Here is a 45,668-nt window from a genome sequence, read left to right on the forward strand (position 1 = left end):
GCCTGTCATTTTCGCAAAGAGGTCGATGTCTCCGACGCCGATCGCGCAGGCGCCGATCTCCATCTCGGCGGCCATTAGATACAGCGTCTGCATCAGCACGCCGACATGTTTCAGAACAAGCGCATAGGCGAAGCCGCTATATTTCCACGACACGCGGCTAAAACGCGCCGCCATTGTCACGAGAACTTGCGGGACCGCCGGCGCGCCCATGGCGAATTGCGCGTCCTCCAGCATCGCCGTAAGCCACTGCGCATTCGTCTCGATCAAAACAAGAGCGTGCTGTTTGGCGTCGTAATGATAAAAACCGCGCGCCAGGCCGTCACATCTGTCGACGGCGAGATAGAGCTCCAATTCGTAGCTCGCGCCGCCCGACGGATAAGGACGAGGGGCGGTCTCCGATTCCGGCTCGTCCTGGCCATCGTCGGGCGCGCGCTCTCGCGAGATGATTCTTGCGGCGCCGTCGAGGAGCCACGCCACCTCCGCCAGCGTGATCGGACGCCGCTCATCGAAGGCGCGAGTCGAGCGTCGGCGCCGCAGCAGCGCCGCAAAGTCCGAAGGCGGCGCCGTCTCAAGCGTCTTCAGGTCGATCGCCGGCCCCGGCCAGCTCGGCCGTATCGCCGGCGGCAGCGCTGCGAGATGCGCGTGGGCATAGATTCCGCCAGAAGGATTGGCGTGACGCCCGTTTGTGCTGCGGGTGTGGAACAGCAGATCGTGGAAGTCCCATAAGACGAGTTCGTCATCGCCTTCGGCCGCGCGCAGCGCTTTGTCGGCGCCCGGTCCGGGCGTGAACAGAATCTGGCTATCGAGGAGCAGCGCCAGCAGCTCGACACCGGGAAAGTCGGACGAGTCGCGAAGCTCTTTCACTGTACGCGCCTGCGACAGATGCGCGATCATGGCTGTAACGCTAGGGTCGCACAATCGAAAGAGCGCGCATGCGCGCGGCGATTCGAGCACCACGTCGGCGCCGCGCCGCCGAATATAGGCGAAGCGCGACAACGCCAGAGCGCAATCCTCGTCGAGCTCGATCATCCGTGGCGCATAGTCGCGCATCTGCGGCTCGACGACGATGAGGTCGGGGCCGCTCGGCGTGCGGGCCAGGCGATATTCAACGAGTCCGTAAAGCGCCAGCCGCCGGACGAGTTCGCTTATCTCGCCGTCGCGCTCCCCATCGAAGGCCACGCCCGTCTCGAAGTCGGCGGCGCGCTCTGCGACATCGGCGCCGAACGTTCCGAACGCCACCGCCCGACCGTCGAACAAGGCGGAGACGCCGCCGGCGGCGCTGCGCTCGAGCGTGACGCCAGGATTGAGACGCGCGAAGAGCCGTGCTCGCGGGGCCGGTTGGGACGCATCGCTGGGCAAATCAGGTGCGCGGGAACAAGGGGTTGACGTCGGCTTCGCGCACTGGCCGCTTGCGCAGACCCAGCGCGATGGGCACGTCGTAGAGACGGCCGGGGCCGAAGCGGCGATAGAAATGCCGCAGTCCCGGAACGATCACCCGAACCACCGGCACGTCAATGTCCGGACGCGTCTGATCGAGGACGAGGAAATCGTGCCCAGCCCGCGCGGCGAGCTTGACGCAGGCCAGCACCTGGTCGCGGCCGTCGAGTTGGGAGAAAGTCTTGAACCGCGACCGCCCGAACGACGCCTTGCCCTGCGGCCGCATATAGGCGTGCTTGCGCAACGGCAGAGGGTCGCTTCCATAATCGTCGTCGGGCCCGAACTCGGGGCGGCCGCCGAGGCTATCGATGGCGAGAAACTGATTGAGCTCGGTCATGGCGCGCAGCGTCGCGATCCTTGGATCGAAATGCGCCCCCGCCGCGACTTCGATATATTCCCGTCCGTTCTCGGTCCAATGGGCGACGGCGACGACGACGGGAATGCCAAGATCGCTCGTGACGTCCAGCGCCCAGACGTCTCGGCCCATCTTCGCGAAAACCGCGCGGAGGTCGCGCACATAGCTGTCGTTGAGCTTGTCGAGATCGATTTCCGGACGACGCAGCCGGTTGTACCACCAGATTGCATATGCATCCCGTTCGACGAGTTCGAGGAAACCCTGAATGATGGCTTCCTCGATCGTATTGCCCGCCGCGCACCCGTTCGAATCAGCGCTGATCTGATTCGCGCAGCCCGACTCGTGGAAGAAATACAGAAGGCCGGTGGGAACGTATTTGAAGCATTCGTCGCGCAGCGACCAGACTGGCGACCATTCCGCCTCCGCGGCGGGATCGAAGCGCTGTGCGCCCTCGCCGCAGCCGCCGCTTTTCGCGCCCTGCTCATATTGCGCGTCGCTATAGAGCAGGATGTCGTTGGGCAGGATCGCCTCGCCGGCCGGGAATTCCGCGAATCGTCGGACCGTCCTGATCTCGTCGCCCTGGAAAATCCCGCAATAGCGCTCGATCGCCTCCATCAGCGCGCTGGCTTCGCCTTGTTCCGCGACGCTGCCCTTGCCATAGCTGTCGCCGCTCAGCCCGGCCTGAAGGGCGTCGACGGTTTCGGGGCGCGGCGAAAAATTATGTCTGGCGATGAAGCTCGCGTCGAGCGGCTGCTGGCTCTTGATCCGATCGAGATGCGATACGACCCCAGTCAGCGGGCTCACATGCTTGCGATTGCGGTCAAGGGTGTCGCTCGGCGCGACCGATCTGTAGCCCCCGCTCGTCACGACGCTCGCGCTACCGGCGTGCAGCGGGATGGGCGTGGGCGTTCGCGCGGGATCGCGCAATTCGGGGTCGCCGCAGCTTGGGCACTGCGGCCGAGCCGGCACATAATGCCGCGCGACGGTCGAGCCCATCAGGTCCAAGCTTACGATATGCTGGTGCAAATCGGTGCGGAAGCCGCTGGCGATCGCCTTGGCGATCTCCGCGGCGGCGAGGCCAACGCCGCTCAGCCCGAGCGGATGCGCGCCGAGCGGCGAGACGGCGACGCAGCGCGCCTCCTTGCGGCCCAGGAACGCCTTGACCTGTCGATTCCAGTTCATGCGATCGGCGAGGCACCTCCAACAGGCGCTCTTGCCAGGGCTGAAGATGGGGCCGACCAGCGGGAAAACGCCGGAAGGCTGCACCAGCAGCCAGTCCTGCTTTTTCTCGAGCCGCCGGCGGTTGAATTCCGCGAGCTGGCTTTCGAGATAATCGCTGACCAGCGCGATGGTCAGATCGCCTCCGCGCTTCACGACCCTGACGCCGAAAACGTTCAGCGCTTCCTCCAGCGCGCGCGCGCCGCCGATCCCGAGGGTTTCGATCTGAACGGAGACTTTTTGCAGATTTTTCGCTGCGACGTCGGGCGGCAGGCCGAGACTCGCCCAGTAGGCGGCCGCAACGCCATCGGATGCGCTCGTCGTCGGGACAACGAAGCGACGATCGAGCAGTCGCTTGAACGCCTCGTCTATTGAGTCGACGGGAAACTGTGCGGAGAGCGCCTGGCGTATGGCGTCGGCGTCCTCTCCCGCGCCGATCCGCTCGGCCAGCGCGCAATAGAGCGCGCCACGAAGGAAAAACTTTCTGTCCTCCGAATAAAGGCAGACAGCGTCAGGCGGCAGGACGTAGACAGAAAAATTCGGCGCGAATCGAAGGGAATCGCCTAACCGCTCTTGTGAAACCGGCTTCGGCGCGAGCGGTTTAGATACGTCAATTGTCATTTGGCTGTCGCGCGCTCCCCATCTCGACGCGCCCAGCGGGACGAGATTGCTCGATTACAAGATCTGGGAAATGAACACAGCCGCGCATGGGACACAGTAATGCGTTCCGCACGACGTGGCTGCGATTCACCTCGCCCCAAGGCATCGACCCGAAGCGCCTGCGGCTGAGCGTAGCGACCGCTCAGCCGTCAAATGTGCAGCGGTGCGTTACCAGCAACCACGGCAGCCACAGCCGCGACAGCCACAGCCCCTGCAGCCCCGACAGCCACAGCCCCTGCAGCCGCGGCAGCCGACCCACCACGCGACCTGCTCGGTCTTCACGGCCGGAACTTCTTCGCGATCGAAAAGGCGGAACGAATTGAGCCCCACATCGAACACTTCCTGTTCGCGGAGGTCGATCGTGCGCGTCCGGCTCGTCGTCGGCGCCGTCGAAGCGTCAGCAGGAGAACTGTCGACGCAGGCGGCGCCCGCGAGCGACAAAGATACACCCATCACGCCGAGAGCTTTCTTGCCTCGACGTTTGTTCTGTGGGTTGTCCGATGAGCGCGCCATAGAATCCTCCCAAAAAATCTCAAAAACCGCACGGGTGCAGACAATAGCGCTCCTCGCGCGCTGGTCAATACTCATCCGGTAAAAGGCGAGCTGATCGCCTCGACGATCATCGATGAATGAAGCCAGTTACGCATGCGCCCGCCAAAGCCTTCCCGCGCATCTACAGATCACATGGTTAACGTCACGGATTGGCTTGCCGGAATATTTGGCTCACGCGATCGGCGTAGCGACTCTTCGGGAACGCGTCGCGCGATCGCTAGGAAACTGCCATGAGCCATAAGCGCGTCCTGGCCAACGAATGTCCGACCTTGCTGTTCAGCCGCTTTGAAACGCGCACCCAGCGCGTCGGCGCTTTAGCTAACGGCCGACGTCAAACCGCGACGGCTATTGGCGGCCAATGCGCCTTAGCGTAATGAAATAGTGGTCGCGCTTGCCCGACTTTTTGTTGGGTGGGACCGCATGGCGGAGGCGCGAACAGCCGGAGCCGTGATATGCAGCGCGTAACGATAACGATCGACGAAGAGCTGATGAGCGCGCTCGATCAGTATATGGAGGCAGGCGGCCATCGAAATCGCTCCGAGGCCGTTCGCGATCTCGTCCGCGCAGGGCTGCTGAAAACGCCCGAAGCCGATGACAGCGCCCGCCCCTGCATGGCCGCGCTTGTTTACGTCTACGACCATGAGACGCGACAGCTGTCGAAAAAACTGATGCATGACCATCACTCCCACGCCGACATGTCGATCGCGACGCTGCACGTGCATATCGATGAAGCGACCTGTCTCGAAGTGTCGCTGCTGAAGGGCCAGAAGACGGATGTCGAGCACTTCGCCGGCCATGTGATCGGCGAGCGCGGCGTTCGATACGGGCAGCTCGTCGTCTTGCCGGCGGATATTGAGCAGGGCGAAGCCCGACCTGTCGATCGTCACACGACCGGCCGCCACGCGCACCATTCGAGCTAGAGCGCGCCCTCTGTGGCAAATCGGCAACGCTTTCGGCAAATTGCATTGAGCCAATTGACCCAACGCACCGCGTAAGACAATTTTCAAAAAAAATCACAATATCGCGCTTGCACGGGAACCCACGAAATGAGCCGACGCCGCCTCGCGACATCCGTCTCCTCCGTCGTCGTCGGCCTCGTTCTTCTGGGCGCGGAAGCTCTTGCGCATACGATTTCCCTGCCAAAAATCGATGTTGGCGGGCAGCGGCGCACCGTGACCGTTCCGCATGTGCATACGCCGTCGGGAACGCGCATCGTCAGTTCGACGCGCCCGTCGCCGGTCGTCCCCGCCGTCAGTCGCCCCCCAGCTGAGCCGTCGGGACCCCAACCGCCGCCAATCACGTCGTCCAGCGAGAAATTCTTCACCGGCAAGGAGGTGAACGCGCTGCCCTTCAAGCAAGCCGGCGAGGCGTTGGAGATCGTGCCAGGTCTTATCGTCACGCAGCACAGCGGCGACGGCAAAGCCAACCAATATTTCCTGCGCGGCTTCAACCTCGATCACGGCTCCGACCTCGCGCTTTATCTCGACGGCATGCCGCTCAATATGCGCACCCACGGCCATGGACAGGGCTACGCGGACGCGAATTTCCTTATTCCTGAACTTCTCGCCTATGTGCTGGCGCGCAAAGGGCCTTACGACGCGCAGGACGGAGACTTCTCCTCAGCCGGCTCGATTTACATGCAGTATAAGGACAAAATCGACAAAGGCTTTTACCAGGTCACCGGCGGAAGCTTCGCCTACGCGCGGGCGCTGGCCGTCGTGCCCTATCAGGATTTCGCCGGAGGCTCCGCCTACGGCGCCGTCGAGGCGCAATATTACAACGGACCCTGGGAGCGCGGCGACAATCTGCACCGGATCAACAGCGTCCTGCGGTGGGTGCGCGGCACGCAGCTCGACGGCGCCGCCGTCACTTTTATGGGCTACGCCAACAAATGGTATTCGACCGACCAGATTCCGGAGCGAGCGGTCTATAGCGGGTTGAAGTCGCTCTGGGGGACGCTCGACCCCACGGATGGCGGCGACACCACCCGCTTCTCGCTTTCTGGCCGCTGGAGCCAGACGGAGGGCGATCACGCCTCTCGCGTCGAATTCTACGTCATGCATTCGACGCTCGATCTCTACAATAATTTCACCTACTACCTCGCCAATCAAAACCTCGGCGACCAGTTCCGCCAATTCGATCGGCGCACCATGGTTGGCGTCAACGCCGAGCATGCGATCAAGTGGGACAGTTTTGGTCTTCCGGTCCAGACACGGATCGGCCTCCAGAGTCGTTACGACGACATTCGCCTCGGCCTCCAGGACAGTTTCCGTCGCACGCCTTATGACACGGTGCGCAACGACGCGGTTGGCGAAGGCAGCGTCGCAGTCTGGACGGACACGACCGTGCAGTGGTCGCCGTGGCTGCGAACGGTGACGGGCGGGCGGTTCGACTATTACAACGCCAGCGTCAATTCGCTGCAGAGCCTCCTGGGGGCCCCGGTGATCGCGACCAGCGAGGGGCTGCCGGCCTTCCTCTGGACGGGGCCGTTCAACAGCAGCTCGAAGAACGCCTCGCTGTTCAGCCCCAAGGCTTCGATCATCGTTGGGCCTTTCCAAAAGACGGAACTCTATTTCAACTATGGCGAAGGTTTCCATTCGACCGACGCGCGCGGCGCCGTGCAGAGCTTCTCGGCGTCGGAGCTTTCCGACACCGACGGCTTCCTTACGGTCTCCTCCATTCCGCTTCTGGTGAAGTCACGCGGCGCGGAGATTGGCTGGCGCACAAAATATATCGAAGGACTTGATTCGAGCATGAGCTTCTTCTGGCTCAATCTCGATTCCGAGAACCAGTTCGAGGGCGACAGCGGCACCACGACTTTCGGCCGGCCGAGCCGCCGTTACGGCATCGAATTCGCCAATCATTATCGGCCGGTCTCGTGGATCAGCTTCGACGGCGACGTGGCGCTGGTGCATGCGCGCTATCGCGGCGTGGATCAGCTGCAGGCGTTCGCCTGGCTCGATCTCGTGACGCCTGAAGCTCTGCCCTATGGAACGTTTTTAGGAAACGCGCCCGGCAATTATCTGCAAAATTCCGTCGGCATTACAGCAATGGGCGGCCTTGAAATCGGCGAAGCGACAGGTTGGTTCGGCGCGCTGAAATATCGCTACATCGGCTCTCGCCCGCTGACCGAAGACGGCTATCTCCAGTCTCCTGTGACGGGCACGTTGAGCGCGCGGCTCGGCTATCGCTGGGCGGACGGCTGGCGGCTGCAGGTCGACGCATTCAACGTGTTTAATGCACGGTCGGATCAAATCACCTATGGCTATGGCTCGCTGCTGCCGACCGATCCGCTGTATTCGGTATGCGTCAATGGCGTCGCGCCGGGCGCGGTTTGCGGCGTCGGGGTGATGGACCGGCATTTCAAGCCGCTGGAGCCCACAGCCGTGCGTCTGACGTTCGGCGGTCCGATCAGTTTTGATTCGCTGCCCGACTTCACAGCGCCGCTGCGGCTCGTGTCGGACTAGCCGCGCTCAACCCGCTGCTTCACATAGCTGCGCAGGACGGCTGATGCGCCGCTGATAGCCCGGGCCTTGCGATTTTGAAATAATCTATCAGGTCCTGATCGAGGCAAATCGAGATCGCCTGTTTTCTGGGAGGCGTGACGACTGCCGCCTTGCTCCAGTCGACGGTCTCGAACTCCGCCCAACCGGGATCGGCTGCGACCGCGGCGTCGATTTCCGCGTCGGTCATTTTCCGTCTCAACGCTATGCTCCGCTATCTGGCCGTGAGTCGGGCGGGCGAACCATGATACAGGTGAATTCGCGCCCTGCGGCAAAGGAGTGCTAGGGAGAGCCGATGCGCTTTTCCCCTTCCTTCCTCGATGAGATACGGGCGCGCCTGCCCGTCTCCGAGGTCGTGCGCCAAAAGGTGAAGCTTCGGAAGGAAGGCAGGGAGTGGCGCGGCCTGTCGCCCTTCAACGCCGAAAAGACCCCCTCCTTTTACGTCAACGACCAGAAGATGCGCTGGTTCGACTTCTCCGCCGGAAAGAACGGCAACATCTTCGATTTTCTCATGGAGACGGAGGGGCTCTCCTTTCCAGAAGCGGTGGAAAGACTGGCGGCCCTCGCGGGGCTGCCCCTGCCCGTCGAGACCAAAGAGCAGCAGGAACAGGACCAACGGCGCGCGACGCTGGGCGAGGCGCTGGAGGCGGCGGCGGTCTTTTTCGAAAAGCAGCTCGCCGGCCCGGCCGGACGCGAGGCGCGCGCCTATCTCGACCGCAGACAGATTTCCTTGGCCGCGCGCGAAAAATTCCGACTGGGTTTTGCGCCGCCCGAGCGCCATGCGCTGCGCGATCACCTCGCCGCCAAGGGCGCGAGCGTTGAAACGATGATCGAGGCGGGTCTCCTCGTGCACGGCGAGGATATCGCCGTTCCCTACGATCGGTTCCGCAATCGGGTGATGTTTCCGATCTGCGACCGCGCCGGTCGGGTCATCGCCTTTGGCGGACGCGCGCTGGAGGCGGACGCCCAGGCGAAATATCTGAATTCCCCCGAGACGCCGCTCTTTCACAAAGGCGCGACGCTCTACAATCTGCACAGCGCCCGCAAGACGGCGCATGAGACCGGCGCGGTGATCGCCGTCGAGGGCTATGTCGACGTCATTGCGCTGGCCGCCGCGGGCTTTCCCAACGCCGTCGCCCCCCTGGGCACGGCGCTGACGCCGGAGCAATGCGCCCTGCTCTGGCGCATGGCCGAGGAGCCGATCCTCTGCTTCGACGGCGACAAGGCCGGATTGAAAGCCGCCTTTCGGGCGGTCGATACGGCGCTGCCGCTGATTGGCCCCGGGCGCTCGCTGCGATTCGTCCTCCTGCCGGACGGCCAGGACCCGGACGAACTGCTGCGCTCAAGCGGGGCCGAGGCGCTCGCGGAAGCTTTGAACCACCCGCTGCCGCTCGTCGATCTCCTGTGGATGCGTGAGACCGAATCGGCGACGCTGGATACGCCCGAGCGCCGCGCCGCCCTCGAGCGGCGGCTGCGCGAGATCGTCGGTCAGATCGGCGATGACGACCTGCGGCGTCATTACCTCCAGGAGCTGGCGCAGCGGCTGGACCGCCTCTTCAGTCGCGACCGACGCGCCCCGTTTCGACGCCCCGACGGCGCGCGGCGCGGCGCGAGCGGTCGCCGGCGCGCTTCCGACGAGGGCCCTTTGACCATTGGTCCGGGCTTGGCGAATTCGCCGCTGTTTCGCGGCGTCAAGTCCGCGATTGCGCCGCGCGAGGCGCTTATCCTGTTGATCCTGATCAACCATCCGGATCTCATCCACTCCCGCGCGGAGGATCTGGCGACGCTTGATCTTGAGTCCGCCGACGCGCGCGACTTGCGCGACGCGCTCCTGCGGTTCGCGGAGAGCAACGCCAGCGATAAACTTGAGCTTCACCCATTTTTGGCGGCGCTTGGACTTGCACGAACGGTCGCCCGGCTCGAGGCGATGGCCGCTCATTCGACGCTGTGGAGCGTGCGCCCTGAGGCCGCGGCCGCGGACGCCGGCGAGAGCCTGCGACAGGCTTTCGCCTTGCATCGCAGATCATTGGCGTTAAATAGAGAGTTGCGCGCGGTGCAAGCGCTGCTGGCCGACAACCCAAGCGAGCGGGATCACGCGCGGCTGAAGGATATTCAGACCCAGTTGTCTGCGCTAGAAGGCGCAGAAGCAGCGGTGGAAGGTTACGGATCACTTTCCGGCCGGCCGTCGCGCAACTTATGAATTCGCATGGGTCGGCGCTGTGGCGAAGACCCTTGGCGAAGAGGGGACGGAAAGCGCGCCGCTAGGGGGTGGGGCGACGATTTTTCTGCGGTCGGTCGGGCTTTTTAGGTCCGCTTGCCGCGCCTTGGCTTAGAGAGGGCCGGCCTCTCTGGCTTATTTTGGAAAACTTGCGCCTTGCCTGGTTCGGGGAAAGCCGATCCGGGGCGAGGCGTTTGGAGCTTGTGGATGGCGAAGAAAGACGAAAATAAGGTCGAGAACGAAACCGTAGCGGCGACGGAGGCTTCCGACGGACCGCTTCTCGATCTCAACGACGCCGCCGTCAAGCGGATGATCAAGCTCGCGAAAAAACGCGGCTTTGTCACCTATGCCGAGCTGAACGCGGTGCTGCCGTCCGAGGAAGTGTCGTCGGATCAGATCGAGGACGTCTACGCGATGCTCTCGGAAATGGGCATCACCGTCTCTGAAGGCGACGATCCGGACGACGTCGAGGCCGAAGAACAAAGCCCCGAGGAAGAAGAACCCGAAGGCGGCGAGCTCGTCGAGACCCCGCGCGCGACCGCCGTGGCGACGCGCACGTCGGAGCCCGCCGATCGCACCGATGACCCCGTGCGCATGTATCTGCGCGAGATGGGCTCGGTCGAACTTCTGTCGCGAGAAGGCGAAATCGCCATCGCCAAGCGCATCGAGGCCGGGCGCGAGGCGATGATCGCCGGGCTCTGCGAGAGCCCGCTGACCTTCCAGGCGATCATCATCTGGCGCGAGGAATTGGAAGCGGGCAAGGTCTTGCTGCGCGACATCATCGATCTCGAGGCGACCTACGCCGGCCCCGAGGGCAAGGCGACGAAGACCGCTGAGCCGGCGCCCGCCGCCGCCGACCTGGCGCCGGCGACCGCGCCGCGGACCCCGCCCGCCGGGCTGCAGGAGGACGTCCCGCCCGCCGAAGAATCTTTCGAGGAAGAAGACGACATGGAAAATTCCGTGTCGCTCTCGGCGATGGAATTGGAACTGAAGCCGAAGGTTCTCGAAACCTTCGCGCGCATCGCCGACGCCTATAAGAAGCTGCGCCGGCTCCAGGACCAGAACGTCGAGAACAAGCTCAAGAACGAAACCCTGACGCCCGCGCAGGAGCGCAAATATAAGACGCTCAAGAAGGAAATCGTCGCCGACGTCAAATCGCTGTCGCTGAACCAGAACCGCATCGAGGCGCTGGTTGAGCAACTCTACGACATCAACAAGCGACTCATCGGCTATGAGACGAAGCTCCTGCGGCTCGCCGACAGCCACGGCGTGATGCGCGAAGACTTCATCGACAAGTTCCACGGCTCGGAGCTCGACCCGAAGTGGGTCATGCGCGTCGCCAAGCTCGGCTCCAAGGGCTGGAGGGAGTTCGTCGCCGCCGACAAGGATCGCATCAAGGATCTGCGCGGCGACATTCATGCGCTTGCGACCGAGACGGGACTGGAGATCTCCGAGTTCCGCAAGATCGTGCATATGGTGCAGAAGGGCGAGCGCGAAGCCCGGCAGGCGAAAAAGGAAATGGTCGAGGCGAATCTGCGTCTCGTGATCTCCATCGCCAAGAAATACACCAATCGCGGCCTGCAATTCCTCGACCTCATCCAGGAAGGCAACATCGGCCTGATGAAGGCGGTCGATAAATTCGAGTATCGCCGCGGCTATAAATTCTCGACCTATGCGACGTGGTGGATTCGTCAGGCGATCACCCGCTCGATCGCCGACCAGGCGCGCACGATCCGCATTCCGGTGCATATGATCGAGACGATCAACAAGATCGTGCGCACCTCGCGCCAGATGCTGCATGAGATCGGACGCGAGCCGACGCCCGAGGAGCTTTCCGAGAAGCTCGCCATGCCGCTCGAGAAAGTGCGCAAGGTTTTGAAAATCGCCAAGGAGCCGATCTCGCTCGAAACGCCGATCGGCGACGAGGAGGATTCGCATCTTGGCGATTTCATCGAGGACAAAAACGCCGTGCTGCCGATCGAGGCGGCGATCCAGTCGAATCTGCGCGAGACGACGACGCGCGTCCTCTCCTCGCTGACGCCGCGCGAAGAACGCGTGCTGCGCATGCGCTTTGGCATCGGCATGAACACCGACCACACGCTCGAAGAAGTCGGCCAGCAATTCTCGGTGACGCGCGAACGCATCCGCCAGATCGAGGCGAAGGCGCTGCGCAAGCTGAAGCATCCGTCAAGGAGCCGGAAACTGCGGAGCTTCTTGGATAACTGAGCGACGCGCGGCGGAGAAGCGAGGGATGACAAAGAAACCGGTCATTTTCACGATTTCCGCCGCATGGGATGACGCGGCTTCGGTCTGGAGCGGCCATTGCGATGAAATTCCGGCGGCAGCTGACGCTCCAACGCTCGACGAACTCTTCGCGAAGATATCGGCCATGACGCTCGACCTGCTGGCGGACAACCACCCCGGCGTCGACCCGGCATCGGTGTATTTGCAGATTTCCGCGCTGCGCGAGGTTGAACAGGCGGTCGCGTGATGGCGCCGCAGTTCGATCGTCCCTTACGCGATTTATTGCGCGCCGCAGGTTGCATCATGGTGCGCCAGGGAAGAGGAAGTCACGAAATCTGGCATAGTCCCGTCACTGGACGCAATTTCGCCGTTCCCATCGGAATCCCCAGCCGCCAGACCGCAAATGCCATTTTGCGTCAGGCGGGACTGAAAAAAGCGTTTTGAACGATCACGCTGAGCCGGTCTTCATTTCATACGGAGGCGATTGCGCAGACCAAGGCCGAACCTGCCTGCTTCAAGATGCTGCTTAGGGTTCTATCGAGGGCTTGCCCGCCACGGCCGTTCGGGTTTCACGGAATTCCAAGGCAGTGCTATCGTAGCCTCTATGAACCCGCATCTCCGCCCGAGCGATCTCCCGCTCTCTACCCAGGCCGCCGAAGGCATGCCTCGGCGCTGCTGGACCGTCGCGGAAATCGAGGAAATGGTCCGCGTCGGCATTATCGACGAAGACGAACGGTTCGAACTGATCGGCGGGGAGGTCGTGCCCATGTCGCCCAAAGGGGCCCGACATGAATGGATTAAAGGCGAACTCAATAGATTTATGCAGCGAGCGGCGCCCGAGCATGTGGCGATCATTCCAGAGACGACGCTTCGGCTCGACGCCCGCACTTTCGTCGAGCCCGATTTCTGTGTCTTTCGTCGCGATCTCGACCTTAAGGCGCTCGACGGCCCCGCCGTCTTGCTTGCGATCGAGGTCGCGGATTCGAGTCTCAATTACGACAAGGGCCGCAAGATCGGCATTTATGCGGCGTATGGCGTTCGTGAAGTGTGGGTCGTTGACGCTCTTCGCGCGACGATCTGGGTCCATCGAAGGTTGGGCGCCAACGGCTACGCCGAGATCGCAGAACTTTCCTCAAGCGAGCTTGCGACGCCGGTGCTCGCGCCAGAACTTGCCCTGCGCCTGTCGGACCTCGGCATAGGGCCGGCGGCAGAGCAGGCCTAACTTTCTTCTCGCTCGATCCGCGAATTTTTCTTCGTATCCGGCATCGTCGCATAGACGAGGAGAGAGACGAAGATCGCGGCGCTCGCATAATAAAAAAACCAGCTCTCATGGCCCTGCGCCTTGAACCAGAGCGCCACATATTCCGCCGAGCCGCCAAAAACGGAAACTGTAGCAGCATAAGGCAAAGCAACGCCGGTGACGCGAATGGCGGCGGGAAAAAGCTCCGCCTTCACAACGGCGTTGATCGACGTATAGAGCGCGACGATCAGCCAGGCGCAGCAGATGAGCGCAAAGGCGATCCACGCGTCGCGCGCAGTCTGTATCGCAGTCAGCAGCGGCGCGGTGAAGATCGTTCCCAGCACGCCGAAAGCGATGAGCATCGGCCGGCGGCCGACGCGGTCCGACACCGCGCCGTAGATCGGTTGCAGACAGAGCGCGAAGAGCAGCGAGCCGGCCGCAATCCACGTCGTCTCCGTATCGCTCAATCCGACGGAGAGCTTCAAGAATTTCTGCATGTAGGTCGTATAGACATAGAAGGCGATGGTGCCGCCAAGCGTCAGTCCAACGACCGTCGCCGTCTCGCGCTTATGCGCGAGCAGCGCGCTGAGCGATCCGCGCCGCCGCTCGGCGCGCGACGCCTTGAAGGCGGGCGTCTCGGCAAGGTCGCGGCGCATATAGAGCGCCACGATCGCCAGCAGCGCGCCGAAGGCGAAAGGGATGCGCCAGCCCCAGTCACGCAGCGCCTGAGCGTCGAGCGCGACATTCTGCAAGATGAGCAGCACGCAAAGCGCCAGCAATTGGCCGGCGATCATCGTCACATATTGAAAGCTCGAATAGAAACCGCGACGCTCGGGATGCGCCATCTCGGCGAGATAGGTCGCGCTCGATCCATATTCGCCGCCAAGACTGACGCCCTGAATGAGGCGCGCCAGGAGCAGCGTCGCGGGCGCGCCGACGCCGATCGTCGCATAGGTCGGCGCCAGAGCGATGAGGAGCGAGCCCAGACACATCAGCAGCACCGAGAGCATCAGCGCGGCGCGCCGGCCGCGCCCGTCCCCGATGCGCCCGAAGACATAGGCGCCGATCGGCCGCATCAAAAAACCTAGCGCAAAAACGCCGGAGGCCGACATCATCTGCGCGAGGGGGTCTTCGCCAGGAAAGAATGAATCGGCGAAATAAAGCGAAAAGGCCGAATAGACGTAAAAGTCGTACCATTCGACGAGATTGCCGACCGAGCCGATCAAAATCGCGCGCAGCCGCGCCGCTTCGGTCTTGATGGCGTCTATCGCGGCCGCATCTTCTTTCATATGTCCTTCAGACCAGCTGGCTGGCGACGTTCACCATGAGCGCGAGAATGGTGGTGTTGTAGAAAAACGCGACGATGCCATGCGTCGCCACCATCAGTCTCATCTGCGACGAGCAGGTTTCAATGTCGGCCGTCTGAAAGGCGACGCCGATGACGAAGGAAAAATACAGGAAGTCGATGTATTGCGGCAATCTGGTGTTAGGAAAATGCAGTCCGCCGCGCGCCGTCGGCGGTTCGTCCGGATCATGCTCCTCCTCGTAGTAAAATTCATGCGCATAATGAAAGGCGAAGGTCAGGTGCAGGAACAGCCAGGAATTCAGCACCGTGATGATGGTAAGCGCGATGGCCGCGCCCTTCTCCCAGCCTTCCATTGACTTCACCGAACCAAGTTCGACGACCACCGCTCCGAAAGAGGCGGTGGCGATCGCGGTCGTGAGCAACAGCATGACGAAGCGGCCCTCGTCGAGAATCTGGGCGCGCTCGCGAATGGTGTCGTGCGTGGCGCCGGCGATGAGCAGGTAAACGAGCGCAAAATAGCACAGCGCGACCGCGTTCCATGCGACGAGCGCGCGCGCCACCGGCTGCATCGCCTGCGGCAGAAGCAATCCGACGAGGAGACCGAGCGCGAGACTGAGAAAGAGCTGCGGGCGCGCGCGAACAATACGAAATGGCGCCAGGATCGCCGAGGCGCGCCGAGGGGTCTTCGACAGTCCTTGTCGGGGCATCGGCGCGATTCCTCAGTTGCGCCGCGCGGCGACGAAACGGGCGGCCTCCGCCAGAATGTCGGTTCGCTCCCCCAGTCCTGTTTCGCGCAGCGCCGCCGTCGCTTCGGCGACCAGCGAGTCCCGTCTCGCACGCGCGGCGTCGAGACCGAGAAGACCGACAAGAGTCGCCTTGCCGCGTTCGGCGTCTTTGCCCGCGCGCTTGCCGAGCGCGGCGCTGTCGCCTTCTGCGTCAAGAATGTCGTCGGCGATTTGAAACGCGGCGCCGAGCGCTTCGCCATAGCGCGTCAGCGCATGCGCCTGCGACACAGAAGCGCCGCCGAGAATGCCTCCGGCGTCGACCGCGAAGCGCAACAGAGCGCCCGTCTTCATCGCCTGCATCTGCAAGGTTTCTTCGAGCGTGAGCGGCGTCGCCGCGGTTTCAGCGGCAAGGTCGAGCGCCTGTCCGCCGACCATGCCGCCAAGCCCCGCCGCGCGCGCCAAGGCGAGCACCAGCGCCGCGCGCACGCCGGCGTCGGGGTGCGTCTTCGGATCGGCGACGACGTCGAAGGCGTAGGTCAAGAGCCCGTCGCCCGCGAGGATCGCCGTCGCCTCGTCGAAGGCCTTATGAGTCGTCGGCCGTCCGCGGCGAAGATCGTCATCATCCATGGCCGGCAAATCGTCATGCGCAAGCGAATAGCAATGAATCATTTCAAGCGCGCAGGCGGTGCGCAGCGCCGATTCGCCGACGACGCCAAAGAGTCGCGCGGATTCGATGACGAGAAACGGCCGCAGCCGCTTGCCGCCGCCAAGCGAGGAATAGCGCATCGCTTCGAGAAGGCGCGCGGGTCGGACGATCTCGCCGGCAAGCGGCGCAGGCGCGAGCAGCGCGTCGAGCGCAGATTCAGTGGCGTCGGCGGCGGCGTCGAGACGGCGTCGAAATTCCTCGGCGCATGCGGCTGCATCCATGAGAGCGATGTCCTTTAAAAGCAAATGACACTGGCTGCTAGCAAATTTACGGTCCAATCCCAAGGGCGCCGTGCGCGCTCCTTTATGGCGAAAACTCGTCGCGTTTCGGGCTTTTCCTAAGCGGCCAACGCCTGAAACTCGCACGATGTTGTATTTTTGCGACAGTCATCGCAGGCCGCTTTTAATAAACTCCGCCCGACGCCAATGCGGCTTGCGGCATCCCCAAGCGGTCTTCGGCCGCGGCGTCGTACAGACTCTCGCGGCGCGCATACATCGGATTGGTCCGGCGCCGCTTCGCCTGGATGCGGACGATCCAGCCTCACCCTAGGAGAAACGCATGAAGAAAGTTCTGCTGCTGACGACCGCCCTGGCGGCGGCCGCGCCGCTTATGGCGTGCAATACTCCCGGTGAACGCGCAGCAGGCGGCGCCGTGATCGGCGGACTTGGCGGCGCGGGCATTGGCGCGCTAGCGTCCGGCGGACGCGCCGGGGGCACGCTCGCCGGCGCGGCGATCGGCGCGGCCAGCGGCGCCGTCGTCGGCGCGGCGACCGCTCCGCCGCAACGCTGCGCGAAATGGGGCTGGGACTATTACGGCAACCGCGTCTGCGTCGCTTTCTATAATTACTAAGAGCGCGCCAAATTTTTTAAACCGCAGGCCGCGTCGCCTGCGGTTTTTCTTTTCTTCTCCGCCCGCGCGATCGCCGCGCTGCGGGCGCAACGCTTCTTGATCTTGGAGGTGAGGCCGCTAATTTGAGGCGAGCGGCGCCGCCTGGAGAGAGTTCATGCCGGAAGGTTTAACGAGACTGATGATTCTAGGGGCGATCGGTTTCTTCCTCGGCGCTGCGATCGTCAGCTATTACTCCGGCTGAAGACGTTCGGTCGCCGCAAGTCGCATTCAGGACCGGTTTTGTCGCCCCGGCGACGCGCTTGCTGAATCGACTCTGGCCTGTCTCGAAGTCGCTCCAAGCTCGACGGGCGCACTCGCCCCGGCTGCAACTGGCGACGGAAGAGCGCCGCCCGCCTTTCCACGCACTTTCTGCCCAAGCCGGCGACGACGCGCAGACGCCGGCGAGCTTGCGCGCTCATTGTTCATTAACCATGTTGAACTAAGTGATGCGTGCGGACGAGGCGCAAATCAGGAGACGTAGCGATGGCGATGAGCAACAGGACCAAGATTGGTGTCGTTCTGGCGGTTGGGGTTCTCGCCGGCCTCACGTCGGGGTTGCTGTCCCTGCTGCTTTTGGCGGTAGCGGGCTTCCTGATCGCCTGGGGCCAGAATCCCAAAGCCGTTGAGGACTTTTTCGAAAGCCTTCCCTTTCGAGACTACAGCTCAAAAGCCTTCTCTCGCTTGAACTCGATCCTCTCTTAAGTTCTCCCGCCGCGCGGCGCGCCTCGCGTCGCCCTCTGCTCGACACCGCCGAAAAGCCTGCCGGATCTCTCTGGCGGGCTTTAACCGCGTGGAACCACGCCGCTTTCGGCGGCGCTCGCGTCCAGCGTCGAACTGACAGACAACTTCTTGAGATGGTGCTGCAAGAGAGGATTGAACTCTCGACCTCTCCCTTACCAAGGGAGTGCTCTACCACTGAGCTACTGCAGCGCTTGACCGCCCGAAACGCATGAAATCACGTCCGACGCGCTCGGCGACTGTGTGCCACAGGGGCGCGCAAGTCGCAAGCGCACACGCGGGTCCAGCCCAAGGCTTCGAACTCGAGTTAATTTCAGCTCACACTCAGCCGTCATGCCCGGCCTTGTGCCACGGCTGTCCGGTTCATTTATTGCTTGAATATGTACATGGCGTTGATTCTATTTGTTCCCAGAGGGTTACGAATCATCTGGACACGGAACCGGAACAACGCCATGCGCCACAAGAATATCGTTTTCCACGATCTGCTCAAACTGGTTCCCTGGAGCGTCTTCGACAAGCTTGTGAAAGAGCATGGGAGCGACGAACTCGTGCGCGGGTTCGATACGCGCCGTCAGCTCATCGCACTGCTTTATGGGCAGTTTTCCGGCGCGGAGTCGTTGCGGGCGATCGAAACGGCGATGGCGAGCCATGCGACGCGGCTCTATCACGTCGGCGGCAAGATCGCCCGCCGCTCGACTTTCGCCGACGCCAATCGCAGCCGGCCTCCGCAAGTGTTTTCCGGGCTTTTCGAGCACATGCTGGGCACGGCGACCTTGGCCAACCGCAAGATGCGTCAAGAGATGAAGGAGGTCGTGCGGCTGATCGACTCGACCAGCCTGCATCTGGCCGGCGTCGGCGCGCAATGGTCGCGATTTTCCGCCGATGTGTGCGGTGCCAAGGCGCATGTCGTCTACGATCCCGATCTCGCCCGCCCGGTTTATCCCTCGGTCACGGCGGCCAATGTCAACGACATCACGGCGCCCAAGGAGATGCCGATCGAGGCCGGCGCGACCTATGTGTTCGATCTCGGCTATTACGATTACGGTTGGTGGGCGCGTCTCGACGCGGCGGATTGCCGGATCGTCACGCGGTTCAAAACCCATACGCCGCTGCTCGACGCGAAGGACATGCGCTTGCCGGCGGGTTCGTGCGCGCTGAGCGATCGGATCGGCTTTTTACCGAGCCGGCAGGCGAAGAACCGCATGAATCCGATGCGGGCCGCCGTGCGCGAAGTCGTCGTTATGACCGACACGAGCAACGATCTGGACGCGCCGGCGGACGACATCGCCGATCTCTACAAGCGACGCTGGCAAATCGAATTGTTCTTTCGCCTGATGAAGCAGACGCTGAGGATACGCTCCTACATCGGACGCTCGCAAAACGCGGTTCGCATACAGATCGCGGCGGCCTTGATCGCGCATCTGCTCTTGCGGCTCCTGCAAAATATCGCCAAGTCAAACCATGGGTTCCTCGAACTCGCTCGACTCGTGCGAACCAACCTGATGCACCGCAAATCCTTCCTGAGCATGAACGAAATACAGCACACACAACCGCGCGATCACAGACAACACGAGTTCGACTGGCGCTATGCTTGAACCGGACAGCCGTGGGCTTGTCCCGGCCATCCACGCCGTGAGGCTGCGAAACGCTTCGCGCGGAGACGGTACTTCCGCCTCATATCCTCACATTTGCCTCGTGTCGTCGCGTGGATGGCCGCGACAAGCGCGGCCATGACGCGGTGAGATGACCCCCTCGTTAACCTGGATTCGGAGCCCTAGCGTCCCGTCTCATGCGGCGGCTGAACGCAAATCTTCGCCGGCGACCCCGCCAAAACAGGTTGTGTTACTTAAAATTACAACCTAAGATTGAAATATCGATCGACCCTGTCGGCCCTCATCGGAGGCGCGTCGGGCGGGTCGACGTCGCAATGCGCCGCGACGGAGGATCAATTGATTGAGAATTATCTTTCCGACGAACATTGGCAGGCCGTCGCTTCCGTCCTTCCCGGAAAGGAAGGCGACCCAGGCTGTAGAGCCCGCGACAATCGGCTTTTTCTCGAAGCGGTGTTCTGGATCGTTCGGACCGGCGCGCCCTGGCGCAGCCTGCCGCCGCGGTTCGGCAAATGGTACACGGCCTATACGCGCTACCATCGCTGGGACAGGAAGGGCGTCTGGCCGCGCGTCGTGGCCGCGCTCACCGCATGCGATTTCCACTACGACGAAGACGGGCTGCGCTTCGCGCCTTGCGATGAGATTGGCTTACCCGAGCGCTCGCAAAGCGACGCCGACGCGCGCCAGCGCGCCGCGGTCAGTCAATTGGTCGGAGTCTGAGACCAGCTATTGCGATTGCGATTGCGACTGGCTGAAGGCCGCCGCCCGCGCCACGCGCACTTTGACGTCAAGCGTTTCGCCGCCGCCGCCGGAGTGCGAGCCGCGAATCGGCGCCGCGCCCAGATAGTCGAGCGCGACGGCGACGCGCACATGATTTTCCTGCGGCGCCACGCCATGCGTCGGATCGAAGGCCACCCAGCCGAGATCCTCGACATAGGCTTCGGCCCATGCGTGGCCGGCGACCTGATCCTCGCCGTCGCTGCCGAGGAAATAGCCGCTCACATAGCGCGCCGGCGCGCTGATCGCGCGCGCGCACGCGATGAAGAGATGCGAAAAATCCTGACAGACGCCCTTGCGATGCTCGAAACATTCCGCCGCCGTCGTGCCCGAATGCGTCGCGGCGGCGTCGAATGTGAGCGATTCGTGAATCGCGCCAAGCAACGCATGGAGCTTCGAGAGCGTTCCGCTTTCCTTCGACGTCGTTTCGCGCGCGAAATCGCAGATCGCCATGTTCGGGGTCGTCAGCGGCGTGTCCCGCATGAACAGGATAGGCGGAAAGCGCTCGACCGCGCCAGAAACGACCCCGGCGACGTCGAAGGTGGTCACCTCTCCCTCGACCACCGTCGAGATCGATTCGAGCGGCCCGTCCACGGAGAAGCGGTGGAGCGTATTGCCGAAGGCGTCCTCCGACTGCACCAGTCGGCAATCGCGATCGACGTCGATGCGCCAGTCAACGACATGCTGCCCGTCGTGATTGCGCGGCGTCAGGCGAAGATGCTGCACGGCCGTTCGCGGCGGCTCCGCATAGCGATAGGTCGTTTCATGCCTTATGCGGATGCGCATCGGATTTCGCTCAAAAGAGATATTGCTCGGAGATAAGCGCGGCCAGTCGGTTGTTTTCCGTGATGAAGGACTGCACGAATTCATGCAGACCGCCCTGAAAGACGCTCTCCATATTCATCTTTTCGAGCTTGCCGTAGACGCCGCGGGCGTGACGCTGCGACGAGCCTTGGCGCCCGTGCGCGCGGGCAAGATTGTCGAGATTGCGCACGATCGACTCATAGCAGGAAATCAGCGAACGCGGCATCTCCGGGCGGAGGATCAACAGATCGGCGACGAGCCAGGGCTTCATGCTCGTGCGATAGACCCAGTGATAGGCGGTATGCGCCGATACGGCGCGCAGAATCGCCGACCACTGGAAATAGTCGAGGGAACCGCCGACGATCTCCTTCTCGGGCAGCAGCACATGATATTTGACGTCGAGCAAACGCGCCGTGTTGTCGGCGCGTTCGATAAAAAGCCCGACGCGCGAGAACCAATAGGCGTCGTTGCGCAGCATGGTGCGATAGGCGCCGCCGTCATAGGTCAGCGACGTCTGCTTGATGACCTCAAGAAAACGCGCGAGCTCCTGCGCGCAAGGGATGACGCCGCGCGATTCGAGCGCACGCATTTCCAGATAGGCGTCGTTGATCGACTCCCACATTTCGATGGTCAGCGCCGTGCGCACGGCGCGGGCGTTGGCGCGCGCCTGCTCCAGGCAGTTGCGGATCGATCCCGGATTTTCCGGCGCGAAGGTGAGAAACTCGATGACGTTGGCTTCATCGACCGGACGTCCGGAGGCGTCGAACGCCAGCGCCGCGCCCGACGACAGAAGCACGCTTTCCCACTCAGTTTCTTCGCCGCCATAGGCCTTAGGCAGCGCGGCGAGGCGTCGCGACGCTTGAATGGCGCGCGCCAGAAAGTCGGCGCGCTCCATGTAGCGGGCGAGCCAGTACAGATTGTCGGCGGTGCGGGAAAGCATCAGCACGTCCGTTTATGATTGGCTTTGGCGATCATCGGTGGTCTTTGCGGGGTATGCGAGGGTCTCGTCACAGGTCTCGTCACAGGTCTCGTCACGCTTGGCCCATCGGCTCATCCGCGACCCACGCGTCGTCGATCACCCAGGTGTCCTTGGTGCCGCCGCCCTGGCTCGAATTCACGACGAGCGACTTCTCCGTCATGGCGACCCGGGTCAGACCGCCCGGCACGACGCGGGCGCCATTAGCGCCCTGCAGCACGAAGGGCCGCAGATCGACGTGGCGTGGCGCGACGCCCGAGGCCATGGCGATGGGGCATGTCGAGAGCGCCAGCGTCGGCTGTGCGATGAAATTCTGCGGCTGCGCCTTTAGCTTGGCGCGAAACTCCTCGATCTGCGCCTTCGTCGCATGCGGTCCCACGAGCATGCCGTAGCCGCCGGAGCCGTTCACTTCCTTGACGACGAGTTCATCGAGATGGTCGAGCACGTAAGCGAGCGCCTCCTGTTCACGGCAACGAAAGGTCGGAACATTCTGCAGGAGCGGCGCCTCGTCCAGATAAAACTTAATAATGTCAGGCATGTAGGTGTACATCGCCTTGTCGTCGGCGGCGCCGGCGCCGACTGCATTCGCCAGCGTCACATTGCCTGATTGATAGGCGCCCATCAGCCCGGCGACGCCCAGCGCCGAATCCGGCCGGAAGCACAGCGGGTCGAGGAAGTCGTCGTCGATGCGCCGATAAATGACGTCGACGCGGCGCGGGCCCTCAGTCGTGCGCATATAGACGACGTCGTCGCGAACGAAGAGATCGCGGCCCTCGACAAGCTCGACGCCGAGCTTGTCAGCGAGAAACGAGTGTTCGTAGAAGGCCGAATTATACTGGCCGGGCGTCATCAAGACGATCGTCGGATCGCCGTTGGCGCGCGGCGGCGCGACCGAGCGCAAAGTCGCAAGCAGCTCATCGGGATAGTTTTCGATCGGCGCGACGCGATGCAGCGCGAAGAGCTCGGGAAACAGCCGCATCATCACTTCGCGGTTCTCGAGCATGTAGGAGACGCCAGACGGCGTCCGGGCATTGTCCTCGAGAACGAAGAAGCCCTGATCGTCGGTGCGCACGATGTCGACGCCAGCGATATGCACGTAAATATCGAAGGGCACGCGCCGGCCCGCCATATCGGGGCAATAGGCGGGGTTGCGATAGACGAGATCGGCAGGAACGATTCCCGCCCTCAAGATCTCGCCGGCCCCGTAGATGTCGGCAAGAAACGCGTTGAGCGCGGTGACGCGCTGGATCAGACCTTTTTCAAGCGTCGTCCATTCGCTGCGCGAGAGTATGCGCGGCAGGATATCGAAGGGAATGAGGCGCTCGGTCGCCTCCTGCGCGCCATAGACCGCGAAGGTGATCCCGATGCGACGAAAAAGCAGCTCCGCCTGCTCGCGCCGCGACGCCAGGAGCTCGGGCGGGGTTTCCGCGAGCCATTGCGAAAGCTTGCGATAAGGCGCGCGGGTGCGGCCGTCCGCTCCAGCCAGTTCATCGAACTGCGTTATGCGTGAGTCCATTGCAAGAACTCCCTCTTGGCGGCCCGCCTTTGTTTGCGCGGCTGGCGGCCGTTTTTTACAGTTCAAAGCAAGGACTGCGCCAATAGCGGCTGCGAAAATCTGTCACAGAGTTTTACTATTTGGCCAAAGGATGATTCGCGCTGCGCTTGGTTCTGGCGCAGCCTTATCGCTATCCAACGGAGACGCCGCCGGCAAGGTTCTTAAGAGCGCATGCGCAGGCCTCGATCCAGACCGAAATCGAGCGTCGCCGTCCATCGACATGGACCGCCGACGAGCGCCGCCGCGCGCCTGTCTTTTGTCGTCTCTCTTAGTTTTGCATTTTGCGCGCTGAATGGGAACGCGGCCCGCTGCGAAGACCGGCCGCCCGTCTTCAGCTGGGTCGGCATGTATATGGGCGCGAGCCTCGGCGGCGCCGTTCCTCTGCACGCAGGCGAGCGGCTGCAGGCGACGAGCGGCTTCGGCGCGCCCGCCTTTGATCTTTATCCGAGTGGCGTGACGCGCCCAGGCGTCACCGTCGGCGTGCAGGCCGGATATAATTGGCAGCGCGGCCCCGTCGTCTGGGGTTTCGAAACCGATCTCAGCCTTCTCGATGGCAGGCGCGGTCCGCATGGGCTTTTCCCCGCCTCGCCGGCCTATGTTCCCGGCCTTCCGGCGTATTCGCTCTCCGCCAATACAAGCGCGAATTTCTTCGCGAGCATTCGCGGGCGCGTCGGCTACGCATGGGACCGCTCGCTCTTTTATCTGACGGGCGGCGTCGCGGCGGGCGGCGCGAGAGGTCCGGCGACCTTGACGCTCGGCGCAGGGGGGCCGCTGGCGATTTTCAACGCGCCTGGCTCGGTATCCTCGCGCATGAAATATGCGATCGGCGCCGGTTTTGAGTATGCCTTCGCCGACAATTGGTCGGCGCGCGCCGAATATCTCTTTCTCAATCAGTCGCTGAACACACAGGTCTTCGACAATGGCGCGGGCTATGCCTATGCGTCGCGCATGCGCAATGAGAACCATCTGCTGCGGTTCGGTCTGAATTACCATTTCGGCGCAAAGAGCGAGATTTCCGGCGAGTTGCACTACGGCCAACACGCACATGACGGCCAGACTTCGGGCAATGGCGGGAACGCCGACGATCCGGACGTCCCTGAACGCTACAGCGTGCACGCGCAAACGACGAATGTCGTCCAGGCCTATCCGCGGTTTCGCGCGCTCTATGACGGCCCCAACAGCTTTCCTTCCGGCGGCAAGGCCAATGTCGGGTCAACCACCAATCTTTTCCTTGGCCTGCGCCTGTGGGACGGCGGCGCCGTCTACCTCAACCCCGAGATTGACGCCGGCTACGGGCTCGCCAATTCGGTCGGCGCGGCGTCTTACGTCAACGCCGCGGTCGCCAAGGTCGGCCGCGCTGCGCCCTATATGCGCTTCCAGCGGTACTTCCTGCGTCAGATCATCGGATTGAACGAAGACGGCGAAAGAGAACGAGATCCGGACCAAGGCTCACGCAGCGAGGTGCTTGAGTCGACGCAAAACCAGATCTCGGGCAAGGTCGACAAAAATCGCATCGTCGTTACGCTCGGAAAATTCGCCGTCGGCGACGTGTTCGACGACAACGTCTACGCACACGATCCCACGACCGGTTTTCTCAACTTCGCGTTCAACGCGATGGGCGCCTTCGACTACGCGGCCGACGCCTGGGGCTACACCTACGGGCTTGCGGCAGAGTGGAAGCAGGACTGGTGGACGGCGCGCGGCGGCGTGTTTCAGCTCTCGACGACGCCAAACAGTTTCGACATTGAGCCGCAACTGTTTCGACAGTTCATGGGCGTCGCGGAATTCGAGGCGCGATATGATCTTTTCGAACAGCCCGGCGCGGTCAAATTTCTCGTCTATGGCGATAATGGCTATCTGAGCAAAATCGACGACGTCATCCGTTACGCCTATCTCGCTGGCGACTTCCCGCCGCGAGTCGACACCGCGCGAGGGCGCGCCGTGAAAACCGGCGGCGGGATAAACGTCAAGCAGCAGGTCGCGCCGCATCTTGGGTTTTTCCTGCGCGCCAGCATGGCCGACGGGCGTTATGAGACGGTCGATTACACGGATATCGACCGCTCCGTCGCATTCGGCTTCGTCGCTGGCGGCGCGCTCTGGGGATGCGACGACGATGAGATCGGCGTCGCCGGCGCCTTAAGCGGTCTGCATGGCGACCGCGTGCGCTATTTCGGGCTCGGTGGAACCAGCGTCTACATCGGCGACGGCGCGCTCTCCTACGCCGGCGAGAAGAATATGGAGGCCTATTACAAGATCGGCTTCGGCAAGAATATCGATGCGACCTTCGATTATCAGCTGCTGGTCAATCCCGCGCATAACAGCGCGCGCGGTCCGATCAACGTCTTCGGCCTGCGTTTGCGCGCGGCGTTCTAAGAATTCGCTTCCGCTCGCAATGACGATCTCGACCCAGCGAACCGTGCGACCGGAACCCCTGCGATATGAAATCCCCTCGAACGGCTTGGCTGTCATTCCCGACGCGCGCGTAGCGCGCGATCGGGAATCCAGAGCAAGACCAGTTTCTGGATCGGCTCTGGATTCCCGGTCAGGCCTTTGGCCTGCCGGGAATGACACGGCCCAAGCGAACGGATCAGCCGGAATCCGCATGACGCTTCAAGCAAGATATTCCGGCAGCTTTTGCTCGAACTCCGGGAAATAACCAGCGACGACGCTCATATCGAAGCGGGCGAGAATGCTCTCCTTTGCTTCGCGGTCGAGAAGAAAGCGGAAGGCGGAGTCTATAAATCTTTGCGCATCGGCGCCGCCGCCGAGCCGCAGTAGATCTTTTCGCGAGAGCGTGACGCGATGCTGCGTCTCGCTTCCCTGATCACGCACCGTCACGTCGAAGACGAACGGATCGCCGTCTTCAATCATGCGCGCGTCGATGGCGGTCACAGCAGCGCCGCCACATCCTGCGCGATCTGCTCGGGCGTGTCGGTCGGCGCGTAACGCTTCACGACATGCCCCTCGCGGTCGACGAGAAATTTCGTGAAGTTCCATTTGATCGCTTCGGAACCCAGAATTCCCGGCGCTTCGCGCTTGAGCAGGCGATAGAGCGGATGCGCGTTCTCGCCATTGACGTCGACCTTGCCGAACAGCGGAAAGGTGACGTCGTAATTCGCCGAACAGAAGGACGCGATCTCCTTCTCGGAGCCCGGCTCCTGCGCGCCAAACTGATTGCAGGGAAAGCCCAAGACGACAAATCCCCGATCGGCGAATTTGCGGTATAGCGCTTCGAGCCCGGCGTATTGCGGCGTGAAGCCACATCGGCTCGCGACATTGACGACCAGCATGGCCTTGCCGGCGTAATCGGCAAGCTTCCTCGGCTGGCCGTCGATCGTCTTCGCTTCGATGTCGAACAGCGTCATGAAACCCTCGCACTGAAAGGAAGCATGCGCTCCCAGATTACGCGACCAGCGTTCCCGTAGGCTCGGGTTCGCTTTCCGACGCTTCCTCGAGTCCGTATTCCTTCATCTTCCGATAGAGCGTCGAGCGACCAATTCCAAGTCGCCGCGCAATTTCCGACATCTGGCCGCGGTAATGCGTCAAGGCGAAGCGGATCGTCGCGGTCTCGATGTCCTCGAGCGTGCGCATTTCGCCATTCGATCCAATCAGCGACATCGCATTCGGATCGCGGATTTCGACGCGGACGATCTCGCGTTCGCGCGGCGCCGTCCCAGGGGCGCCCGGCGCAGGCGCGGGCGGCACGCGCACTTCATAGCCTTCGACATGGGCGGCGATTTGCGGAAATTCGGCGACCGTCAGCTCGTCGCCGTCGGCGAGCACGACGGCGCGAAAGACGGCGTTCTCCAATTGGCGGACGTTGCCCGGCCAATCATAGCTCGTCAGCAGCGACAGCGCTTCCGACGTCACGCGGCGGATGTTGCGGCCTTCCTCGGCGGCGAAGCGCGCCGCAAAGCGCTTGGCGAGATCGGCGACGTCCTCGCGGCGACCGCGCAGCGGCGGAATGTTGATCGGGAAGACGTTGAGCCGATAGAAAAGGTCCTCGCGAAACAGGCCGCGTTTGACGAGATCGATGAGATTTTGATTGGTCGCCGAGATCAGTCGAATATCGACCCGGATCGCGCGCTTCGCGCCAACGGGATCGATTTCGCCTTCCTGCAGCGCGCGCAGCAACTTGACCTGAATGTCGAGCGGCAGTTCGCCGATCTCGTCGAGAAACAGCGTCCCGCCGTTCGCTTCGAGGAACTTGCCGCTGTGCTTCTCGGTGGCGCCGGTGAAGGCGCCCTTCTCATGGCCGAACAGAATCGATTCGACGAGATTGGCCGGCAGCGCGCCGCAGTTGACGGTGACGAAGGGCTTGCCTTTGCGATCCGACGCGCCCTGGATGGCGCGCGCCACGATCTCCTTGCCGACGCCCGACTCGCCTTCGAGAAGCACCGGAATGGAGGAATGCGCCGCGCGCTGGCCGAGCCGGATGACGCGCTCCATGTCGTCGCTGCGCGAGACGAGGTCCTTAAAGGTCAGGGCGCCCTGCGCCCGGCGGCTGATGCGGCGCACTTCGTCGGCGAGCGCGTCGGCGGAGAGCGCATTCTTGATCGAAATTAGCAGGCGTTCCGCGCCGACCGGCTTGACCACGAAGTCATGGGCGCCGGCGCGCATCGCGGAAATGACGGCCTCGATCGACCCATGCGCCGTCTGCACGATCACCGGCGTCGCGAGCTTCATGTCGCGCATCCGGGTGAGCACGCCCATGCCGTCGAGGTCGGGCATGACGAGGTCCAGAATGAGCAGCGCTATGGGCTTGGCGCCAGGCTGCGTCAGCCGCGCAATCGCCTGTTCGCCGCTTTCGACGGTCTCGGTCTCGTAACCAAATCGCCGCGTCATAGCTTCCAGCAGACGACGCTGAACGGGATCGTCGTCGGCAATGAGAATGGTCGAGGTCATTTCGTCCCTTGCATCCCGGGATAATCGAGCGGCGAAATCGCCGCGTCGCGCTTGGCGCGTCCGGAACCGTCTCGGCGGCTCCTCAATCGTTGCCAAGCATAGTAAAGGCGGGGTTAACCGCGCCAAGACAAAACTTTGTAGCGCCTTCCGTCCCGTCGACCAAGACCCCCAGAGGGCGATCCTGGCGATTTGCGGCGAATCGCCACAAAGTATGGGGATATCAGCGCCATGGCGACGCCCGCCGGCGCGCCAGGCGCCGCGCGGCGGGAGGAAATCTGATGGATGCGCGCAAAATCGCCGGCAAGCTTGTCATCGCCACGCATAATCCCGGGAAACTTTGGGAACTCAGGCAATTGCTCGAGCCGCATGGCGTCGAGGCGGTTTCCGCGGGAGAACTCGGCCTCGAGGAGCCCGAGGAGACCGAACAGACCTTCGTCGGCAATGCGCTGCTAAAGGCGCGCGCCGCCGCGACGGCCTCAGGACTTCCCGCTTTCGCGGACGACTCCGGACTTTGCGTCGACGCTCTCGACGGCGCCCCCGGCGTCTATTCGGCGCGCTGGGCTGGCGAGGACCGCGACTTCAAGGCCGCCTGCGCCCGCGTCGAACGCGAGCTCGAGGCGCGCGGCGCGACGCCCCCCCATCGCGCGCATTTTACCTGCGCGCTCGCCGTCGTCTGGCCCGACGGCCATATCGAGCAGTTCGAGGGCCGCGTCGACGGCGTTCTGGTCTTTCCGCCCAAGGGCGAGAAGGGCTTCGGCTATGACCCGATCTTCAGGCCCGACGGGCTCGACAAGACCTTCGGCGAGATGATGTCGGCGGAAAAACATGCGCTGCCCGGCGACGGCTCGCAGGCGCTGTCGCATCGGGCGCGAGCGTTCCAGGCGTTGGCGAAAGCGTGTCTCGACTGAGACATCCCAGCTCGGCGCTTGGCGTCGGGCACTTGGCGTCGGGCCCTTGGCGTTACGCCCCGCTCCAACTACCTTCTCAAAAAAAACCGCCGCTGCGGAACTGCGAGGAACGCCCCATGACCAAGCACGAGACTTTCGCCGCGCTCAAACCGCCGTTCAAGGCCCGCTACGGCAATTTCATCAATGGCGCGTGGGCGGACGCGAAATCCGGCCGCGTCTTCGACAATGTCTCGCCGATCACGGGCCAGAAAATTTGCGAGATCGCCCGGTCCGACAAGGACGACGTCGAGGCCGCGCTCGACGCGGCGCATGCCGCCAAAGACGCCTGGGGCAAGACGAGCCCGGCGGAGCGCGCCATCCTCCTCAACCGCATCGCCGACGTGATGGAGGCCAATCTCGGTCTCCTCGCCGCCGCCGAAACCTGGGACAACGGCAAGCCGGTCCGCGAGACGAGCGCCGCCGACATTCCGCTCGCGATCGATCACTTCCGCTATTTCGCCGGCGCCATTCGCGCCCAGGAAGGCGGCATTTCGGAAATCGACCACGACACCATCGCCTATCATTTCCATGAGCCGCTCGGCGTCGTCGGCCAGATCATCCCCTGGAACTTCCCGATTCTGATGGCCGTTTGGAAGCTCGCGCCGGCGCTCGCCGCCGGCAATTGCGTCGTCATCAAGCCGGCCGAGCAGACGCCCGCAAGCATTCTCGTCTGGGCGGAGCTTATCGGCGACATCCTCCCCAAGGGCGTGCTCAACATCGTCAACGGCTTCGGGCTGGAGGCCGGCAAACCGCTCGCCTCGTCGAACCGCATCGCCAAGATCGCCTTCACCGGTGAGACGACGACCGGCCGGCTCATCATGCAATACGCCAGCCAGAACCTCATTCCGGTGACGCTGGAGCTTGGCGGCAAGTCGCCCAACATCTTCTTCGAGGACGTCGTCCGCGAGGACGACGACTATCTCGACAAGGCGATCGAGGGCTTCGTCATGTTCGCGCTCAATCAGGGCGAGGTCTGCACCTGCCCGAGCCGCGCCCTGGTGCATGAGAAGATCTACGACCGCTTCATGGAACGCGCCTTAAAACGCGTCGGCGAGATCAAGCAGGGCAATCCGCTCGACCCCGAAACCATGATCGGCGCGCAGGCCTCTTCCGAGCAGCTCGAAAAGATCCTGAGCTATATCGATATCGGCAAGCAGGAGGGCGCGAAGGTGCTCGCCGGCGGCGAACGCAACGCGCTCGCGGGCGACCTCGCCGGCGGCTTCTATGTGAAGCCGACCGTGCTCGAAGGCCATAATCGGATGCGCGTGTTCCAGGAGGAGATCTTCGGTCCCGTCGTGTCGGTGACGACCTTCAAGGACGACGACGAGGCCTTGGCCATCGCCAACGACACGCTCTACGGCCTTGGCGCGGGCGTGTGGAGCCGCGAGGCCAACCGCTGCTATCGCTTCGGCCGCGCCATTCAGGCGGGGCGCGTCTGGGTGAACTGCTACCACGCCTATCCGGCGCATGCCGCTTTCGGCGGCTACAAACAGTCGGGCATCGGCCGCGAGAATCACAAGATGATGCTCGATCACTATCAGCAGACGAAGAACATGCTGGTGAGCTACAGCGAAAAGAAGCTGGGGTTCTTTTAGCCCCCACCCCAACCCTCCCCCGCTTCGCGGGAGAGGGAGCGAAACTCGCTTTTCACCGGAGAAACGCGGAACGCCGATCGCTAGCGTCCCCTCTCCCGCTTCAGCGGGGGAGGGACAGGGAGGGGGGCGATGACGACGACTGTGAAACCTGCAAGAGTCATCGCCACGCCGGCGGCGCTCGAATTGATCGAGCGCCTGCGGGGTCGATATGGCGACATCCTCTTCCACCAGTCCGGCGGCTGCTGCGACGGCTCGGCGCCGATGTGCTATCCGCAAGGGGAATTCCTGGTCGGCGACGGCGACGTCCTGCTCGGCGAGATCGGCGGCGCGCCCTTCCACATCGGCGCGGCGCAATTCGATTACTGGAAGCACACGCAGCTCGTCATCGACGTCGTGCCGGGCCAAGGCGGCATGTTCTCGCTCGACAATGGCACGGGGCTGCGGTTCCTGACGCGGTCGCGGCTTTTTTCCGAGGACGAATTAGCGCATCTGGCCGATTCGCCGACTTGAGAGCTGCGCCCGCGGCGCAAGGCCCCTGCGCGAGTTCTGGCGTCCCAGAGGACGGCATGATCGCGGCGCTCGAGCGGGGCTCAGCCTCGCCCCCGGCTTGCGGGGGAGTTTAAGGTTGACACTGCGCCGCCGGGGCCGCATATGCCGCTGCATCGGCCGCTTCATCGCGGCCGCCGTCTCTTTGCGAGACGATGGGGGAATGTCCCGAGCGGCAAAGGGGGCGGACTGTAAATCCGCTGGCTAAGCCTTCGTAGGTTCGAGTCCTACTTCCCCCACCATCGCCTGAAAACATTTTCGTATCTCGTTAAGTTTAGGGCTGTTTTTCAAAGTGCGCCCAAACTAGCCATCAGGTGCGCCCATTAGAGGTCAATTTGTTCGCGCGCATTGTCGCCCAAAATGCCACGCAGCTGTCCAGCTCACCATTGATCCGGTAAAGCTCCGAACGTCGGCCTCGACCGCCAGCGGCGGCGTGTAAACGCGGGTTTGGATAGCAAACGCTTATTGCCAATCCACGAGCGACGAATGGGGTCACACCGTTGGGCGTTTCAATAGTGTGACAAAGCAGACCCGACATAGCCGACTCGCACATCCTGTGGACTCTTCTGCTGCTTGGCCCGACGCTCGCAGGGATTTTTCTCGTCAGCAAAATCGTCCTCGTCGGAACACAAATCTTCAAGGACTGGGGCGAGATCGGGAAAACATGGCGGTACAACAAAGAGCCATTGGACTAAATTTAGATACCCTCAAACGACGTTTATGGCGATAGAAGTGAAATATCTTTCGACACGTTCCCGAACTCTGTAACTCGCTTTTACAATCTTCTTGTGTTGCGGCTAGGCGTTCCGATTTGCGCTAGAAGCATCGATAGGGGTCGTCTCGTGTCGAACTTGGGGTCGCTCGCACGCTGCCGGCCTTTTTTGGATTGCGTACCTTTACACCTATTCTGTCTTTGCTGAGCTCAGTGTCTTTCGCGACGAACTCTTTGACTGAATTGACCGTCTCGCGCGGTAGATCAACTGTCAAACCTTTGCTTTTGACGTAACGGGAAAATTTCGCCGTTTTTCCGTTGGCGCTCCATCATCATTATGACGTCGATCACATTTCTTAAGTCGAACGACAATGGCTTTTTGGTCGTCATCGGGCGGAATTCGGCTACCTTGCTACCTGTGCCAGGGATTTTAGCCATGACTTTTGTCTCCTCCTATTGGTTGATGTTGATCACAGGCGAAAACAATCTTTGTGTCAGGAACTGATCGACGGCCTGCGCGGCAGCTACTTCGGCCGGCGTTCCCGTTGCTGTCAGCAAGCGTCCAAAAAGCGTACCCCTTGTCACTTGAGACCGGCCGCCCAGCCTCGACGCGGCGGGAGCGCGCAACCCGCCATATCGCGCAAAAAGTGAGTCGCGATAGGGCTCTAGTTGCGACTCCGCGGCTTTTTCCAAAGCGAGACCAACAGTGACGATATGCTTGTCTGCGCGCTTTACCTCAGCTGACACATTCGAGTTCAACAATGCAAAGCGATTGCCGATCGGGCTGAAGATGACCTTGGTGGGGTTGACTTTGCCAATGATGACCGTTTCGAACGTGACGGCATCGACCATCGTTGGCGGCGCCGCATCTGGAAGTGCAGCGGGGTTCTTGTCTTCGGCGCGCGCGTCCAGATTGCCAAAGACCACCAAATGGACGAAAGTTTTAATGACCTCTTTCATGCCGATTTTTCCGGTGATCGGATAAAGGTAATCGGGACCGACGAGCTTGCCATTACAATAATTGTCGGGAAGCTTTGTGATCAAACCGTTGAAGTTGTCGGTGATTGTAAACGTTCTCAGCGAATTCCGTTGCCGATTGAACGATCCGCCGATGTCCATCTGCGTGGATCCGATCGTCACTCCACGCGTAAACGGATTTCCAAAACCAATTCCAGCGCTGACGTCGTTATTTTCTTGCACTCCGAGCTGGAAGTTATAGGCGATGCCTGATTTCCAAAACAGCTCTACAGCCTCCTTTGCGTGCCCTGAAAGCAATTTTGGTCCAAATTGTTCCAACGGCTTCGAACGCTTGATGAAGTATTGAACGCCAGCCATTCGCGATGCCATGTTGACGCGATCATCGTCCGAGTGCGAAAGATACTCGCCTATCAATTCGATGAGCGCTTGCCGCGTCTCACAGCGAATCTGTCTAACGATGTCGTATGTTGTTACGCCAGTGATATCTTCGGGCAAGGGATGTACCGTTCGCGCGCGCCTGCTTGCCGGGAACCAAGGGGCCAAATTGCAACGGCGCGGCCCCGGTCGCGAGCCCACTCTCGAACGGTTGTAAGCAGTGCGCTTAACGAGCCCGTCAGGCTCGCCACCAGGGCCGCTCAGAAATGGCTGCTGATCGCCGTGGGCTCGCCATGCTGGCCGCCGCGCTTGCCATGGTGCTTGACGCCAAAGCCGGCTGCGGCCACCCCGGCGTCGTCGCCAGCATCGAGGCCAGCTTTCGACCGCCCCTTCACCGCGGAACTGGGCGGCGAATTGAAAGTCCCAAACATCGCGACCGTGAACGAGCAGGGCAATGTCTCCCGGTGTCATGCGCGCGTTTCCTACCCGAAGCGCGGATTATCCATGCCCGTGGAATATCTCGTCACGCGTTAGGACGATGGAAAAATCTTCCAGTGAATATCACCCAGTTCGGGCAGTGAGGCCCATTAACAGCGGTAACGCCGCGCTTGGTTGTGCGCTCGCCTATCCGCAATAATTGATTGCAAAACGAAGCTGCTTGTGCGGGCAATTGGGCGCAGAGGTGGCAATTGCGTCGCGCTGGCTATATCGGCAGTTGGCTATCGCTTAGCAGGAAAGATGACCGCGCGATCTTCACGGCCGCATCGAAAGCATTCATGGGGATGATCTTAAAGAGTTATGGATATAGTTTCATCAGCCAGACGGTCTAAAATGATGGCCGGCATCAAGGGCAAGAGCACCAAGCCGGAGCTGGCTGTTCGCCGCATGGCGCATCAGCTTGGCTACCGGTTCAGACTGCATTCAAAGGATCTGCCGGGATCGCCAGACCTAGTATTTCCGCGACTGAAGCTAGCGGTCTTTGTTCATGGTTGCTTCTGGCACCGGCACGAAGCCTGCAGATATGCTTATTCCCCCAAGACAAATGTTGAATTCTGGGACCGCAAGTTTAAGAATAACGTCCTGCGAGACATAAGGGCAAAGGAGGGACTTGAGGATATGGGTTGGCGCGTAGCCATTATCTGGGAGTGTGAAACGCAAGACCCAGTTGATTTGCGCAAGACCGTCAGCGCTATTCTGGCATCATGACGCCTGACAACCGCCAACTGATTCGTCGCAGCAAGATCGCGCGCCTGCACGTAGGCGCGGTGCCGCGCGCACTGGAGATCTGCTCGGGGTGCGGCGGGCTGTCGCTCGGACTCAAGACAGCCGGATTCGAACTCTCTGCCCATATCGAGATCGATTCTGAAGCCGCTGAAAGCTACGCGCTAAATTTTGGAGGCGATCGTGCGGCTGAAAGCGAATGGGCGAAACCGCGTGACATGGAGCGCTGCTCAGCTTCGCAGCTCGTGTCCGATCTCGGGTTCAAGACGTCGGCAGCTGAATCTTTCGATCTTCTGGCAGCGGGCCTGCCCTGCCAAGCTTTCGCTCGCATCGGGCGTTCAAAGTTGCGCTCGGTTGCCGGCGAGGAGGATGCATTTCAGAAGGATCCACGCGCGGCACTCTACCGTCGCTTCCTGCAGTACGTCGAAGACACGCAGCCCCTGATCATTCTCATCGAAAACGTGCCCGACATTCTCAACTTCGGCGGCCACAACGTTCCGGAGGAAATATGCGAGGCTCTCGAGCGAACAGGCTACCGGACCAGCTATACGATCCTGAATGCTGCCTATTTTGGTGTCCCGCAGGTTCGCGAGCGTCTTTTTATTGTGGCGCTGGCCAATGAGCTGGATCAAGCGCCAAAGTTTCCTGTGCCGCTCCATTTTCTTGATTTGCCCAAGGGATACGAAGGCTCGCGCCGCGTTGCGCTGAAGCACGTCGACAAGACTAGCCGTTATTTCCACGCCATTCCGACGCCGCACCGGACGTTGAAGAATGCAGTCGGAACCAGGGAGGCACTTGAGGATCTTCCCAGGATCACGGAGCACGCTATTGCACCGTCAGTAATCCGCAAGCGCAAGCTTAACGACACGCTTCCGTATCGAGATCTGAAGAACCGCATCTCTTCCTACGCCATCACGATGCGCGCTTGGCCAGGTTTTGAAACCGACGATGCCGCCAGCGGCCACCTTGTGCGCCTGACACCGCGCGACTTCCCGATTTTCGCGAAAATGAAGCATGGAGGCGACTATCCGCACGCTAGAGAAGTCGCAGAAGAGTTGCTTGCGGAAGCAGCTGCAACTTCCGGTCTCGCCGGCGCACGCAAACATTCCAAGGCTTACAGGGAGCTGCGCGCGAGCATTGTGCCTCCATACGACCCTAACAAATTTCCAAACAAGTGGTGGAAGCTCGATCCATCCAAGCCTTCACGCACGCTTACCGCGCACATGGGCAAGGACACTTATTCTCATATCCACTACGACAGCACGCAGCGCCGCACAATCTCGGTAAGGGAGGCAGCGCGTCTCCAATCGTTTCCCGATGGCTTCGCGTTTGCTGGCGCGATGAACTCCGCATTCCGCCAGATCGGAAATGCGGTCCCCCCGCTTCTGGCCTTGGCCGTAGCAAAGGCTCTCAAGTCTCTGTTGTGCGGAACGGCTCGCGGAAAAAAAGGGGCAACTGATCGGCGGGCGGCCTGACATGCCGGCGAAGCGTACGATCAGCATCTCACCGAAGGCTTCCGCCCTAATCGGCTCCCTGCGCGGGCTGGGTTACTCACCTGAGACGGCCCTCGCTGATCTGATCGACAACAGCATTACAGCTGGCGCTTCGACGGTGAGCATCGACCTACAGTGGAATGGGGGAGTCCCCGTCGCCGCGATTCTCGATAATGGCCACGGCATGAATGAAGAACGTCTGGCCGATGCGCTGCGGCTCGGAGGCGACGGACCGCATGGTAAGCGGGCCGACAGCGATCTCGGTCGTTTCGGGATGGGATTGAAGACTGCGTCCCTGTCGCAGAGCCGTCGCCTGACTGTCGTCACGAAGACCACGGGAGCGCTCAGTTCGGCTTTTCTCGACGTTGCAGTCGTCGAAGCGCGTGGCTGGATAGCGCTGGTACCTCAAAGCCTCCCGGATCAGCCGTTCGTTGCCGAGCTTCAAAACCGATCTACCGGCACCGTAGTCATTTGGGATCAGATCGACGAGCTGAGCGGTTTGGCCGGTCTGTCGAAGGAAGCGTTCCATTTACGTCTTGAAGATATCCGCGCGCATCTTGGTATGGTGTTTCATCGCTTCATCGGCGGTGATGCAACCCGGCTCGACATCGCGCTGAATGGTCGCCTCATCAGGGCATGGGATCCGTTTCAGGCCAGCCATCCGGCCACGAGGGAAATGCCATCGGAGCGCATCCGCCACGCGGGATCGTCATTTCTCGTAAAGCCTTATGTGCTACCCCATCGCGATCGCTTCACCAACGAAGCCGAATACCACGCTGCGGGCGGCCCCGGAGGCTGGGGGGCAAGGCAGGGCTTTTATGTCTATCGCAGCAAGCGTCTTCTAGTCGCCGGCAGCTGGCTCGGTCTGGGCGGGGCGCGCACCTGGACGCGTGATGAGGCAAGCCGACTTGCGCGCGTGCTTATCGACCTGCCGACAGGGCTGGATCGCGACTGGCGTATCGATGTGCGCAAGTCTCAGGCAAGACCGCCTGGTGCGTTGCGTGCACGCCTGACCGCCATAGCTGGTCGGTGCCGCGAAGAGGCGCGCGAGGTATTTGCATTTCGTGGGCAGGGGCCGCGCGTGCGAGGTGCACCCCACACGGCTCCCGCAGTCTGGCTGGCAACGCAAGGTCCGAAGGGCCCGCAATACCGGATCAATCGTGATCATCCGGTCATTGTCGCCTGTCGCCAGTCCGCTGCCGGCGTAAGGTCATTCAATGCCGTTCTCTCCATCATAGAACGCTCGGTTCCTGTCGAGCGCATCTGGCTCGATGTCTCGGAATCCGAAGGTGCTGAAGTGCCGACCCTGGATGCTGAGGAAATCGGACAGCTGACGGACCAGCTTGCGGAACTGGGCAGGACGCTGCCTGCCAGCATGACCATCGATCAACGCATTGACGTCCTCCTTCTCAACCTTCCCGGAGACCTGACGGAGCTGAGAATATCACTGACGCACAAGCTTAGGGGACATCCATGACAGATATTGCTGCCGACCTTTCACTCACTGCGAGGCGCAGTCTGCTGTCCCGAAAAAAGGCAGGGGAGACCATCACGCAGGATGTCATCGCGCAGGCACTTCATCTCCTTGCCCCGGCATATGCCTCTCTGAGCCAGAAGCAGGTCGGGCCGGAAGATATTGCGGCAGCGACCCGCCTTCTGCTTACGACCTTTGTCACGGAGCAAGGGCCAGCTCTCGTCCTGCAGGACGAGGAAGGCTCCCGGCCAGCGCCCTGGTATGTCGGGGAACGGCGCCAGCCAGGTCCATTCATGCAGCGCTATCTGGAAAAGCTCGAAGATGGTGGGTGGCCGACAGAATCGGTCCAGCAGCTTCAGGACAGCACCGCGAGAATCCTTGAACTTATGGACGATCCGCAACGTCCAGGCAGCTGGGACTGGCGCGGCCTGGTCGTGGGTGATGTCCAGTCTGGCAAGACGGCAAGCTATGCCGGCGTCGCAAACCGTGCCGCCGATGCGGGTTACCGCATCATCATCGTGCTAGCAGGCATGCACAAGATCTTGCGCTTGCAGACGCAGAAGCGTTTTGACCAGGATATTCTGGGCTACGACACCAATCCGAAGACACGGCAACCCAATCAGCCGCTGCGCGTAATTGGCGTCGGTACGTTCAACAGCAACCTGCTTGTCGACAGTCTCACGATGGCGGACCTTAACGGAGATTTTAGCCTCCGGATTGCGGAACAGACGACGTTTTCGCCTGACAGCAAGCCATGTCTGTTCGTCGTGAAGAAGAATGCGACAGTACTGAAAAATTTGAACAACTGGGTTGCGCGGTTGCCAACTCCTGCGAAAGCAGCTCCTGTTCTCATCATTGATGATGAAGCGGATCAAGCTTCGGTTGATACCGGCGATCAGCCGCTCCTTGAAGACGGTACGTTTGACGACGACTACGACCCCAAGCGCGTTAACGGGGAGATACGCAAGCTTCTTATGAAGTTCGACCGGCGCGTCTATGTCGGATACACGGCCACACCGTTCGCAAATATCTTCATCCATGATGAGCGCAGTGCGAAAGATTACGGCCCGGATCTGTTCCCCGCTACCTTCATTGCCTCCTTGACGCCACCAGATGACTATTTTGGTCCGGCCGCCGTCTTCGGAACCAACGACGGCGACAATCCCGGCCTTCCTCTTGTTCGTCCCCTCGACCAGATTGGCGAACAATGGATTCCCGAGAGGCATGACAAGATGCTCAAGCCGCGCTTCAACGGTCAGGACGTCATCCCACCCAGTCTAAAGCGGGCTATTAACGCATTTCTCCTGACTTGTGCCGCGCGTGCCGCGCGTGGACAGGGTCGCGAGCACAACTCGATGCTCGTGCACGTCTCGCGCTTCGTAGATGTTCACGCCGAGGTGCATCGTCAGGTCGAAAAGTATCTGAATGAAACCCGCGCGATGATTTCTAACGGAGACACTGAGACGCTGCAGCGTCTCAAAGGCGTGTGGGACAACGACTATGTGCGCACGACCAGAGATGTTGCGCAGTCCATCTATGGCCGCAATACGCTTCCCGTGACCTGGGATCAAGTTGGTGCCCAGCTGGCAGATAGCTCCGACAAGATTCAGCTTATCACCGCCAATGGAAAAACAAAGGCGGATATTGACTACGACACGTATAAGGAAGCGGGTTTCTCGGTCATCGCAGTCGGCGGCGACAAACTCTCGCGCGGCCTTACGCTAGAAGGACTTTCCGTCAGCTACTTCCTTCGCATTTCGCGGCAGTATGACAGCCTTCTGCAGATGGGCCGCTGGTTCGGTTATCGACGCGGCTTTGCCGATCTCTGCAGACTTTATACAACCGACGATATGGAAGACTGGTTCCGCTATGTCGCGACAGCACAGAGCGAACTTCGTGCCCAATTCTTCGAAATGGCAATGCAGAATGCGACGCCTAAGCAATTCGGGCTGAAAGTTGCAGTGCATGACATTCTTGAAGTCACCGCGCTCAACAAGCAGCGCCATGCTGAAGTCCATCAGAGCAGCTACGCCGGAGAAGGCAAGGTTCAGACGGTCATGTTCCGCGACCGTCCCACAATTGAACGCAATGCTGACGTAACTGACAACTTCATACTCGGCCTCGGAATGGGTCAGGACAACCCCGCTCGACCGGGTTCGGCCGGCAAGACCGCTCAGGGGACTCTCTGGAAAGGCGTGGCAGGGCAGGAAATTGCCGTATATCTGCGCACGTTGGCTTTCCCGTCCGAAAGTCAGCAAATCAACGGCGAGAAGCTGGCGACCTATATCGCTGAGCAGCTTGAGATGCCGATCCCCGAGCTGACCGAATGGACAGTGTTCCTCGCAACAGGTTCAAAAAAGGAAGTTACGATTGCCGGCCGAAAATACTGCTGTGTGGAACGTAATCCGCGGCAACCCAGGAACGGGAGGGCATTGCCGGAAGACAGGTTCATCATCGGCACGACGCTGAGCCCGCTCGACCAGGCGATTGACCTCAGTGATGAAGAATTTGCGCAGGCTCTGGCGTGCACGAACCGTGAGAGAAGGTCACGAACGAAAGGCGAAACCGACGTTCCATCCGGCGAATTTATTCGCAAGGTGAGAGGCGCTCGGCCTCAGAATGGACTGCTGATCATTTATCCAATCGATCCGGTTCTGGCCGGGGTTGATCCCACGGATCGTCCCGTCATCAGCGTTGTTGTCAGTTTTCCGGATAGTGATGCCGCCGACAGACGCGTCTATCTCATCAACAGCGTCAAGCAGCGCGAGTTTGCATGACACTTTGGCTCGACGCTCTCAATACGGCCTGGGATGAGCTGGCGCAGATCGCACCGGTCGCACGTCAGTATCGATCACGAATCATTTCCGCAGATGCTCCTCTGGAGATCCGGGCAGGCATGCGGGCAATGGATAATGCGCCGTGCCTGATCCTTCAGATCACGCTACCGTCCGATGCCCTGTTCGAGCTTGGCGGCATGCGTCTGAACACAGTACCTGATATCTCAGGCCCGCTGCTTGTCCTTTCACTCGAAGATGCCGGCCGACGTGACCTCTTCACGACCATCTGCGCGGATGTCGTCGCGGCAGCCTCCCAGCCGGATCAGAGTACAGCGCTCGTCCAGTTTCTCGCACGGCTTGACGCGTGGCGTCAGTTTCTACGCGACAGAAGAGACGGACTTTCCAGAATGGAAACGGCCGGTCTCATTGGCGAACTGCTGATACTGGAGCGCCTGATTGAAGCGGACAGGGATTCCCTTACGTCGTGGCAGGCTCCGCTTGACGGCCTTCATGACTTCCAGCGCGCCGGACATGCCCTTGAGGTGAAGACCGGCCTCGGACCGGCGTCCGCCATCACAATATCCAGACTAGACCAGCTGGATACCGCAGGTGTGCGCCGGCTGGATCTTTTGCACGTCAGGCTCATCGAAAGCCCTACGGGCCGTTCGCTACGAGCCATCATCGCGGCCTTGAATGCGGCTCTGCCTGATGAAGCGTGCCGCAGCAGCTTTGAAAACCTGCTCCTGCGACGCGGTCTGCTGCCTGGAGACGACATAGCACGAAGCATTCCGCGCGTACAACTCAGGACGATCGATGCGTATGCCGTCGCGGACGGATTTCCACGACTCCTACGCTCCGGCCTACCCATCGCAATTACAGAAGCAACCTATACGCTCGAAGTTCGCGGCATCTCGGCATTTGCTGAGGGCGCGGCCGCCGTCCTTGACGCGTTTCATCAAGGAGATGGCCAATGACAGACGATGCAACCGCCGAGTATCTACAGGAGCTTGTCGCCGAGGTAGAGGAAAGCCTGTCGTCAGAAGCACCGTTCTCTCAGGAAGTTTTCACTCGCCTCATTCTGGAGCGCCTCGAGGAGGCCGGACATCTTGATGCGACCTTCCCTCTCTATCAGGAAGGACGCGTGCGGAGTGCCGCATACCGCATCGACGGCTACGCCTACGATGAGGAGCGCGCCCGCCTTGATCTCTTTACCACGATCTACTCGGGCGATCTTCCGGCAAGCAAGCTTCCTGCGGCCGATGTAACAAAGGCTCTGGAACGCGCCTTACGTTTTGCCAGCGCGTGCGTAGATGGTCTCGCATCGCAACTTGAGCCCGCCAACACTGATGCAAGCGACCTTGCGCGCCTGATTGAGAATGAAGCGGCTAGTCTTTCCGCAATCCGCATCATACTCCTCACCGATGGTGTTGTCGGCAAGATCACGCCGCCCACCGAGTGGCGTGGAAAGCCTTTGGAATTTGAAGCCTACGATATCGTCCGTCTGTTCCGCGTGCTCGGACAGGGCGAAACTCGCGCGGATATTGCCCTCGACCTTGTGTCGCTATCCGGCCGAGCGCTTTCATGTTTGCACGTGCCCGCCCAAAATGGCGAGTATGATGCCTATCTGGCCGTTCTGCCGGGTGATGTACTTTCGCAAGTCTATGAGCGGTATGGGGTGCGCCTGCTTGAACTCAACGTGCGCGCATTCCTGGGACTGCAGGGTCGTAAGAGCGTCAATGCTGAGCTGAGACGCACGATCGCAGATCAGCCTGCCATGTTCCTTGCCTTCAACAACGGCATCGTCGCAACCGTGGACGATCTCGACGTAGTCGCCAACGACACCGGAGGTCTGGAGATTCGCTCCTTGAAGGGGCTTCAGATCGTGAACGGCGGACAGACGACGGCATCCCTCCATCGCGCAAGGCGCAAGGACAACCTGAAACTCGATCAGGTTTTAGTTCCCGTGAAAATCATCAAGGTTGGCGGCGCAGACCTCAGCGAAATGGTCTCCTCGATCTCGCGTGCCGCCAACCGTCAGAATACCGTGCAGCTGGCAGATTTCTCCGCGAACGATCCGTTTCATCAGCAGATCGAGACGCTGGCGAATACAATGTGGCTCGATGACGGCAAAGGTCGCTGGTTCTACGAACGTGCGCGCGGCTCTTACCTCGCGGCGGAACAGAAGGCTGCGTTCCGCAAGACCGATCAGAAGTCGTTTCGGCAGCAGACGCCCAAGCAACGTCGCCTAAGCAAACTTGACGTTGCGCGCTATCTCGGGGCTTGGTCGGGCCTGCCGGACAAGGTCTGTCTCGGCGGGCAGAAGAATTTTCAGGGCTTCATGCAACGCCTCAAGGATGAGCCGCCACCGCCGCCTGATCAGGCCTGGTACAAGCGGCTCATCGCCATTGCCGTGCTTTACCGGGCCGCGGAAAAGAAGATCAGCAGCATGAAGTTCCCGGCCTATGGCGCTCAGATAACGGCCTACGTCGTTGCGGGCCTCTCGCACCGCAGTGGTGGGCGCGTCGACTTTGAGCGGCTATGGTCCAAACAGACCGTCAGTCCGGAGCTGGAGCAGATGATTGCCGACTGGGCACCAAAGCTTGATGCTGTCATGCGAAGCTCTGCCGGTCAGAAAAACCCGAGCGAATGGTTCAAGAAGGCAGACTGCTGGAAGGAAATTCAGACTCAGCTACCGGCATTTACTGATCCGCTGCCGCCTGAACTGTCGTTCGAGAAGACCGACGCCGGGGGCGGCAGGGGGACGATGCTTCCATCCGCTGGAGAGCATTCGGTGGCAGACTACGAACGCATTGCACATTGCATGCTTATCCCAAGTTCCGTGTGGATGGAGGTTGCTGAGCGCGGCCAGAAGACAGGGACTGTCCACTGGAAGGTAGCTGGAATCTGCCGGACGCTTGCGGGTTACGCGGCTGGAGGCTGGGAACGGAAACCCTCTCCCAAGCAGGCAAAACCTGCCCTTGAAGCAGTGCTGGCTGCAAAGCGAGCTGGTCTGGTAGATGCTGGGCTTGAGGTGCAGGAGACTGTCCCCGATCAGCCCTGATTGTCTTCAGGAAACTCTTCGCTGAGCCATGTGCGAACCGCGTCCAAGCTGCCGCGGCCATTCTGGCGCAGAAGTTCAACGATGTCCTGTGCCGAGATGACAAGGATAGGATGCCGATCCTCTTTGATCTCCTTGTAGGCCTGCAGGTCCACGCAAGACGTGGTGACAATCACGCCGAACTGCCTGTGACGAAGCCTGGAAATCAGTCTTGACATGTCCTTTACACCGACAGCGGTCGGAGGCGTGTGCTGATTCCGCTTGATGGCGCCCCCCGATTCCGAGATGATCCCGCCCCCCTGCAACGGAATGATCCCACCCGGGTGATTTCGTGCAGTGGCTCACCGCCGCCGTTGGCCTGATCAAGTCGCTCCTTTGGCAATCCAAGGGGGAGCGATTCATGCCAGCGGAGCGGATTACGATGCGCCAGGCGCGCGAGATTATTCGGCTGAAGACCGGTTTCAGCGCACGAGATTTCCCGGCGTCTCGGCATGCCGCGTTCGACGGTTCGGGAAGGGCTCGAACGCGCGGAGGGCGCCGGGCTCTCCTGGCCGCTGCCGGAGGGAATGAACGACGACGCGCTGGAGGCGGCGCTTTACGCCAACCGGCGCAGCAAGCGCGGTTACCGGCGCGTCGAAGAGCCGGACTGGGCAAACGTGCATCGCGAGCTGAAGCGCAAGCATGTCACCCTGACGATCCTGTGGGACGAATACATCGCCGAGAACCCCGGCGGCTAACGCTATTCGCGCTTTTGCGAGCTGTATCGCGCCTTCGAGAAAACGCTGTCGGTGACCATGCGGCAGACCCACGCCGCCGGCGAGCGCCTGTTCGTCGATTACGCCGGCGACGGCGTTCACGTCGTCGTTGACAGGCTCACCGGCGAAGTGCGCATGGGGCAGATATTCGTCGCGGTGCTGGGCGCGTCGAGCCTCACATTCGCGAGAGCGAGCTGGACGCAGACGCTTCCTGACTGGATCGACGCTCATGTCGGCGCGCTTGAGGCGATCGGCGGCGTTCCGCAGCTCGTCGTGCCGGACAACGCCAAGACCGCCATCGTCAAAGCCTGCTTCTACGATCCACAGGTCAACCGCACCTACGCCGACATGGCGGCGCATTACGGCGCCGCGCTTTTGCCGGCCCGGCCCAGAAAACCGCGCGACAAGGCGAAGGTGGAATCGGCGGTGCTGATCGTCGAACGCTGGCTGCTCGGCAGCTGCGTCGCAAAACCTTCTACAGCCTGGCGGAGGTCAACGCCGCCATCGACGGGATGCTGAAAACTCTCAACGAGGAGCGCCCCATCCGCCGGCTCGGCGTCACCCGTCGCCAATTGTTCGACGAGATCGACCGCCCGGCATTGAAGGCGCTTCCAGTCGAGCCTTACGAATATAGCGAATGGCGCTTGCGCCGCGTCGGCATCGACTATCACGTCGAGATCGACGCGCATTATTACTCCGTGCCTTATCGCTTCGCCCGGGCGGAGGTCGAAGCGCGCCTGACCGTCCGCGGCGTCGAGATTTTCTGCAAGAGCGAGCGCATCGCCGTCCATCTGCGGAAGAGCGGCAACCGCAAGCACACGACCATTCCCGAGCACATGCCGTCGAGCCACCGGCGCTATGCCGGCTGGACCGTTGAACGCATCCGCGAGGACGCCCGCAAGATCGGCCCGGCGACGGCGGCGCTCTGCGAGCAGATTCTGGAGGCGCGGCCTCATCCCGAACAGGGCTATCGCGCTTGTCTGGGCATCGTCCGCCTTGTCGGCCCCTATGGGTCCGAGCGCGTCGAGGCCGCAGCGGAACGCGCCATCGAGATCGGCGCGAAGACCTACGGCTCGATCAAATCCATCCTCGACAACAAGCTCGATCGGAAGCCGGCGGCAAAGCGTGCCGCGGACGCGGCCCCGATCCTCCACCCCAATATCCGCGGCCCGCGCTACTATCATTAGGAGACAGCGACTTGCTTAGACATCCCACCCTCGACCAGCTTCACGCCCTCGGCCTTTACGGAATGGCCAGGGCCTTCGCCGAACTCGCAGAGACAGATGAGGCGAAAGGGATCGACCGCAACGACTGGCTCGC

General features: G+C 61.6%; 37 protein-coding genes, 2 tRNA genes and 1 pseudogene (1 of these 40 running past the window's edge). 23 read left to right on the top strand and 17 right to left on the bottom strand.

Annotated features, from left to right (window positions below; genetic code table 11):
- Positions 1-1,359, bottom strand: the 5' portion of a protein-coding gene (locus tag IYY11_RS13790; RefSeq protein ID WP_196404371.1) for a SagB family peptide dehydrogenase. 84 nt of this gene lie to the left of the window's left edge; only the first 1,359 of its 1,443 coding nucleotides appear in the window; it begins with the start codon at positions 1,357-1,359; its stop codon lies beyond the left edge, outside the window.
- Between the two features lies 1 nt (position 1,360).
- On the bottom strand, positions 1,361-3,631 hold the full coding sequence (locus IYY11_RS13795; protein ID WP_196404372.1) for a TOMM precursor leader peptide-binding protein: 2,271 nt from the start codon (positions 3,629-3,631) through the stop codon (positions 1,361-1,363).
- 1,043 nt (positions 3,632-4,674) lie between these two features.
- Between IYY11_RS13795 and nikR the strand changes: the two genes are divergently transcribed.
- The gene (gene nikR / locus IYY11_RS13800; RefSeq protein WP_196404373.1) at positions 4,675-5,142 is read left to right on the top strand and encodes a nickel-responsive transcriptional regulator NikR; all 468 of its coding nucleotides are present in this window, start codon (positions 4,675-4,677) and stop codon (positions 5,140-5,142) included.
- A 126-nt stretch (positions 5,143-5,268) separates the two neighbouring features.
- Positions 5,269-7,689, top strand: a complete 2,421-nt coding sequence (locus IYY11_RS13805; RefSeq protein WP_196404374.1) for a TonB-dependent receptor — start codon at positions 5,269-5,271, stop codon at positions 7,687-7,689.
- Between the two features lie 19 nt (positions 7,690-7,708).
- Here IYY11_RS13805 and IYY11_RS13810 read toward each other — a convergent pair whose 3' ends face one another.
- Positions 7,709-7,915 (bottom strand): hypothetical protein, encoded by a 207-nt coding sequence (locus IYY11_RS13810; RefSeq protein WP_246719965.1) that lies wholly within the window; start codon positions 7,913-7,915, stop codon positions 7,709-7,711.
- Positions 7,916-8,020: 105 nt separating this feature from the next.
- Between IYY11_RS13810 and dnaG the strand changes: the two genes are divergently transcribed.
- The 5 genes from dnaG to IYY11_RS13835 all read left to right on the top strand — a co-directional run bounded on the left by dnaG (position 8,021) and on the right by IYY11_RS13835 (position 13,409).
- On the top strand, positions 8,021-9,925 hold the full coding sequence (gene dnaG, locus IYY11_RS13815) for a DNA primase (protein WP_196404375.1): 1,905 nt from the start codon (positions 8,021-8,023) through the stop codon (positions 9,923-9,925).
- Positions 9,926-10,150: 225 nt separating this feature from the next.
- Entirely contained in the window at positions 10,151-12,169 is a 2,019-nt protein-coding gene (gene rpoD / locus IYY11_RS13820) for an RNA polymerase sigma factor RpoD (RefSeq protein WP_196404376.1), read from the top strand.
- A 25-nt stretch (positions 12,170-12,194) separates the two neighbouring features.
- Positions 12,195-12,434 (top strand): DUF1902 domain-containing protein, encoded by a 240-nt coding sequence (locus tag IYY11_RS13825; protein WP_196404377.1) that lies wholly within the window; start codon positions 12,195-12,197, stop codon positions 12,432-12,434.
- Complete coding sequence (locus IYY11_RS13830; RefSeq protein WP_196404378.1) at positions 12,434-12,631, top strand: type II toxin-antitoxin system HicA family toxin; 198 nt, start codon at positions 12,434-12,436, stop codon at positions 12,629-12,631. Before IYY11_RS13825 ends, IYY11_RS13830 begins: the two co-directional genes overlap by 1 nt.
- 160 nt (positions 12,632-12,791) lie before the next feature.
- On the top strand, positions 12,792-13,409 hold the full coding sequence (locus tag IYY11_RS13835; RefSeq protein ID WP_196404379.1) for a Uma2 family endonuclease: 618 nt from the start codon (positions 12,792-12,794) through the stop codon (positions 13,407-13,409).
- Here IYY11_RS13835 and IYY11_RS13840 read toward each other — a convergent pair.
- From IYY11_RS13840 to IYY11_RS13850, 3 genes are read right to left on the bottom strand one after another with little or no spacing between them, the layout of a single operon-like run.
- The gene (locus tag IYY11_RS13840) at positions 13,406-14,716 is read right to left on the bottom strand and encodes an MFS transporter (RefSeq protein ID WP_196404380.1); all 1,311 of its coding nucleotides are present in this window, start codon (positions 14,714-14,716) and stop codon (positions 13,406-13,408) included. The two genes, IYY11_RS13835 and IYY11_RS13840, sit on opposite strands and share 4 nt — an antisense overlap.
- A gap of 7 nt (positions 14,717-14,723) precedes the next feature.
- Positions 14,724-15,440 carry a DUF1345 domain-containing protein gene (locus IYY11_RS13845; RefSeq protein WP_196404381.1) on the bottom strand — a complete coding sequence of 239 codons (717 nt, stop codon included), beginning with the start codon at positions 15,438-15,440 and terminating at the stop codon, positions 14,724-14,726.
- A 12-nt stretch (positions 15,441-15,452) separates the two neighbouring features.
- Entirely contained in the window at positions 15,453-16,385 is a 933-nt protein-coding gene (locus IYY11_RS13850) for a polyprenyl synthetase family protein (RefSeq protein WP_196404382.1), read from the bottom strand.
- Positions 16,386-16,722: 337 nt separating this feature from the next.
- Here IYY11_RS13850 and IYY11_RS13855 point away from each other — a divergent pair, with 337 nt between their 5' ends.
- Together IYY11_RS13855 and IYY11_RS13860 are read left to right on the top strand one after the other, a co-directional pair.
- A complete protein-coding gene (locus tag IYY11_RS13855) occupies positions 16,723-17,013 on the top strand; it encodes a hypothetical protein (RefSeq protein ID WP_196404383.1) in 291 nt (96 codons plus the stop codon).
- A gap of 522 nt (positions 17,014-17,535) precedes the next feature.
- Positions 17,536-17,754: a hypothetical protein gene (locus IYY11_RS13860; RefSeq protein WP_196404384.1), complete on the top strand. Its 219-nt coding sequence runs from the start codon at positions 17,536-17,538 to the stop codon at positions 17,752-17,754.
- A 153-nt stretch (positions 17,755-17,907) separates the two neighbouring features.
- Here the strand turns inward: IYY11_RS13860 and IYY11_RS13865 are convergent.
- Positions 17,908-17,982, bottom strand: a tRNA-Thr gene (locus tag IYY11_RS13865).
- A 260-nt stretch (positions 17,983-18,242) separates the two neighbouring features.
- Between IYY11_RS13865 and IYY11_RS13870 the strand changes: the two genes are divergently transcribed.
- Complete coding sequence (locus tag IYY11_RS13870; protein WP_196404385.1) at positions 18,243-19,385, top strand: IS4 family transposase; 1,143 nt, start codon at positions 18,243-18,245, stop codon at positions 19,383-19,385.
- 354 nt (positions 19,386-19,739) lie between these two features.
- Positions 19,740-20,120: a transposase gene (locus tag IYY11_RS13875; protein ID WP_196404386.1), complete on the top strand. Its 381-nt coding sequence runs from the start codon at positions 19,740-19,742 to the stop codon at positions 20,118-20,120.
- Between the two features lie 6 nt (positions 20,121-20,126).
- Here the strand turns inward: IYY11_RS13875 and IYY11_RS13880 are convergent, their stop codons facing one another.
- The 3 genes from IYY11_RS13880 to IYY11_RS13890 form a co-directional block, all read right to left on the bottom strand.
- Positions 20,127-20,963, bottom strand: a complete 837-nt coding sequence (locus IYY11_RS13880; protein ID WP_196404387.1) for a transglutaminase domain-containing protein — start codon at positions 20,961-20,963, stop codon at positions 20,127-20,129.
- A gap of 10 nt (positions 20,964-20,973) precedes the next feature.
- Entirely contained in the window at positions 20,974-21,921 is a 948-nt protein-coding gene (locus tag IYY11_RS13885; RefSeq protein ID WP_196404388.1) for an alpha-E domain-containing protein, read from the bottom strand.
- Positions 21,922-22,012: 91 nt separating this feature from the next.
- Positions 22,013-23,473, bottom strand: coding sequence for a circularly permuted type 2 ATP-grasp protein (locus tag IYY11_RS13890; protein WP_196404389.1), 1,461 nt, complete (start codon positions 23,471-23,473; stop codon positions 22,013-22,015).
- 210 nt (positions 23,474-23,683) lie between these two features.
- Between IYY11_RS13890 and IYY11_RS13895 the strand changes: the two genes are divergently transcribed.
- Positions 23,684-25,885 (top strand): carbohydrate porin, encoded by a 2,202-nt coding sequence (locus IYY11_RS13895; RefSeq protein WP_196404390.1) that lies wholly within the window; start codon positions 23,684-23,686, stop codon positions 25,883-25,885.
- 237 nt (positions 25,886-26,122) lie between these two features.
- Here IYY11_RS13895 and IYY11_RS13900 read toward each other — a convergent pair whose 3' ends face one another.
- The 3 genes from IYY11_RS13900 to IYY11_RS13910 are packed head-to-tail and all read right to left on the bottom strand — an operon-like array spanning position 26,123 to position 28,417.
- Positions 26,123-26,404, bottom strand: coding sequence for a hypothetical protein (locus tag IYY11_RS13900; protein ID WP_196404391.1), 282 nt, complete (start codon positions 26,402-26,404; stop codon positions 26,123-26,125).
- Positions 26,401-26,877, bottom strand: coding sequence for a glutathione peroxidase (locus IYY11_RS13905; RefSeq protein WP_196404392.1), 477 nt, complete (start codon positions 26,875-26,877; stop codon positions 26,401-26,403). Before IYY11_RS13905 ends, IYY11_RS13900 begins: the two co-directional genes overlap by 4 nt.
- A 37-nt stretch (positions 26,878-26,914) precedes the next feature.
- Positions 26,915-28,417 carry a sigma-54 dependent transcriptional regulator gene (locus IYY11_RS13910; RefSeq protein WP_196404393.1) on the bottom strand — a complete coding sequence of 501 codons (1,503 nt, stop codon included), beginning with the start codon at positions 28,415-28,417 and terminating at the stop codon, positions 26,915-26,917.
- 278 nt (positions 28,418-28,695) lie between these two features.
- On the opposite strand from IYY11_RS13910, the gene rdgB reads away from it, so the two are divergent.
- From rdgB to IYY11_RS13930, 4 genes are all read left to right on the top strand, one after another.
- Entirely contained in the window at positions 28,696-29,325 is a 630-nt protein-coding gene (gene rdgB / locus IYY11_RS13915; protein WP_196404394.1) for an RdgB/HAM1 family non-canonical purine NTP pyrophosphatase, read from the top strand.
- Positions 29,326-29,441: 116 nt separating this feature from the next.
- The gene (gene adh / locus IYY11_RS13920) at positions 29,442-30,959 is read left to right on the top strand and encodes an aldehyde dehydrogenase (protein WP_196404395.1); all 1,518 of its coding nucleotides are present in this window, start codon (positions 29,442-29,444) and stop codon (positions 30,957-30,959) included.
- A gap of 129 nt (positions 30,960-31,088) precedes the next feature.
- The gene (locus IYY11_RS13925) at positions 31,089-31,469 is read left to right on the top strand and encodes a DUF779 domain-containing protein (protein ID WP_196404396.1); all 381 of its coding nucleotides are present in this window, start codon (positions 31,089-31,091) and stop codon (positions 31,467-31,469) included.
- A gap of 193 nt (positions 31,470-31,662) precedes the next feature.
- A tRNA-Tyr gene (locus tag IYY11_RS13930) sits at positions 31,663-31,747 on the top strand.
- A 734-nt stretch (positions 31,748-32,481) separates the two neighbouring features.
- Here IYY11_RS13930 and IYY11_RS13935 read toward each other — a convergent pair.
- From IYY11_RS13935 to IYY11_RS13945, 3 genes are all read right to left on the bottom strand, one after another.
- Positions 32,482-32,655: a hypothetical protein gene (locus tag IYY11_RS13935; RefSeq protein WP_196404397.1), complete on the bottom strand. Its 174-nt coding sequence runs from the start codon at positions 32,653-32,655 to the stop codon at positions 32,482-32,484.
- A gap of 15 nt (positions 32,656-32,670) precedes the next feature.
- Positions 32,671-33,690: a hypothetical protein gene (locus tag IYY11_RS13940; protein WP_196404398.1), complete on the bottom strand. Its 1,020-nt coding sequence runs from the start codon at positions 33,688-33,690 to the stop codon at positions 32,671-32,673.
- A 140-nt stretch (positions 33,691-33,830) separates the two neighbouring features.
- A complete protein-coding gene (locus IYY11_RS13945) occupies positions 33,831-34,001 on the bottom strand; it encodes a hypothetical protein (RefSeq protein ID WP_196404399.1) in 171 nt (56 codons plus the stop codon).
- Between the two features lie 367 nt (positions 34,002-34,368).
- On the opposite strand from IYY11_RS13945, the gene IYY11_RS13950 reads away from it, so the two are divergent.
- The 6 genes from IYY11_RS13950 to IYY11_RS13975 are packed head-to-tail and all read left to right on the top strand — an operon-like array spanning position 34,369 to position 43,596.
- Complete coding sequence (locus tag IYY11_RS13950; RefSeq protein WP_196404400.1) at positions 34,369-34,776, top strand: very short patch repair endonuclease; 408 nt, start codon at positions 34,369-34,371, stop codon at positions 34,774-34,776.
- Positions 34,773-36,266 carry a DNA cytosine methyltransferase gene (locus tag IYY11_RS13955; RefSeq protein ID WP_196404401.1) on the top strand — a complete coding sequence of 498 codons (1,494 nt, stop codon included), beginning with the start codon at positions 34,773-34,775 and terminating at the stop codon, positions 36,264-36,266. Before IYY11_RS13950 ends, IYY11_RS13955 begins: the two co-directional genes overlap by 4 nt.
- A gap of 1 nt (position 36,267) precedes the next feature.
- Positions 36,268-37,761, top strand: coding sequence for an ATP-binding protein (locus tag IYY11_RS13960; protein ID WP_196404402.1), 1,494 nt, complete (start codon positions 36,268-36,270; stop codon positions 37,759-37,761).
- Positions 37,758-40,535: a Z1 domain-containing protein gene (locus IYY11_RS13965; RefSeq protein WP_196404403.1), complete on the top strand. Its 2,778-nt coding sequence runs from the start codon at positions 37,758-37,760 to the stop codon at positions 40,533-40,535. Before IYY11_RS13960 ends, IYY11_RS13965 begins: the two co-directional genes overlap by 4 nt.
- Positions 40,532-41,509 (top strand): PD-(D/E)XK motif protein, encoded by a 978-nt coding sequence (locus IYY11_RS13970; RefSeq protein WP_196404404.1) that lies wholly within the window; start codon positions 40,532-40,534, stop codon positions 41,507-41,509. Before IYY11_RS13965 ends, IYY11_RS13970 begins: the two co-directional genes overlap by 4 nt.
- Positions 41,506-43,596 (top strand): AIPR family protein, encoded by a 2,091-nt coding sequence (locus IYY11_RS13975; protein ID WP_196404405.1) that lies wholly within the window; start codon positions 41,506-41,508, stop codon positions 43,594-43,596. The genes IYY11_RS13970 and IYY11_RS13975 overlap by 4 nt, the downstream gene beginning before the upstream one ends.
- On the opposite strand, the gene IYY11_RS13980 is transcribed toward IYY11_RS13975, so the two are convergent.
- Complete coding sequence (locus IYY11_RS13980; protein ID WP_210331356.1) at positions 43,587-43,898, bottom strand: restriction endonuclease; 312 nt, start codon at positions 43,896-43,898, stop codon at positions 43,587-43,589. The genes IYY11_RS13975 and IYY11_RS13980 overlap by 10 nt on opposite strands.
- A 116-nt stretch (positions 43,899-44,014) precedes the next feature.
- Here IYY11_RS13980 and istA point away from each other — a divergent pair.
- Positions 44,015-45,535 (top strand): annotated as a pseudogene (gene istA, locus IYY11_RS13985) (IS21 family transposase).
- Positions 45,536-45,668 lie beyond the last annotated feature (133 nt).

The sequence above is a fragment of the Methylocystis sp. H62 genome (assembly GCF_015709515.1).
GTDB lineage: Bacteria > Pseudomonadota > Alphaproteobacteria > Rhizobiales > Beijerinckiaceae > Methylocystis.

Bases quoted from the DNA above. Each gene is read 5' to 3' on its own strand.
- IYY11_RS13795 (WP_196404372.1), bottom strand. From the start codon at position 3,631: ATGACAATTGACGTATCTAAACCGCTCGCGCCGAAGCCGGTTTCACAA.
- nikR (WP_196404373.1), top strand. From the start codon at position 4,675: ATGCAGCGCGTAACGATAACGATCGACGAAGAGCTGATGAGCGCGCTC.
- IYY11_RS13805 (WP_196404374.1), top strand. From the start codon at position 5,269: ATGAGCCGACGCCGCCTCGCGACATCCGTCTCCTCCGTCGTCGTCGGC.
- IYY11_RS13810 (WP_246719965.1), bottom strand. From the start codon at position 7,915: ATGACCGACGCGGAAATCGACGCCGCGGTCGCAGCCGATCCCGGTTGG.
- dnaG (WP_196404375.1), top strand. From the start codon at position 8,021: ATGCGCTTTTCCCCTTCCTTCCTCGATGAGATACGGGCGCGCCTGCCC.
- rpoD (WP_196404376.1), top strand. From the start codon at position 10,151: ATGGCGAAGAAAGACGAAAATAAGGTCGAGAACGAAACCGTAGCGGCG.
- IYY11_RS13825 (WP_196404377.1), top strand. From the start codon at position 12,195: ATGACAAAGAAACCGGTCATTTTCACGATTTCCGCCGCATGGGATGAC.
- IYY11_RS13830 (WP_196404378.1), top strand. From the start codon at position 12,434: ATGGCGCCGCAGTTCGATCGTCCCTTACGCGATTTATTGCGCGCCGCA.
- IYY11_RS13835 (WP_196404379.1), top strand. From the start codon at position 12,792: ATGAACCCGCATCTCCGCCCGAGCGATCTCCCGCTCTCTACCCAGGCC.
- IYY11_RS13840 (WP_196404380.1), bottom strand. From the start codon at position 14,716: ATGAAAGAAGATGCGGCCGCGATAGACGCCATCAAGACCGAAGCGGCG.
- IYY11_RS13845 (WP_196404381.1), bottom strand. From the start codon at position 15,440: ATGCCCCGACAAGGACTGTCGAAGACCCCTCGGCGCGCCTCGGCGATC.
- IYY11_RS13850 (WP_196404382.1), bottom strand. From the start codon at position 16,385: ATGGATGCAGCCGCATGCGCCGAGGAATTTCGACGCCGTCTCGACGCC.
- IYY11_RS13855 (WP_196404383.1), top strand. From the start codon at position 16,723: ATGAAGAAAGTTCTGCTGCTGACGACCGCCCTGGCGGCGGCCGCGCCG.
- IYY11_RS13860 (WP_196404384.1), top strand. From the start codon at position 17,536: ATGGCGATGAGCAACAGGACCAAGATTGGTGTCGTTCTGGCGGTTGGG.
- IYY11_RS13870 (WP_196404385.1), top strand. From the start codon at position 18,243: ATGCGCCACAAGAATATCGTTTTCCACGATCTGCTCAAACTGGTTCCC.
- IYY11_RS13880 (WP_196404387.1), bottom strand. From the start codon at position 20,963: ATGCGCATCCGCATAAGGCATGAAACGACCTATCGCTATGCGGAGCCG.
- IYY11_RS13885 (WP_196404388.1), bottom strand. From the start codon at position 21,921: ATGCTTTCCCGCACCGCCGACAATCTGTACTGGCTCGCCCGCTACATG.
- IYY11_RS13890 (WP_196404389.1), bottom strand. From the start codon at position 23,473: ATGGACTCACGCATAACGCAGTTCGATGAACTGGCTGGAGCGGACGGC.
- IYY11_RS13895 (WP_196404390.1), top strand. From the start codon at position 23,684: ATGCGCAGGCCTCGATCCAGACCGAAATCGAGCGTCGCCGTCCATCGA.
- IYY11_RS13905 (WP_196404392.1), bottom strand. From the start codon at position 26,877: ATGACGCTGTTCGACATCGAAGCGAAGACGATCGACGGCCAGCCGAGG.
- IYY11_RS13910 (WP_196404393.1), bottom strand. From the start codon at position 28,417: ATGACCTCGACCATTCTCATTGCCGACGACGATCCCGTTCAGCGTCGT.
- rdgB (WP_196404394.1), top strand. From the start codon at position 28,696: ATGGATGCGCGCAAAATCGCCGGCAAGCTTGTCATCGCCACGCATAAT.
- adh (WP_196404395.1), top strand. From the start codon at position 29,442: ATGACCAAGCACGAGACTTTCGCCGCGCTCAAACCGCCGTTCAAGGCC.
- IYY11_RS13925 (WP_196404396.1), top strand. From the start codon at position 31,089: ATGACGACGACTGTGAAACCTGCAAGAGTCATCGCCACGCCGGCGGCG.
- IYY11_RS13935 (WP_196404397.1), bottom strand. From the start codon at position 32,655: ATGGCTAAAATCCCTGGCACAGGTAGCAAGGTAGCCGAATTCCGCCCG.
- IYY11_RS13945 (WP_196404399.1), bottom strand. From the start codon at position 34,001: ATGTTTGGGACTTTCAATTCGCCGCCCAGTTCCGCGGTGAAGGGGCGG.
- IYY11_RS13950 (WP_196404400.1), top strand. From the start codon at position 34,369: ATGGATATAGTTTCATCAGCCAGACGGTCTAAAATGATGGCCGGCATC.
- IYY11_RS13955 (WP_196404401.1), top strand. From the start codon at position 34,773: ATGACGCCTGACAACCGCCAACTGATTCGTCGCAGCAAGATCGCGCGC.
- IYY11_RS13960 (WP_196404402.1), top strand. From the start codon at position 36,268: ATGCCGGCGAAGCGTACGATCAGCATCTCACCGAAGGCTTCCGCCCTA.
- IYY11_RS13965 (WP_196404403.1), top strand. From the start codon at position 37,758: ATGACAGATATTGCTGCCGACCTTTCACTCACTGCGAGGCGCAGTCTG.
- IYY11_RS13970 (WP_196404404.1), top strand. From the start codon at position 40,532: ATGACACTTTGGCTCGACGCTCTCAATACGGCCTGGGATGAGCTGGCG.
- IYY11_RS13975 (WP_196404405.1), top strand. From the start codon at position 41,506: ATGACAGACGATGCAACCGCCGAGTATCTACAGGAGCTTGTCGCCGAG.